The 57,671-nt window shown below is 35.2% G+C and carries 47 protein-coding genes (1 of these 47 running past the window's edge); 30 read left to right on the forward strand and 17 right to left on the reverse strand.

Annotation, left to right across the window (positions count from 1 at the left end; genetic code table 11):
* Positions 1 to 169: 169 nt before the first annotated feature.
* The gene (locus tag WFZ86_RS03490; RefSeq protein ID WP_342690644.1) at positions 170 to 583 is read left to right on the forward strand and encodes a hypothetical protein; all 414 of its coding nucleotides are present in this window, start codon (positions 170 to 172) and stop codon (positions 581 to 583) included.
* 384 nt (positions 584 to 967) lie between these two features.
* Positions 968 to 1,258, forward strand: coding sequence for a hypothetical protein (locus WFZ86_RS20480; RefSeq protein ID WP_483788273.1), 291 nt, complete (start codon positions 968 to 970; stop codon positions 1,256 to 1,258).
* Positions 1,259 to 1,404: 146 nt separating this feature from the next.
* On the opposite strand, the gene WFZ86_RS03495 is transcribed toward WFZ86_RS20480, so the two are convergent.
* Positions 1,405 to 1,827 (reverse strand): group II intron maturase-specific domain-containing protein, encoded by a 423-nt coding sequence (locus tag WFZ86_RS03495; protein ID WP_425402855.1) that lies wholly within the window; start codon positions 1,825 to 1,827, stop codon positions 1,405 to 1,407.
* Positions 1,828 to 1,858: 31 nt separating this feature from the next.
* The gene (locus tag WFZ86_RS20395; RefSeq protein ID WP_483788274.1) at positions 1,859 to 2,209 is read right to left on the reverse strand and encodes a transposase; all 351 of its coding nucleotides are present in this window, start codon (positions 2,207 to 2,209) and stop codon (positions 1,859 to 1,861) included.
* Between the two features lie 121 nt (positions 2,210 to 2,330).
* Here WFZ86_RS20395 and WFZ86_RS03500 point away from each other — a divergent pair, with 121 nt between their 5' ends.
* From WFZ86_RS03500 to WFZ86_RS03585, 18 genes are all read left to right on the forward strand, one after another.
* Positions 2,331 to 3,110, forward strand: coding sequence for a hypothetical protein (locus WFZ86_RS03500; protein ID WP_342690645.1), 780 nt, complete (start codon positions 2,331 to 2,333; stop codon positions 3,108 to 3,110).
* Between the two features lie 15 nt (positions 3,111 to 3,125).
* Positions 3,126 to 3,545: a hypothetical protein gene (locus WFZ86_RS03505; RefSeq protein WP_342690646.1), complete on the forward strand. Its 420-nt coding sequence runs from the start codon at positions 3,126 to 3,128 to the stop codon at positions 3,543 to 3,545.
* 966 nt (positions 3,546 to 4,511) lie between these two features.
* Positions 4,512 to 5,402, forward strand: coding sequence for a hypothetical protein (locus WFZ86_RS03510; protein WP_342690647.1), 891 nt, complete (start codon positions 4,512 to 4,514; stop codon positions 5,400 to 5,402).
* A 164-nt stretch (positions 5,403 to 5,566) separates the two neighbouring features.
* Positions 5,567 to 6,094: a hypothetical protein gene (locus WFZ86_RS03515; RefSeq protein ID WP_342690648.1), complete on the forward strand. Its 528-nt coding sequence runs from the start codon at positions 5,567 to 5,569 to the stop codon at positions 6,092 to 6,094.
* A 150-nt stretch (positions 6,095 to 6,244) separates the two neighbouring features.
* A complete protein-coding gene (locus tag WFZ86_RS03520; RefSeq protein ID WP_342690649.1) occupies positions 6,245 to 6,985 on the forward strand; it encodes an HNH endonuclease in 741 nt (246 codons plus the stop codon).
* Positions 6,986 to 7,129: 144 nt separating this feature from the next.
* On the forward strand, positions 7,130 to 7,633 hold the full coding sequence (locus WFZ86_RS03525) for a hypothetical protein (RefSeq protein ID WP_342690650.1): 504 nt from the start codon (positions 7,130 to 7,132) through the stop codon (positions 7,631 to 7,633).
* Positions 7,634 to 7,849: 216 nt separating this feature from the next.
* Positions 7,850 to 8,335 carry a hypothetical protein gene (locus tag WFZ86_RS03530; protein WP_342690651.1) on the forward strand — a complete coding sequence of 162 codons (486 nt, stop codon included), beginning with the start codon at positions 7,850 to 7,852 and terminating at the stop codon, positions 8,333 to 8,335.
* A gap of 539 nt (positions 8,336 to 8,874) precedes the next feature.
* Complete coding sequence (locus tag WFZ86_RS03535) at positions 8,875 to 9,360, forward strand: hypothetical protein (protein WP_342690652.1); 486 nt, start codon at positions 8,875 to 8,877, stop codon at positions 9,358 to 9,360.
* Positions 9,361 to 9,632: 272 nt separating this feature from the next.
* Positions 9,633 to 9,929 carry a hypothetical protein gene (locus WFZ86_RS03540; RefSeq protein WP_342690653.1) on the forward strand — a complete coding sequence of 99 codons (297 nt, stop codon included), beginning with the start codon at positions 9,633 to 9,635 and terminating at the stop codon, positions 9,927 to 9,929.
* A gap of 221 nt (positions 9,930 to 10,150) precedes the next feature.
* Entirely contained in the window at positions 10,151 to 10,567 is a 417-nt protein-coding gene (locus WFZ86_RS03545; protein ID WP_342690654.1) for a hypothetical protein, read from the forward strand.
* Between the two features lie 434 nt (positions 10,568 to 11,001).
* Positions 11,002 to 11,562: a hypothetical protein gene (locus tag WFZ86_RS03550; protein ID WP_342690655.1), complete on the forward strand. Its 561-nt coding sequence runs from the start codon at positions 11,002 to 11,004 to the stop codon at positions 11,560 to 11,562.
* Positions 11,563 to 11,621: 59 nt separating this feature from the next.
* A complete protein-coding gene (locus tag WFZ86_RS03555; RefSeq protein ID WP_342690656.1) occupies positions 11,622 to 12,158 on the forward strand; it encodes an STM3941 family protein in 537 nt (178 codons plus the stop codon).
* 143 nt (positions 12,159 to 12,301) lie between these two features.
* On the forward strand, positions 12,302 to 12,889 hold the full coding sequence (locus WFZ86_RS03560; protein WP_342690657.1) for a hypothetical protein: 588 nt from the start codon (positions 12,302 to 12,304) through the stop codon (positions 12,887 to 12,889).
* Positions 12,890 to 13,391: 502 nt separating this feature from the next.
* Positions 13,392 to 14,117: a DNA/RNA non-specific endonuclease gene (locus WFZ86_RS03565; RefSeq protein ID WP_342690658.1), complete on the forward strand. Its 726-nt coding sequence runs from the start codon at positions 13,392 to 13,394 to the stop codon at positions 14,115 to 14,117.
* 589 nt (positions 14,118 to 14,706) lie between these two features.
* Positions 14,707 to 18,636, forward strand: coding sequence for a starch-binding protein (locus WFZ86_RS03570; protein WP_342690659.1), 3,930 nt, complete (start codon positions 14,707 to 14,709; stop codon positions 18,634 to 18,636).
* Positions 18,637 to 18,773: 137 nt separating this feature from the next.
* A complete protein-coding gene (locus WFZ86_RS03575) occupies positions 18,774 to 19,082 on the forward strand; it encodes a DUF3784 domain-containing protein (RefSeq protein ID WP_315172069.1) in 309 nt (102 codons plus the stop codon).
* 142 nt (positions 19,083 to 19,224) lie between these two features.
* Positions 19,225 to 20,013, forward strand: coding sequence for a hypothetical protein (locus WFZ86_RS03580; RefSeq protein ID WP_342690660.1), 789 nt, complete (start codon positions 19,225 to 19,227; stop codon positions 20,011 to 20,013).
* A gap of 52 nt (positions 20,014 to 20,065) precedes the next feature.
* Positions 20,066 to 20,524, forward strand: a complete 459-nt coding sequence (locus WFZ86_RS03585; protein WP_315172072.1) for a nuclear transport factor 2 family protein — start codon at positions 20,066 to 20,068, stop codon at positions 20,522 to 20,524.
* A 4-nt stretch (positions 20,525 to 20,528) separates the two neighbouring features.
* On the opposite strand, the gene WFZ86_RS03590 is transcribed toward WFZ86_RS03585, so the two are convergent.
* Complete coding sequence (locus tag WFZ86_RS03590; RefSeq protein ID WP_315172073.1) at positions 20,529 to 20,906, reverse strand: winged helix-turn-helix transcriptional regulator; 378 nt, start codon at positions 20,904 to 20,906, stop codon at positions 20,529 to 20,531.
* A gap of 130 nt (positions 20,907 to 21,036) precedes the next feature.
* Here WFZ86_RS03590 and WFZ86_RS03595 point away from each other — a divergent pair, with 130 nt between their 5' ends.
* The 3 genes from WFZ86_RS03595 (at position 21,037) to mgtE (ending at position 24,253) form a co-directional block, all read left to right on the forward strand.
* Entirely contained in the window at positions 21,037 to 21,906 is an 870-nt protein-coding gene (locus WFZ86_RS03595; RefSeq protein WP_342690661.1) for an SDR family oxidoreductase, read from the forward strand.
* Between the two features lie 166 nt (positions 21,907 to 22,072).
* Positions 22,073 to 22,861 carry a PhzF family phenazine biosynthesis protein gene (locus WFZ86_RS03600; protein WP_342690662.1) on the forward strand — a complete coding sequence of 263 codons (789 nt, stop codon included), beginning with the start codon at positions 22,073 to 22,075 and terminating at the stop codon, positions 22,859 to 22,861.
* Positions 22,862 to 22,936: 75 nt separating this feature from the next.
* Entirely contained in the window at positions 22,937 to 24,253 is a 1,317-nt protein-coding gene (gene mgtE / locus WFZ86_RS03605) for a magnesium transporter (RefSeq protein WP_342690663.1), read from the forward strand.
* A gap of 63 nt (positions 24,254 to 24,316) precedes the next feature.
* Here mgtE and WFZ86_RS03610 read toward each other — a convergent pair whose 3' ends face one another.
* The 5 genes from WFZ86_RS03610 to WFZ86_RS03630 all read right to left on the reverse strand — a co-directional run bounded on the left by WFZ86_RS03610 (position 24,317) and on the right by WFZ86_RS03630 (position 31,421).
* Positions 24,317 to 25,753, reverse strand: coding sequence for a gluconokinase (locus tag WFZ86_RS03610; protein ID WP_342690664.1), 1,437 nt, complete (start codon positions 25,751 to 25,753; stop codon positions 24,317 to 24,319).
* Complete coding sequence (locus WFZ86_RS03615) at positions 25,741 to 27,060, reverse strand: gluconate:H+ symporter (RefSeq protein WP_342690665.1); 1,320 nt, start codon at positions 27,058 to 27,060, stop codon at positions 25,741 to 25,743. Before WFZ86_RS03615 ends, WFZ86_RS03610 begins: the two co-directional genes overlap by 13 nt.
* 55 nt (positions 27,061 to 27,115) lie before the next feature.
* A complete protein-coding gene (gene gnd / locus WFZ86_RS03620; protein WP_342690666.1) occupies positions 27,116 to 28,015 on the reverse strand; it encodes a phosphogluconate dehydrogenase (NAD(+)-dependent, decarboxylating) in 900 nt (299 codons plus the stop codon).
* A 617-nt stretch (positions 28,016 to 28,632) separates the two neighbouring features.
* Positions 28,633 to 30,777, reverse strand: a complete 2,145-nt coding sequence (locus tag WFZ86_RS03625) for an ATP-dependent helicase (RefSeq protein ID WP_342690667.1) — start codon at positions 30,775 to 30,777, stop codon at positions 28,633 to 28,635.
* A gap of 5 nt (positions 30,778 to 30,782) precedes the next feature.
* Positions 30,783 to 31,421 (reverse strand): ribonuclease H1 domain-containing protein, encoded by a 639-nt coding sequence (locus WFZ86_RS03630; RefSeq protein WP_342690668.1) that lies wholly within the window; start codon positions 31,419 to 31,421, stop codon positions 30,783 to 30,785.
* Positions 31,422 to 31,681: 260 nt separating this feature from the next.
* Between WFZ86_RS03630 and WFZ86_RS03635 the strand changes: the two genes are divergently transcribed.
* Entirely contained in the window at positions 31,682 to 32,071 is a 390-nt protein-coding gene (locus WFZ86_RS03635; protein WP_342690669.1) for a (deoxy)nucleoside triphosphate pyrophosphohydrolase, read from the forward strand.
* Positions 32,068 to 35,214, forward strand: a complete 3,147-nt coding sequence (locus WFZ86_RS03640; protein ID WP_342690670.1) for a DEAD/DEAH box helicase — start codon at positions 32,068 to 32,070, stop codon at positions 35,212 to 35,214. Before WFZ86_RS03635 ends, WFZ86_RS03640 begins: the two co-directional genes overlap by 4 nt.
* 3 nt (positions 35,215 to 35,217) lie before the next feature.
* Here WFZ86_RS03640 and WFZ86_RS03645 read toward each other — a convergent pair whose 3' ends face one another.
* Positions 35,218 to 35,436 carry a helix-turn-helix domain-containing protein gene (locus WFZ86_RS03645; RefSeq protein WP_342690671.1) on the reverse strand — a complete coding sequence of 73 codons (219 nt, stop codon included), beginning with the start codon at positions 35,434 to 35,436 and terminating at the stop codon, positions 35,218 to 35,220.
* Between the two features lie 168 nt (positions 35,437 to 35,604).
* On the opposite strand from WFZ86_RS03645, the gene WFZ86_RS03650 reads away from it, so the two are divergent.
* Positions 35,605 to 40,551: a translocation/assembly module TamB domain-containing protein gene (locus WFZ86_RS03650; protein ID WP_342690672.1), complete on the forward strand. Its 4,947-nt coding sequence runs from the start codon at positions 35,605 to 35,607 to the stop codon at positions 40,549 to 40,551.
* Between the two features lie 26 nt (positions 40,552 to 40,577).
* Positions 40,578 to 42,866, forward strand: a complete 2,289-nt coding sequence (gene tamL, locus WFZ86_RS03655) for a translocation and assembly module lipoprotein TamL (protein WP_342690673.1) — start codon at positions 40,578 to 40,580, stop codon at positions 42,864 to 42,866.
* Positions 42,867 to 43,219: 353 nt separating this feature from the next.
* Here the strand turns inward: tamL and WFZ86_RS03660 are convergent, their stop codons facing one another.
* The gene (locus WFZ86_RS03660; protein WP_342690674.1) at positions 43,220 to 45,721 is read right to left on the reverse strand and encodes a M14 family zinc carboxypeptidase; all 2,502 of its coding nucleotides are present in this window, start codon (positions 45,719 to 45,721) and stop codon (positions 43,220 to 43,222) included.
* Between the two features lie 260 nt (positions 45,722 to 45,981).
* On the opposite strand from WFZ86_RS03660, the gene WFZ86_RS03665 reads away from it, so the two are divergent.
* Positions 45,982 to 46,923: a polyphosphate kinase 2 family protein gene (locus tag WFZ86_RS03665; RefSeq protein ID WP_342690675.1), complete on the forward strand. Its 942-nt coding sequence runs from the start codon at positions 45,982 to 45,984 to the stop codon at positions 46,921 to 46,923.
* A 57-nt stretch (positions 46,924 to 46,980) separates the two neighbouring features.
* On the opposite strand, the gene WFZ86_RS03670 is transcribed toward WFZ86_RS03665, so the two are convergent.
* Positions 46,981 to 48,051 (reverse strand): AI-2E family transporter, encoded by a 1,071-nt coding sequence (locus tag WFZ86_RS03670; RefSeq protein WP_342690676.1) that lies wholly within the window; start codon positions 48,049 to 48,051, stop codon positions 46,981 to 46,983.
* A 397-nt stretch (positions 48,052 to 48,448) separates the two neighbouring features.
* Here WFZ86_RS03670 and WFZ86_RS03675 point away from each other — a divergent pair, with 397 nt between their 5' ends.
* Positions 48,449 to 49,876 carry an L-serine ammonia-lyase gene (locus WFZ86_RS03675; protein WP_342690677.1) on the forward strand — a complete coding sequence of 476 codons (1,428 nt, stop codon included), beginning with the start codon at positions 48,449 to 48,451 and terminating at the stop codon, positions 49,874 to 49,876.
* A 5-nt stretch (positions 49,877 to 49,881) separates the two neighbouring features.
* Complete coding sequence (locus tag WFZ86_RS03680; protein ID WP_342690678.1) at positions 49,882 to 50,253, forward strand: ribosomal maturation YjgA family protein; 372 nt, start codon at positions 49,882 to 49,884, stop codon at positions 50,251 to 50,253.
* A gap of 105 nt (positions 50,254 to 50,358) precedes the next feature.
* On the opposite strand, the gene WFZ86_RS03685 is transcribed toward WFZ86_RS03680, so the two are convergent.
* The 6 genes from WFZ86_RS03685 to kdpA form a co-directional block, all read right to left on the reverse strand.
* Positions 50,359 to 52,077, reverse strand: a complete 1,719-nt coding sequence (locus tag WFZ86_RS03685; protein WP_342690679.1) for an ATP-binding protein — start codon at positions 52,075 to 52,077, stop codon at positions 50,359 to 50,361.
* Between the two features lie 19 nt (positions 52,078 to 52,096).
* The gene (locus WFZ86_RS03690; RefSeq protein WP_342690680.1) at positions 52,097 to 53,224 is read right to left on the reverse strand and encodes a sensor protein KdpD; all 1,128 of its coding nucleotides are present in this window, start codon (positions 53,222 to 53,224) and stop codon (positions 52,097 to 52,099) included.
* A 93-nt stretch (positions 53,225 to 53,317) separates the two neighbouring features.
* A complete protein-coding gene (locus tag WFZ86_RS03695; RefSeq protein ID WP_342690681.1) occupies positions 53,318 to 54,388 on the reverse strand; it encodes a porin in 1,071 nt (356 codons plus the stop codon).
* 121 nt (positions 54,389 to 54,509) lie between these two features.
* Entirely contained in the window at positions 54,510 to 55,064 is a 555-nt protein-coding gene (locus WFZ86_RS03700; RefSeq protein ID WP_342690682.1) for a K(+)-transporting ATPase subunit C, read from the reverse strand.
* Between the two features lie 55 nt (positions 55,065 to 55,119).
* On the reverse strand, positions 55,120 to 57,153 hold the full coding sequence (gene kdpB / locus WFZ86_RS03705; protein WP_342690683.1) for a potassium-transporting ATPase subunit KdpB: 2,034 nt from the start codon (positions 57,151 to 57,153) through the stop codon (positions 55,120 to 55,122).
* A 96-nt stretch (positions 57,154 to 57,249) separates the two neighbouring features.
* A protein-coding gene (gene kdpA / locus WFZ86_RS03710) for a potassium-transporting ATPase subunit KdpA (RefSeq protein ID WP_342690684.1) crosses the window boundary here: on the reverse strand, positions 57,250 to 57,671 show its 3' end. 1,300 nt of this gene lie beyond the right edge of the window; 422 of the gene's 1,722 nt are visible here — the last part of the coding sequence; its start codon lies beyond the right edge, outside the window; the stop codon is at positions 57,250 to 57,252.

Here is a 57,671-nt window from a genome sequence, read left to right on the forward strand (position 1 = left end):
TACATTGGTTATTGGTACATCCATAAATGTAAGTACATTTGTGTGATTTAATACTATGAAGAGCCGTGTGAAGGGAGACTTTCAAGCACGGTTCCGTGAGAACGTAAGGGTGAAATTCCATTGCGTGACTCGATTGGCAGACAGTCACAAATAACCGGTAAAAAATACTATGAAAAAAATATTATTATTTTCACTACTACTTTTTGCATTCTCTTGTAAAGTAGAAAAAGAGAAGGCTGACAATGGTCAAGATTTAGATGATACTTACATCCAAGAAATTGGAAATTCATATTATCCTGAGAAAATAGACGCAAGACCTAAGAAAGTGGGACCGCGTAATGAAGAAAAAGATTATATAATAGACATTACTAATAGTGATTCCTTAAAAGAAAACTCAATAAATCTTATATTGAATTCTAAAAATATTGCTTATTTATATAAAAAGCATTTAATAAAAAATCAGAGAATTCCAAAGAACATAATTGTAAATATCAAAAGGACAAATGGCAATAACGAAAGTTTTGAATTCGACGAAAAAGAATTAATAAAATTGGAAACTACAAAAGGGAAATCTGACCAATAACCGATCTGCCAACAGCTACAACGGATTTGGGCAATTGGCTTAATGGAAAGTTGGTCTTGTATTTGGGATGATTTGGCAAATCCGAAAATAGCGCTTAATTTAGCTCCAAACTGCTTGTAGCGTGGGAAAGTTGGTGGCAAGTTGCGCCGAAATTACGCAGATAACTCCGATTTGAAAGTAAATATTTGTTTCCGCCGAAAGTTTACAAAGCGGAAGCGTGAAAATTGGAATCTGCCAACAGACACGAGCGACAGCGAACAGGCGAAACAAATCTGAAAAAATGAAACTTAGAAAACGGAAGTGTGAAAATTGGACTTTGCCAACAGAAGTCGGAAAGTCGGAATATGAAAATTATTGATTATAAATTAAGTAACTAAAATAAATATGATTGCACCAAATATTTTACCACTTTTGATTTTGACACTTTTTGTTTTATTTGCCTGCCCTGTTCTAACAACGATTTTCATCTATTATCGTTTTAAATTAAGAACTAAATCCAAAAATCAAAAAATACTTGTTTCTTTTCTTTGTCCTATTTTGACGCTTACATTTATGTTTATTCTTCAAAAACAATTCCCTTTTACGATTGGAATTTATTTTATCTCATATTCGATAATAATTAGCATACTAACAATAATTGAAAATAGAAAACAAAAGAAAAAACTGAATTGTTAGAAATTAAAATTTAAAAAGTAAAAGTGTTAAAACTGGAATTGGCCAACAGAAGCGTGAAAAAATTGCGGTTTAATAGTAATTTCGACTAAACAACCGCCCTATAATCGAGTAGGCGGCTCCGCCCCGAACGGAACGGAGTGCGCCTCTCAAATGTTTACATTCACGAAAACCAAAAAAACAATAAAAACCTGAGTACACCACCGAGCGTACGGGTCATCCCGCAAGCTTTCGGGACAGGCTGTACTCGGCGGTTCGCAAAGAGATGGGTTAAGTTCGATGTAAACATCGGTTAAAGATTGATAGCCACGCTGTTTTAAGCGTTTCAAAGTAATGGTAGTACTCAAAATCGGACTCTGCGCAATTGCCCACCCGCCTTTGCGAGTGCGACTAAAAGCATAGGCGTGGTCTTGGTCAATGCCCAAGCGTATAAGATTCTTTCTCTTTCGCTCGGGTTTCTTCCAATCGTGCCAAATGCAATATCGAAGTCGGTTTCTAAGCCAGCCGTCTATATCACGTAGTTTGCCCATAATACTCGTTCCCCGAAAATAGTTTAACCATCCTCGTTGGATTTGCTTCGCCTATTCGCCTTTCAGGCTCGGGTCATTGATTTTTCGGATGCGTTCCTCGAGACTTTTCGGTGCGGTTTTGCGTGTCACTTCTTTTAAACTCTGCTTGAGTTTTGCCTAAGTGCAATTCTATATTACGAATGCTCTCTTTTTCTAGCTTTCTCGAACTTCTAAGGCCATTGAGATATCCATAAAGATAAAGTTTAAGAAATACTTTTGATTCAAAACTAGGAAGGCCTTCGCTTTTAAGAATACGAGTCGTAAAACCAAGCAATTCAAGCGAGATATGCTCTACGAAAGCTTCAAATAAAAGAACAGGATTATCAAGAGTAATTTTATCTTCTAAACTACTTAATTGTAACTGTTGGCGAGAGATTCCCGATATGTGTTACATACTTAAATATACAACTTTTCCTCCTCATGTAACTCAATTTTGACTACTTTTGAAAAACAATAAGCGGAGGTTTTTTCACAGACTGACGTTGGGCGATATTTTGACCAAAAAAATGAAAATAATTTATTACATATTACTTTTTGCATTTATTAGTTGCGGAAAATCAACATCTCAAAATCAAACATCAAGAGAACAAAGAGTTGAACTTGATTCTGAAAATAAATATTGGGATTCGATTTGTAAAGTAGAAATTAAAAATGCTGAAAAAGATATTAAACAAAATAAGTTAACATATTTTCATTCTTTCGGAATGGTAGTTCAATATCGAAGTAATGAGGAAATGAATAAGTTGCTTTCAAAATACAATATTAGAATCGATTCTGCTTTGTATTATTGCACAGTTCCAGGTGAATTACAGAATTGTTACGCAAATAAAATGGAACAAGAAATAGACAAACGATTTGGAAAAAATTTCATCGACTCATTGCGAACTGTTGCGGAAAAACAGTATGTAAAAAATAATCCGAATAAAATCTATGACTTTGAGGAATGCGATACATTATCTAGATATCCAAATGATAAAAATTATTCAGACTTTTTTAAAAATTATAAAAATGACTTTTTTAAAATTGCTGAATATCCGAAAGATTTTGAGTTTAGAAAGGAAAAAGATTCTTATTCTTGGATTTCAGCTGATTTCATTTTGCATAAAGACGGAACTGTTACAGACATAGATATTGAATTAACTTTTCAAAACAAAAAAAATTATAAATATTCTTCATACTTTACGAGTAAGTTAAAAGAATTTATATTAAAAACTAAATGGATTCCTGCTAAAAGTATGGGAGAAATTGTCAATAGCAAAGTACCGTTAACAATTCATTTTAAATAAACCAAAAATAAACTTATGAAAAAATTATTATTAATTGCCTTTTTTGGAATAATAGCTATCTCAAACGCACAAGAAAAAAATTCTAAAGCAAACAAACTTGACAATAAAATGTTTGGAAGTTGGAAAGGTTCTGAAAATGATAATCAAAGAAAAGGACTTGTCAAGTATTGGATTCAACATAGATTTGAAGATGGTACTTTTTTGCTTCTATTTACAGCAGTTGAAAATGGAGAAGTTGAAAGCTTTGTTGAGAAAGGACAATGGTGGATTGAAAATGGAGAATTTCACGAATTACATTTCAATTCGGGTAAAACAGATGTTTACACTTACACTTTTATCGATGATAATCACGTTAAATTTAAAGCTAAAAAAGTCGGAGTAAGTTTTGAAAATTCAGAATATGAATTTATCGACACAAAAATAGAAGACGAGTAAAAAAACATCGTCCAACAGCAGTTACACAAGATGCAAGGATTTAGTGGAATTGCAGTTTCGCATTGAACTTTTTGCTTAAATAGAAAATATGCAGTCACGAAGCCTTGCACCTCGTGTAGCTGCGAAACGGTGATGGCAAGTTGCGCCGAAATTACGCAGATAACTCCGATTTGAAAGTAAATATTTGTTTCCGCCGAAAGTTTACAAAGCGGAAGCGTGAAAATTGGAATGTGCCAACAAAAACGTAAAAAGTTAAAATTTAGAAAGAAGAAACGTGAAAATTGAAAGTGTGAAAATTGGAATTTCGACAAAACAATACAATGAAAATAATCTGTCAGTGTTTAAAATATGAAACGAATATTAGCATTTGGATTTATAAATAGTATAATACAAACTGTATTTTATTCCTTCCTTCTAGCACTAGTTTATTTAACGATAACTCTAAATCAAAAACTAATTATAGGAACTGTTTTCCCTTTTATTATTCTTGCTTTTTTCATTATCGCCTTAATTCAAAACGTGCTAACTTCAATATTGAACAGAAAAGCATTTAGTCGAATATTTTTTATCTTATCGGTCGGAATATTTTCATTACCTATTTTTAATCCATTTAGAATTTGGCTTTCTCTGCTGTTTTGTTTACTAATCGTTTTGATTTTATTAATTCCAAATTTTATAAAAAAGAATTTCGTTACAATTGAAACGGAAACTTGAAGACTGCGAACCGAAAAACAGAAGCGTGAAACTTTGCGGAAATTCGTAATTTCGACAGAACAACCAGCCACCAACACACATGGCTTTTACACAACTAAAAAAAGACTAAATCTAACTTTTAATCATTTTTTTAAAACAAATTACCCATTGAAAATAAGCATATTACATTTTAAATAATTTAATGAATCAGAATATTAAGAAGGAATTTTAGTTGTGCAACAAGCACACACGCTACAAGCAATTAAACAAACTATGAAGATAACATTCACAATTTTATTTACAATCTTGACTTCCCTTGTTTACAGTCAAGAAAACCAAAAATTAATAGATTTAGGTAAAGCATATAAAAACTTTATGTTCAGAAGTGAACCTCCAAAAGAAACTCTCAAAAATTTGAAAGAGAATATGCCAATTGGTTTACTTAAAACTAGTGGTTTTATTTTACAAACTCTAACAACAAAAAATGACCTTCTAAAAACGGAGTTTTTAAAATTGCCAGATCCCAAAACTTTGAAGAAAATTTATATAGTTAGAGCAATCAATTATAATATCCGAAAAGAAGAACAAATCGATAATAATAAATTGATAGACAGTTTAGAATTAAAAGACATTTCAAGAAATGAATTGGTCGATGCATATTATGATATATTATTTGCAGGTGTCGGTAATAAGAATCAACCATTCAACATGAAAAAAATAAATTTTGAGTTGAATAACTACAACTTAGAAAATGATACGGAGAAAGGTATTTTCTTCATGGAATGCATGAGTTTATGCGGTACTTCTATTTGGGGTTATATTAATGTCCCAAAACCACCAAATTATAAAGAAGCTTATAACTTAATAGAATTATACCCAAAATTTAACGGTTTAAACTACTTTGAATATACTGATTTGAACTTCCCAGATTTTGAAATGATAATTGATTCCGATAAAGGAAAGGAAAGCTATAAAGGATATTATATAAATAAGTTTTATGAAACTCTCCTTTATCATTTGATTTGCATAAAAAATGGATTTGGGTCTGAAAAAGACTTTGAAAAACTTCTAATAACATCAATTTTAAAAGACCAAAGCTTATACAAATACAGCAAGAATAAAGAGGTTTTGGAAAGCTTGTTTAAAACTGTAAAAAGAAATTAACTGCTGGTAACAGTGATTTCGCAAGATTTAGGCATTGGGCTTAATGGAAAGTTGGTTTTATATTTGGAAGATTTGGCTAATCCGAAAATAGGGCTTAATTTAGTCCCAAACCCGCTGTAGTGCCAAGACGTTAGCAGTCATTTAACCAACTGCAATCAAAAAAAATGAACTTAAAAAAGAATCAAGTGATAAAGTTTATTGAAGTTTTAAAAAAGTTTTTCACTAATTCATCATTTGAAAGTACCAAAAAAAATAATGAATTTGGCAGTAAAATTTATGGAGAAGAAGTGACTATAAAAAATTCAATTAAAATGAATTTTCAAGTTTTGCTTTTTTTCATAATCATTGACATTCTATTATTGAAAAATATTGAATCATATTCAAATAAGTCATTAACAATTATTTTTTGCGTAGTCATTTTGATTATACCAATTTTAAAAATGATTAATCAAAATCCAAAATTGATTATATCTAAAGCATCCATAATTTGTAATGGAAAATTAATAAAGTGGACTGATATTGATTCAACTTTGATAGAAGAAATAGACCCAAATGATGTTTCAAGTTATTATAAATTACTCATCGTTCTTAAAAACAATAAAAAAGTGAAAGTATCTTTGAGTGACCAAAATTATTCAGTTTTTGAAATAAGTCATATAATTGAACATTATAAAGAAATAAACGCCTGCTAACAGCCACTCCTATGATTTGGGCAATTGGCTTAATGGGAAGTTGGTTTTGTATTTAGCAGTTTAGTGATAACTGAAAAATAAATCTTAATTTAGAACCCAAACCCGCTGTAGTACCAGAACGTTAGACACAAGCATAGAAAACCGACAACAATGGCAATAACCGACAGAACGAGAAAAAGTCTTTGGGCAAAATCAGGCAACAGATGTTCAATCTGTAAAACAGAATTATTCTCAAATAAAGTTGACTCGGAAGAATTCAATATCGGTGAAGAGTGTCATATAATTAGCAGTAAAGACAACGGTCCAAGACATAAACCAAATATTTCCGACTATGACCTATTTGACAATCTAATTCTTTTGTGCAGAAATCATCATCGTGAAATTGACGAACTAACTGACACATACACAGAAGAACTTTTAAGATATATCAAGTTGAATCACGAAAAGTGGGTTCAGACAATAATCAATAATGCAATTAACTCTCAGAAAAAAGCTCAACCAAAATTCTTGACAAGAATAACTTCAGGAAAAGACTTATTAAACATCGTTTCAGATTCGCATGGCTATAGAACAGATTATGATGAAATAGAAAACGAAGAAGACGCTGAATATATAGGTGGTGTTCTACAAGATTTGGTTGACTATGGAGATATAAGCGGAATGGTTGAGACATATGACAAGGTAAAAATGGGGTTTGAACTCAACAAGCTATTAAAGGACTTGGAAGAAAAGGGCTATTACTTGTTTGGAGAAAAAGGGATTGAGCGAATGAAATTTTCAAATGGTGAGACTGACAAATGGTCAATAGCAACATTAGTAATTAAGAAAAAGGATAGTTCTGAAATTATAAAAGTAGATTTGAATGAAAGCGACAAGAATGCCAATGCCTAACAGCACCTACCCAAAAGTGGCGGTTCAGTGGTTAAATGAAGCTTTGTGCTTCGTATCAAGTTCAGTGGTGGCAGACAGTTTTCGTCTCCGAAATCGCCAACTTCTTGTAGCTGCAAACCGTTATAAGCCATTTACAAACCTACTATGAAAAAGACATTTAGCTTTACAATTCTACTTCTTTCTATTTTGACAAGTTGTGAAAAGAAAGTAGAAATTCCAATTAAATCAAAAATGGTTGCGAGATATATTGTGTTTGAAGATAGTATTAGTTCAAAACTTATCGAAGACTTAAAAAACGTGAAAGAGTTTGACAATAAGTACGAAGGTGATAAACCACCATTTAAATTGGATGGCAAATATTATAAATTTGAAAGAGAGTACAGATTAGATTCTGAAGGTTTTTTAAAAGTAGTAAAAGAGCATAATTATTATTCGTTTGATTATGCTGATTATGGAATAAAAAAAGATCCAATAAAAGATAGAGAAACTCTTGGACAAAGGTTTTCTCTAAAATTGTCTAACTCTCGGGAGAAAATAATTGATTGTGGCGATACACTTGAAATTGAAAAAGTTTATCCGAAAGAGAAACTTATTTTTGTAAAACAAGATAGGAAAGATGGTCGAATAAATATTTACGAATATCAATAAACGGCTTATAACAGGCGTTTGGCAAGATTGCGAATTTTGTAGTAAATACACGTTTGCTTTTCGCAAGAAATTTTATCTCTAACAGAAAATAATCGGTTCCGAAGTTCGCAACATCGCCAAGCGCTGGAACGTATTTGACTTGAACAACAACAGAAATAAATTAGTGATTTTAAATTTTATAAAATATTAATTAGAACTAAAACACAGAATAAAAAAGTGAACCAAAAGAAAAAAGAATATATAATTGAAAACCTAAAATGGCCAATTAATCATTATGATTATTCAGGCCATTATTTAGTTGCTCTAATGCCGATATGTTTAATTTTTGTTGGTATAACAGAATTTGAAAAAGAAGATTCGCTTTCTGTACTTTTAACAGGAATATTTTTTTTACTCTTTATAATTTACAGAATTGAAACTGAAAGAAAATTTACAGCATTAATTTTTAAAAAAGATTTATCTACTATCGAAATTGGAAAATTATTAGCAAAAAATAATGGATGGATTGTCCAAAATCAATTTGATGGAACTTTAGAATTATCTGCAAATCGTTCTATTGGTTACGGAGGAGAAATTGTTACGATTATTAGAACTGAAAAAGAAAAAATACTTATAAATACTCAACCTACGGGAAGAGCTCCATTTACTTTTTTTAAAGTAAATATAAACTATAATAAAATTAGAAAAATACTAGAAACCTAAATGTACTACTGCTAACACACGTGGCTTTTACACAACTAAAAAAAAGACTAAATCTAACTTTTAATCATTTTTTTAAAACAAATTACCCATTGAAAATAAGCATATTACATTTTAAATAATTTAATGAATCAGAATATTAAGAAGGAATTTTAGTTGTGCAACAAGCACACACGCTACAAGCAATTTGGGCATTTGGCATAATGGAAAAATTGGTTTGTATTTGGAAGATTTGGCAAATCCGAAAATAGGGCTTAATTTAGTCCCAAACGCGCTGTAGTGGCAGAATGTCAGTCTGTGAAAAAACTTTTTAAAATTTGGAAAGTATTCGGAAGGCTACTGGAGAAGAACATCAAATACAAGATTATCAATACGTTGACTTTATTTATTTTTTTCACAGACTGACGTTAGCAATAATACTCTCAAAAATTGCAGAAAATTTGAACTTAATTAAAACTAATCAGAATTTAAAAAAACTCCATTTCTTAATTCTAGGATTTGTGTTTTTGAATTTTACTATTCAAATAATTACAAATTATGGATTGAATACAAAACTAATATTCATTCTCAAATGCGTAATTTATCTTTCAGGAATTTCATTGTTTTTACTTAATAGAAAACCATTCAAAAAAATAACTTTCTATTACTCCTATTATTTATTTTCTTTTATCGTTCTAATTGTATTCAGAATTTTTGGTGGAATATTTTTAGGTTTATTATCATCAATAATTTTATTTCCCATATATCCAAAAGATGTTAAATATGAAAAAGACAACTTAAAAGTATATGAAAAATTCACAGGATTTTTAGGTGCGTGTTGTCAATATGAAATTGCAGAAAACAAACTTCTAATATTTGAAAAAATATGTGGAAAAATAAAAATTGAAGAAGGGATAGAAACTGAAAAAAGTGAAATAAAGATGATTAATAATATAATCGAATATAAGCACAAAATAAAAAAATATAATTACGAATCACAAATGGAAATTGAAACTGACACGTTAGAGAAAATTGAACTAAAGAAATAAGTACTACTGCTAACACACGTGGCTGTTGCACAACTAAAAAAAAGACTAAATCTAACTTTTAATCATTTTTTAAAAATCAAACAACACATTAAATGTCAGCGTGTTAAATTTTAAATAATTTGATAAATTAGAATATTAGGAGGGAATTTTAGTTATGCAACAAGCACACACGCTATTAGCAATTTGGGTATTTAACAAATCTATGAAGAGAGCTTAATTTATTACCAAAACCAGCTGTAATATCTAAACATTGAAGATAATTAAAATAAAATATGCATCAACGAATAACACAACACACCAACTCTAACATAGCTTTTTCATTAGGAATCATATCAATAATCTTATTAATCTTTTTAATTTGGGCAGTACTTGGACTCCATATTCCTAGTATGTTTACTGGAATTATTGGATTAACAATTGGACTTGTTTCAATAATTGGAATGACATATTCGTTCAAAAGCCTTCACGAACCTACTGGAATTAGAAGTGTATTTGGATTTATTATGAATGGTGGAATGACAATTCTATTTTTTATTACTTTAATTGGTTTTCTTTTAAGCAGTAATTAATTTACTTGCTACAACATTTAAAAAGAAATTAAAGAATTGTCTTTTCGTAATATCATTATTAGTCAAACCACACCTTAATTGAAAGTAGCACCATTTTCCCTATGCGCAATACAACCAAAATCTTTGACTTCAAAAACCAAATAGGCTTTCTGTTTGTTTGCTTGGTTTTATTTTCAAGTTGTAAAAAAGAGTTACCGCAAACCATCGAAAATCCAAAATTTGTGAGAACGTGGTATGACACTGTTCAAGGAATGCCTTTTAGAGCAAAATTAAGCATCAAGGAAAACAACAGCTTCGAATATTCAAGTCGAAGTTGCGAAAGCGGTTCCAAAAGCAGCGGAATATGGAAAATTGAAAAGGACACTATCATTTTAAATAGCATAAAACCAAAAAGATGTTTGTTTCAACATCCTTTTGGAGTGATTTGTATTCCTTTCAACGAGCCGTATAGTGGAGATTACAAAACAATAAAAGATTGTGAACCAAATGGTCGTGAAGCTACTTATGAAATTTTTGAGAATGAAAAATTTATCTTCAGAAATGACACGCTGATTCATACCAACAAAGTAAAAGACAATTGTCCCAACATTAGAATTGCCTTTTCAACAAAAGAGAAAGTTGGGCGAAGTAGTAAATAAAAACGTTTGACAACATCATTCCCAAAACAGCACTATTCAAAATGAATTTTGCTGTTTTTTTTATGTTATGAAAACCAAAACCTCCTCGCCTAGCCCCGATGGTAGTGGCATCCTTGCTTGGCGGGGTTCGACAAGCAAGATATAACGAACAGCGGGACGACTAGTGTGGTGCGTACTAAGGTGGTGCTCCTTGAAAGAACATTTACATTAACAATTCAAGTGTTTTTTTTACGACAATTTACTTTTAAAGAATTCTGAAAAGGAATAACAATAGGTTCTTTTTTTGTAAGCTGTCCGCATAAAAAAGAAATAGTTTTATTAGATTTACTACTCTTAAGAAAGATAAAACGAATTAATTCAAGGGCTTAGAATGACGAAGAGACTCGTATAAAAGGCTCCTAGATTTTTAACAACTATTTTGAAAAGCAATAAAAATGGGATTATTTAACCAATTCTTTGGAAAGAAATCAAACGATTCAAATCAAAAGATGCTGAAAGTGTCTATAAACGATTTAAACATCAGCATAAGTGAAACGCATGAAAAATTCATTCCTCTGAAAGACGAAATCGTAGCCTTTTTAGTAGACAAATTGCAAGATATTAACTTTTTAGAAAGAGAAATATTCGAGCGAAGTCAGAAGTTGAAAAACCCGAAAGACCCCAACCAAGTGCAACCTGGGGAAACCGAACTGTGGGACGAATATGCCGCTCGATACAAAGAACTACTTACCCCAATCGCTTTGAACCCTTCCGCAGGGGGCAGTTACTCTTTTGGCAATCCAGCAAAATACGATTATTTAAGCAATCCCGATACTGAAATTTTCTTCATAATGAAATCTTCAAACCGCGCAGTAGTAGAAACTCGCTATAAGTATGGTATAGGAGTGGTACAAAAACATCAATTTGTACTAAAAAAAGAGACGGAAAACTGGAAGATAGCATCCAAAAAATACGGCTTTAGTGATGAAACGACTTGGTATAAAGGTGACATCTAAAAACAGTAATAACAGCTTAGCTGTTTAATTATTTGTATTTCATTCAAATGACAAATCAAATGGAAAAAATTGAAATTTACTCTAGTAAAAAGAAATCATTGGTTTTATTATTAGGCGCTATTGTATTTGTTGCTCTAGGTTTTTGGCTAGTCATAGAAGCAGAGAACTTTACGGGTTGGAGAGCCAGAAATCCAATGTTAACTCGTGGTATTGGAGTGGCTTCGATTCTGTTTTTTGGATTAGGTGCATTTATAGCATTAAAAAGAGTCATTAAATCTGAAATCGCTCTGATTATTGCTCCCGAAGGATTGAACGTGAATCCAAAGAAATCATTGACAGACTATATCAAATGGAGTGAAATCAGTGGTTTTGATGAAATCAGCATTCAAAGTACAAGAATCATAATTATTGGTGTCAAAGATTCGGATTATTGGCTCGAAAAAGAGACCAATGGATTCAAACGTAAATTAATGCAGTTTAACATTAAGAACTACAATTCGCCTTTCAACATTTCAGCTAGTGGACTTACTATTGCTTCGGATGAACTCATAGCAACCTTGATTGAGTATTATGAACACTATAAAAATGAATCATAATTTCAATACTGTTGAAGAACCAAAAGTTTAGCGAGAATTCTTTTTTTATTGCAATTTAAATACATTATTTTTACTAAAACACTATTATACAGGTTATTGAATAAAACCCTATACTTGCTTGTGAAATTAAAATTCAAAACACTATGAGACATCTAATTTCTTCAATCCTCTATTTGACTTTTTTTGGTTATTCCTACTCCCAAACTACAGTTCCTGGATACTACATTACTAAAACGAATGATAGCATTAGTACCCAAATAAAAATGCCAAAATCAATTTTTGGAGCAGTTGATTTTTCAAAGTTTTTGTTTAAAGTTGAAGTTAATGATGGCCCTAACGAAACCAAAAAACTTAAGCCTGAGGATATAAAAAGTTTTGGTTTTATATATGACGAAAAAGCATATCAATTCTTTTCAAAGCCAACCATTACCGAAAAAAACCTGAGATTCCTTGAACCCTTAATTCTAGGCAAAAAAACTTGTTTATATCAGTTTCAAACTGTAAATCAAAACGGAGCTCCACTTGGTACTTTTTTTACCTTTGAAAAATCAGACGGTATCTACCTCTTTTTAAATACCGGAATAGGAAACTTAGAAAAATTTAAAAGTGCGCTAAAAGATTTTTACAAAGACAATCAGAAGTTACAAGAATTGATTGATACCAAGTTTCAACTTAAAAAAAATGTAAAAATTGATATAACGGAAATTGTACAAGCTGCCAATAAGTCGTAGCAAAATAAACTGTTTTGCGAAATAGTTAATATTACTTCACCGAATTTTACTAGAATAAACCACTAACAGAAATATAAAAAACACTATTGCTGTTTTTTTTATGTTATGAAAACCAAAACCCCTAGCCTGGCCCGATGGTAATCTACCGTATGGAGACAAATATTTTTATATTAAAATGGCACGCAGATTGGTCAGATTATCGCTAATTTTTTGGTTGTATATTAAAAATATTATTTATAAAAGTTATGTTTTTCAACACATTTTTTTAAAAGACTGTATTCTACAAGATATTCACTCTATTTTAAAAACGAAAGATGGTTCGTTTAACTTCAAGTTTTAAAAGCGCAGCAAATCAATACAACAGTAGTGAGAATTTATAATTCATATTCACTTCAATAAGTTAAAACACAATTTTGTTACTAACGAATAGAATTGTAAAGAAATTTTACATAACTTTCAACAAACAACTTAATATCAAATAGTTATGGATAATCCTTTTTTAATGCAGCCTGAACTTAGGTATGGTGCACCACCGTGCGACGAAATTTTAACCAATCGTTTTTTTACTATTGGATACTCGTGGTATTTCAGACAAGCTAAATGGGCCTTGGAGATAATAAATAGAAATAATTATCTTGTTGGAACAGTTCTCAATCCAGTTGAACGACTTGATAATTTCAGAGCAGATATAAGAATCCCACCACGATTTAGAGCAAGTTTAGATAATTATAAAGGTAGTGGATACGATCGAGGACATTTAGTATCAAGTGCTAATCAAATCAATCAATCAATTCAAAATAGTGAAACATTCCTACTCTCGAATATGACACCTCAAAAATCAGATCTAAATCGTGGTTTATGGAGTAAGCTGGAAGAAAAAGTCAGAGTTCTCAATTCTAAAGAAGAAATTTTAGAAACATACGTCCTTTCAGCACCAATATTTTACTTCAATAAAGCAATTGAAACAATTGGAAAGCATGATGATTTGGGAATTGATATTCCGATTCCGCACGCCTATGTAAAAAGTGTTTTAGCTGAAGATGACAAAGGACGTTTATCATTATGGACTTTTTTAATGGAAAATAAAGAACTAGATGGAAAAATAGATGACTATCTAGTGAAAACGTATGATGCTGAACAACTTGTCGGTGGAAGATTTTGGGACAGAATAAGCGGAACCGATTTACATGATCAAAAGAAAATAATTTCAAAAATATGGGATTATTAATTAAAAACTATCCCCAACAACTACAACCAATTTAAACAATATACATATGCTTCTGATTCAGCAAGTAGCATCCTGTTAACCTATAAAAAACAATTCGTTTTCTTTACAACACCAATCCTAAACAGCAATATTCTAAAAAAGAATGTTGCTGTTTTTTTATGTCATGAAAACCAAAACCCCTCGCCTAGCCCCGATGGTAGTGGCATCCTTGCTTGACGGGGTTCGACAAGCAAGATATAACGAACAGCGGGACGACTCGTGTGGTAGGCACAAAAGTGGTGCTCCTAGAGAATATTCGCTCTATTTTAAATCGAAAATTCTCTATTGGGTTTCCTTTTTTAAATTTCCAAAAACAGTCATCATTTTAGCCTTAAAAGCAGATCAATTCTTATAAAATTAACATATTTTCAATATGATGTTAATTTTACAAGAATCTCTAAATTTATTTGTTACAAAAAATGCTTTTGAAATAAAGTTGTAAACACTAAAACGTTGTAGTAAAAGCTTACACTATAACATTCATAATTTAAATGTTGTTTTTTGATAAATTTAACAAAATTTCAATGTTTTAACTACAAAAAATTAAATTATGAAAAAATTAGTACTATGGCTTATCCCCCTACTCGTACATGTTTGGGGAGCGAAAGCACAGATAAGCACTTCTTATTTGTGGCATTTGCACCAACCCACTTATTGGGGTGATGTCAGCAAGAAAAACCCCAATCGCTACCAGATGGTTAAAGAATCGCAAGATTTGAAAACATCTGGGGCTAATAACGACAAGAACGGACTAGCCCACCCTACTAATAACTTGGTGGAAATTTTTAGCACCGGCGACCGTGTAGCAGCCTACCAATTTGCCCCAAAAAATGCCATTTCCTCTATAGCTGATTTGCCCAAAGCAGGGGCTCAAATCACTTACGGAGGTTCCTTGATGGAAAACGTACAGGAATTAGCCCAAGCTAACCAATGGGGCTATTCGACCTCGTGGACGCAAAACATCAAGGATGCTAAAGCCTGGAAAACTTCGGGTGGATTTTCTAGAATGGAAGTGGTTTCTTTTACGATGCACCACGCCTTATCGCCTTTGTTAAGCGACGAAGCCTTGACCAAAGAAATCAAAGCACATCAATACTACAGCGCTCAATTGTTTGGCACCCACAACTCCAAAGGTTATTGGCCTGCAGAATGCGCTTTCTCGGAAAGAATCATCAAAACCTTAAAAGAATGTGGTATAGAATGGTCAGTTATTGCTAATAGCCACCTTTCAAGAACCTTATCTGATTATCCTTTAAAATACGGTTCTGGCGGAACGATGTGTGATGTTCCCAACAAAGCTGACCAAGTAGATACCAAAGGAAATACGTGGTTTTCTGCTCAAAAAGATGCACGCGGAGGACAATTCGCTATTCCTTACTCTTATTTGCCTTATAAAGCCAAATACATCGATCCTGAAACCGCTCAGGAATACAAAATCACCGTGGTTCCTATGGCGGATTACGAAAGTTATGAAGACGGCTATTCAGCCATTGGTACTTCACTAATTGACCCTATTGCTGCCAAAGCTTCAACATCTCCACGACAACCTTTGGTTTTATTTGCTCATGATGGCGATAATGCTTGGGGTGGCGGTTCTTCGTATTATAACGAATCGGTTACTGGTTTTTCGCATGCTTCGGCAGCCAAAGGAAATAATGCCACTACGATTCCACAATATTTACAAGACCATCCTGTCCCAGAATCTGAAGTAGTGCACGTAGAAGACGGTGCATGGGTGAATGCCGATGGCGATTTTGGTCATCCGCAATTTACCAACTGGCTCTGGCCTTTCTTTGATCCTGTAACCAAAAAATTCAATCCTAATGGCTGGACTGAAGATATGATGAACCAAGCCATCACAACCGCAGGTGAAAATCACGCCATCATGGCCGAACAACTCGAAGGAAGCAATCTACGCATCAGCGAAATCGTAAATCCAACTGCAGCCATAAGTCCAGCTGAAAAAGCATGGCATTTTTTGATGGCTGGATACGACAGTGGAAACGCGTATTATGGTTTAGCCGAGGATTTAGAAATCAAAACGACCTTGGCTGTCAATCGCTGTGTGGAGTTTGCACAACTTACACTTAATGCTCACCCAGGCGTTGACAACACCAAACCTTCTGTTTTTATTCCACAGCGATGGCCTTATAATCCTGGAGAAAAAGGATATGGAGCACCTTATGCTTACAAAGAATTCTTGAATTCAGCCGACTTCACGGTGTACACTTTTGCTTATGATGTAAGCGGTATTGAAAGAGCCGAACTAAAATACCGTATTGATAATGATGGGAAAAACAATTTAAGCTCCAATCATAACGATACGTATGCTGGTGGAACTGAAGTGGGTTCTTGGGTAAGTTTACCAATGACAGAAAGAGTTTTCCCTAAAGGCAATGTAACCAACAGTACCCAAGCCGATTTGTACATGCTGCCTACCGTAATTGCCAATCAATACCATGCAGAAATCGCAGGACTTTCGGAAAAGTTAGTCGATTACTATGTAGAAGTAACTGATAAAAAAGGTAATGTCACCAAATCGAAAATTCAACACGTTTGGGTTGGAAAAAATCTAGATGTAGCCCCAAAACTTACTTTTACGCCAGACATTACAAACTCACCAACAACGGTAGACGTGACCATAAAAGCCACAGATAGTACAGATCCCTCTCCAAAAATCTACTACACCACTGATGGTAGTGTTCCAACAACTGCATCAGCTAGCGCAATTAGCAGCAAAACTATCAGCATCACTCAGACAACAACTATAAAAGTATTTGCTGTGGATAATGAAGGTAACATTTCAGAAACGATCACCAAAACCATTTCAATTGGGGCTTTACCTGAATTTACTGTTTATTTCAAAAAACCAACCAATTGGAATGCAGCAGTAAAAATTTACTATTGGTCACCTACAGGAACAGCACCAGCAGTTACTTATCCAGGAGTAGCAATGACCAAAGACTGTGGAGATTGGTATAAATACACCTTCCCAAGTACTGTATCCGCTTCGAACTTACTTTTTAACGACGGTACATTAAAAACCGGCGACTTATCGGCAACCGCAGGAATTAAATTCTATGATGGAGCTTGGCTAGCTAGCGAACCTACTAATCGTTGCAACGTCACTCCTATTGCACCTGATTTGACCATTGCACCAGTAGGCGGCAATTTCACTACTGGCGCCACAGTGAATGCAACGCTTACTGCAAATGAAGCAACATCTACCATTTACTACACCCTAGATGGCACAACACCAACAACAGCTTCGCCTTCAGCTGTAGGTAGTAAAAGTATAGCCATTACCGCTACTACTGTACTTAAAGCCTTCGTAAAAAACACCGCTGGAACTAGCTCTATTATCAAAACAGAAACCTACACTTTTAGCGCTCCTGCAACCTTTACAGTGTATTTTAAAAAACCAACCAATTGGAATGCAGCAGTAAAAATTTACTATTGGTCACCAACAGGAACTGCCCCAGTAGTAACTTGGCCCGGAATTGCGATGACCAAAGACTGTGGGGATTGGTACAGTTACACTTTCCCATCAACAGTTAGTGCTTCAAATTTATTGTTCAACGATGGGACTTTAAAAACTGCTGACTTGTCTACTACAGCGGGAATCAAATTTTATAATGCTGGTTGGTTAAATGGTGAACCTGCCAACAGATGCCCTACCATCGCTCCAGATTTGACGATCTCAAAATCTGGAGAAAGTTTCAGTACGGGCACCACCGTAAATGTAACCTTAACGGCCAACGAAACCACTTCAACCATTTACTATACCCTCGACGGAACGACACCGACTACAGCTTCTCCCTCATCCGTTGGAAGTAAATCATTTGCCATTACCTCAACCACTGTATTAAAAGCTTTTGTTAAAAACATAGCTGGAACCAGCTCGGCCATCAAAACAGAAAGCTATACTTTTAGTGCTGTACCAACAATTACGGTATATTTTAAACCTCCTACGAATTGGACCGTAACTCCAAAAGTATATTACTGGGGTGCTACACCGACTGGTAGTATTGCTAATGCCGTTTGGCCAGGTGTGAACATGACAGCAGATGCTAATGGTTTTTATAAATATACTATCACTGGACCAACTGCTATAAACCTTATCTTTAATAATGGCTCAGGAGGAAGTGCCAATCAAACCCCAGATTTAATCAATAAAACCAATGGTTTTAGCTATACATGGGGGAATCCTACGAGTAAAGCTTTGGGAGAAACTGCCAATAAAGACGAAACGATTAACATAATTCGTGTATATCCAAATCCAGTAACTCAAACTTTACAAATAGAATCTACCTCAGCAGTATCGGGTTTCAGTATCTTTTCTCCACAAGGCACTACTGTCTTAGAAAGCAATACAAATGCCAAGACTATCGATGTAAGCCGATTAAGTAGTGGTCTTTATTTTGTGCTGATTCGCTTTGAAAACGGACAAGAAACCATGCAAAAAATTATCAAGAAGTAATTTAATAATGTATTGTAAAGAGAAGTGGGCTGAGAGGCCCACTTTTTGTTTTTTTAATTTTAATTAAAAAAAGTAACATTTACAGCGTAAAAAGAACTAATTTAGAGTTAGTTTTTTAATCAAAATACAACTACATTATGCTAGGAATAGCCCTCTTTTTCATAGTTTTAGGAATTCTAATCAAACATGGGAAAATGTATTTCCTTATTGCTGGTTACAATACGCTGTCCAAAGAAGAACAAAATAAATTTAAAATCGAAGCAATGACTACCTTATTTAGAAATGTAATGATAGGAATGGGAATCGTAATTATTATAGGAGGTCTTATCGCCGATTATTTTCAAAATCCTGCGATTGAAAAATATACGTTTTTTGGAGCTTTAGCTATCGGAATTCCCTATCTCTTAATGCAATCCAATTCGAAGAAATACAAGAAAGACGAGTAGTTCACTGCTGATAATGCTTCTTTTTTAAGACCTACTACTTTAAGACCAACTACATTTTAGTGTAACAAGGTCTCCAAATGCTAATTGGAAACTAAAAGCAATTCATTTTTTTTTTACAACCAAAAAGATTTTTTCCTCAATAATGAACATACGTTTCCTCTTTATACTGCTAGTATTCGCACTTAGTGTTACGGCACAAAAACGACCAATAGAAGTCAAATATTACTACCCAAAAGACAGCTTGAAATTTCATAAAGAAGTAGGGTTAGACTTTGATTACAATTATGAGAAAGATGTCTATGGAAAAACCACGATGCTCATTCATTGCGAAAGCGAAGTTGGATATTTTGAATTTGTTTTCAAAAAAAAGATACAACAACTATCAAGAGTCATAGACTACAAAGAAGGCAGCGTGGGCGAAATATACAATCCAAAAAACAAAAAATGGGAACATGAAAAAGGAACCTGGCAACACAGTGAGATGAAAGGAAAACCCATTGATACCCTCTTGTATAGTGTACACCAATTGCATGCATTAGTACTATTGCACGATCATGGAGGTCTTGTAGAAAAAATAAAATTTCAGGATGCTGGTAATCCGGTGTATTGGCCAGAATTTGATTATGCCAATTGCTCCATCAGTGACGAAAACAAAGACGGTAAACCTGAATTCTACCTCGCTTACTTAGGAGAAAGTGATGGCTTGGACGCCAAACCCTACAAACAAATCATTTATAGCTTTCCAGACAAACCAAAATCATACGAACTCCAAAAAGCTAAAGCCACAGCTTATTATCCCGCAGGAAATGAAGATGACGTCTATAACGTTGTGTATGACCCCAATTGGAAAAAATTACCCAAAGCCATACAACTTAAGAGCAATACAATACTAAAAAAACACAAAAAAAAGTATGAGTTAAAGTTAGAATAATTTATTTTTACTTTTACAAATAACTGAAAAACAAACCACTAGATATCCACTTATGAAAAAACTAATATCACTTGGTTTCGCAATTTTGGTATTCTCTTCTTGTGTTAATTCCAATACATCGGCTATCGATAATGAGAAAATAGTACAACAATACTATGTGTATTTCAATCAACACCAATGGCAAAAAATGGCACAAATGTATAGTGAAAAAGCGCTATTCAAGGATCCGAGTTTGGGTCCAGGGACTGTAGTGCAAACAAGACAACAAATTGCTCAAAAATATACAGAATTGGCGTCCCTTTTTCCAGATGTACACGACTCCATCGTAGCCATTTATCCTTCGAATGGCAAACATATAGTAGTGGAGTTCATTTCAACTGGTACTGCGCCAGATCAATCTAAATTTAGCTTACCCATTTGCACCATTTTCACGATTGAAAACGGACAAATCACCAAAGATTTTACGTACTACGACAATTTTGAAGCACCTACTGTGAACGAAAAACAATAGTATTTTAACTATTTTTAAATCGCTCTCGGGAAGTTTTAATGTTTTGCATGTTCACTGCTGCCCATTGTGCTAGATTATCTATGTGTGGTACTAAAGACGCACCCAAAGGTGTAATTTCGTACTCTACTCTTGGCGGTACTTCAGGATAAACCGTGCGGAGTACCAAACCATCAGCTTCTAGCGTTCGCAAGGTGACTGTGAGCATTTTTTGCGAAATATCCGTTCCAATTTCTTTATTAATGGCATTAAAACGGAGCTTCTTCTTTTCTCCTAAAATCAACAAGACTAAAACCGACCATTTATCTCCAAAACGATCTAAAATCGTTCGAATGGGACAATTCAATAAATTAAAATCTTCTTTTTTTATTTTTTTTTCTTCCATAAACCATTGATTTTCAATAAAAGTAACTTTAAAGTAAGTTATGCACTAAAAAGTACCGTCTTGCATAATAACACTAACTAAAAGATATTTGCTCTACAAAAGTAAGTATTAATATTAAAAGAAATAACAAATGAGTCAATTATTAATTACAGGAGCCACTGGCCAACTAGGAAGTCAAATCGTTTCAGAACTAACAGCAACTTATCCAGTTTCTCAGCTTTCCGTGCTCGCAAGAAGTGCCGAAAAAGGCCTTACCTTTTCTGAAAAAGGAATAACCGTAAAAATCGGTAGCTATCAAGATCCCTCAAGCTTACTAGAAGCTATGCAAGGAATTGACACCTTGCTTTTAATTTCTTCTAGTGATTTTAATGATCGAATTGGTCAGCACAAAAATGTGATTGATGCGGCAAAAGCTGCTGGAGTACAACACATACTGTATACTGGAGTAACATTGAAAAATATTGAAAACTCCCCCTTAAAACCTTTGATTGGGGATCATTTTGAAACCGAAGAATACATCAAACAAAGCGGACTAACCTATACTTTTTTACGCAATAGCTTATATGCCGATGTGGTACCAATGTTTATTGGAGCCAACGTACTCGAAACAGGAGTCTTTTTCCCTGCTGGGGAAGGGAAAGTAGCTTTTGCAACCCGAAACGATTTGGCTAAAGCTATTGCTAAAATTGTTGCAAGTAGTGGACATGAGAATAAAACGTACCATCTTACTGGAAGCCAAGCGCATTCTTTTACTGAAATTGCGAGCTATTTATCAGAACTATCAGGAAAAGAAGTACCATACATCAGCCCTTCTTCAGCCGATTTTGAAAACGCTCTAAAAGGATTTGGACTACCCGAACCCATCATTACCATGTCGGTACTTTTTGCCGCAGGAATGAAAAACAATGACTTTGAAGAAGTAGATGGCAGTCTAAAAACGTTCATTGGTCAAGAACCAACTTCTTTAAAAGCATTCTTGAAAGAAGCCTATCAATTGTAATTACCTTATCCTAAGAAAATGAAACCTGATCCTCAAAACATCAGGTTTTTTTTATGGAAATAAATATCCTCAAAAAGTCATCCATCGGTAAGAATAGTAACCATAAGAACCACAGAAATCCTTATTTTTGATAAAAATAAAAAAACTAGCTAACAATTACATACCCATGAAATTAGACTTTTATCAAATTGATGCTTTTACCGATACTTTATTTGGAGGAAATCCAGCCGTGGTCGTTCCCTTAAAAGAGTGGTTACCCGATGCGCTTTTATTAAAAATCACCCAAGAAAATGCTGTTGCCGAAACCGCTTTTTTTATAGACAAAGGCGAAAAAATTCATCTGCGTTGGTTCACCCCCGAGATTGAAATGGATTTATGTGGTCATGCTACTTTGGCTACGGTTCATGCCTTAAAAACTATTCTAAATGATCCAAGAACCACGTTTGTTTTCGAAACCCTGAGCGGAGACCTTACGGTTTTAGTAGAAGGCGATTACTATTTCTTGAATTTCCCATCTAGAATGCCAGTTCCCTCCGCTCTTCCTGAGAACTTAAAAGCCTCTTTGAGTATCGCTCCAAAAAAAGTCCTAAAATCTAGAGACTATGTTTTGATCTATGAGGATGAAGAAGCTGTAAAAAACATTCAAATAGATCGCAATCTCTTTGACCAAATCAATATGGAAACTGGAGGTGTCATTGTAACTGCTCCAGGAAAAAATAGTGATTTTGTCTCTCGCTTTTTTACGCCACAAGCTTCAATACTCGAGGATCCTGTTACGGGTTCAGCCCACTGCTCTTTGATTCCGCTTTGGGCAGAAAGATTGGGTAAAAACGAGCTTTATGCGCTTCAAATTTCTGAAAGAATAGGAAAACTCAATTGTGAATTACGGGGCGATCGCGTTATCATTAGCGGACAAGCCAAAACCTATGCTATAGGTACTTTTTGGACAGAATAACAAAATTCTTTTCAACATATTTTATTGCTTGTTGCTCTAGCATGAGCTATCAAAAAACGAACAACTTCTATTATCATGGATTACATCACTTCCAAACATCCAGCGGATATTGCCGACCAACTGACTCAAAAAAGCTCTAAAGATCGCGTACTTTCCTTTCTACTTTTAGCAGGTGAAGCCAAAGCCGAAGTGTTTCCGTATTTTGATAGTGCGATTCAACAAGAGCTTATTTTGAATTTGGGAAATGAAGCTACAAAGGAACTGTTTAATGAATTGGCTCCAGATGATAGAACGCTTCTCTTGACGGATTTCCCAGATAGTATCATCAAGGAAATCATCAATTTGTTGGACCCAAAAGAAAGAGAACAAGCGCTGAATTTACTAGGCTACGAAAATGATAGTATTGCCCGATTGATGACACCTCATTATATTCAGGCGAAAAAAGACTGGACAGTGAAACGTGTACTGGAATCGATTAAGATTTATGGTAAAAAAGCCGAAACACTCAATTTTGTGTATGTCGTGAATGACAAAAACAAGTTGATTGACGATTTGCGTATAGGTCAGTTACTAATGGCAGAAGACACCACTTTGATTGCCGAATTGATGGACAAAAATTTTATCGCCATTCGCACCACCGAAAAAATAGAAGAAAGCTTGGCCATTTTTGATAAATACGACCGTGAAGCCTTGCCTATTGTGACCGAAAAAGGAATCTTGGTAGGCATTGTTACTTTTGATGATTTATTAGAACAAATCGAACAACGTGATACCGAGGACATGCAGAAATTTGGAGGTATGGAAGAATTGGATCTTTCGTATACCAAAACATCACTCTCCGATTTGGTCAAAAAACGAGCGGGTTGGTTGGTCGTTTTGTTTTTGGGAGAACTACTCACCGCCTCCGCTATGGGCCATTATGATGACGAAATCGCCAAAGCCGTAGTTTTGGCTTTGTTTGTTCCGTTGATTATTTCGAGTGGAGGAAATTCGGGTTCGCAAGCGGCATCTTTAATTATTCGTGCCATGGCGCTAAAAGAATTGCAATTGCGGGATTGGTGGTATGTGATGAAAAAAGAGTTTGTTTCTGGATTGTTATTGGGAGGTATTCTTGGACTCCTAGGCTTTATTCGAATTGTGATTTGGCAAGAAGCTGGAATTTATGATTACGGTCCGTATTGGTTGTGGGTTGCGCTAAGTGTCTCTACTTCTCTCCTATTTATCGTTTTATGGGGAACGCTTTCGGGCTCGTTGATTCCGTTTTTGTTGCGCAAAATGAAACTCGATCCCGCTGCGGCTTCGGCTCCGTTTGTGGCTACTTTGGTGGATGTTACGGGACTGATTATTTACTTTTCTATTTCGGCATTTTTCTTAGCGGGAAAATTACTTTAGACATAACCACAATGAAACATAATTTCATTTAAAGACAACTAATCCGCTAAAAAACAGCAAACACTATATTTCTTTTAGCAGAGTATATACTTTTTTAAATCTAGTAAAGGCTTCTCTGTACACTTCTGCATTTGAATGATTTGGAAAAAAAGTTTTTCCTCTGTTTTGCTTCGTATTAATTATTCCGGAAGTGGCTTCCAAACCAATTAAAACAGCACCCCAAGCAGCACCTTCAACGGTATTAGGTATAGCTACTTTCATTTGAAAAATATCAGCAACTATTTGTAACCAAAATTCGCTTTTACCAAATCCTCCACTAACCATGACAATAGTGTTTTTTCGCTTTTCTTCATCAGGAATCAGAATTTCAGTAATTTGAAATAATCCAAACAAAATCCCTTCTAAAGTAGCTCTGACCAAATGCGATTGAGTATGTGTAATTTGCATTCCTAAAAGAGTTCCTTGAGCGGATGCATCCCAAATTGGCGCTCTCTCCCCGAGTAAATAAGGTACAAAAAGCAATCCATCAGCACCTGGAGGGATTTTCTCAGCTTCTAGAAAAAGAGTTTCATAAGGAACGGTTGTTTTTAAAATCGTTTCCTTAAGCCATTGCAACACAATTGCTCCATTATTTACAGCTCCTAAAGTAAGGTATTGATTGTCTTTGAGATGGTAACACTGTGTTCTCATTTGGGCATCAAGAAAGGGGTGATCAATTGGGAGTCGAACCGCTCCACTGGTACCAATGGTTAAAGCCATACATCCATCATTCATTGCACCAGTTCCTAGATTTGCCAAAGCACCATCTCCTCCTCCAATCACATATAAAAAATCATCCGAAATCCCATTTAAACAATGAGTCACTGCATGAATTGGAGAAAGTTGTTCCACTTGTATATTCAAATAAGCAAGAATTTCATCATCCCAATGTAAAGTATGAATATTCATTAGTCCTGTTCCTGATGCCATTGAAGTATCAATAGCATATTCACCTGTAAGATGATGCCAAACATATTCTTTTATACTAATGAATTTATAGGTTTTGGAAAACGTTTCAGCATCAAACGCTTTGAACCATGCTATTTTGGCCAAAGGCGAAAAAGGATGCGTTGGAATGCCTGTTTTCTGATACAACCATTGTGATTTATTGGAACTTTTGAGCTCCTCAACTAAAGTTATGGCTCTATTATCGGCCCATAAAATAGCGGGTGATAAGGGCGTTCCTTCAGAATCAATGGCAATAACACTTTGCATGGCTGCACTAAAACTAATAAATTCTGGTTGAATATTTTTGGTTATAGTCCGTATACATGTTACAACAGCGTTTAGTATTTCTTGCGGATCTTGAACACTCCAATGTGGTTTAGGATGAAACATAGGATACGAAATTGACAATTCCTCGACAACATTTCCTTGGATATCAAAACAAACTGCTTTTGTAGCTGTAGTACCAATATCAATTCCAACATAATACATAGGCGCTCTATTTATTTGATCCATACATTTAATAACAGTACGCCTATTAATCCCATAACACCAATAATGGTTTCCATCACTGTCCAAGTTTTAAACGTATCCGAAACGCTAATCCCAAAATATTCTTTGAACATCCAAAATCCTGTATCATTAACGTGAGAGCACATTAAACTTCCAGCACCAATAGAAAGTACCATTAATTCTGGACTGACGCCCGATTGAATAACTAAGGGTTGTACAATTCCTGCTGCTGTTAATCCAGCAACAGTAGCAGATCCTAAAGCTATACGAATAATCGTTGCAATCAGCCAACCTAAAACCAAAGGCGAAAGAGAAGATTCTTTAAAAAAAAGACTGACATCTGTTCCTATTCCACTATCTATTAATACTTGTTTAAAGGCTCCACCAGCAGCAATTATTAGTATAATCATTGTTGCAGCACTTAATGCCACTCCAGAGGTATCCATAATATCCTGCATTTTTCTACCGCGAAAAAGCCCCAAGGCAACTATCGCAAACAAAATAGCTATTAGTAAAGAAGTGGTGGGATTACCAATAAAAATTAAAATGTGACGCAAACTATTTTCTTCAGTCAAAACCAATTCGCTAAAAGTTGCTGACGCCATTAAAATAACAGGAACTAAGGCTGTAATAATACTTATTTGAAAAGAAGGCAGTTCTGATTCTGCGAATGTTTTGCTTTCGAATAGTCCTTTGGGAGGGAAGGCATGAATTTTTTTTATCAATTCAGGAAAAACTATGCCTGCAACAATTAGAGCAGGAACCGCAATCACTAAACCATAAAGTAAAGTCCTCCCAATATTCGCTTTAAAAATAACGGCGATGGCCGTTGGCCCTGGATGAGGTGGCAAAAAACCGTGAGTGATAGACAGAGCGGAAGCCATAGCAATGCCTAGATAAATAACAGGCTGTTTTGTACTTTTGGCAACCGCAAAAACCATCGGAATTAGTATGATAAAACCAGCATTATAAAACATTGAAATCCCTACAGAAAAACCTGTAAGCACCATCGCCCATTTGATGTGTTGCACACCAAAAGTTCGAATCATTACCGAACTAATTCTTTGAGCAGCTCCACTGTCTGAAAGTAAGTTCCCCAAAATCACTCCAAAAGCTATAATGAGAACTAGAGAACCCAACGTATTTCCAATCCCTAGCTGAATAGATTCAAGTAAAGTAACGAATGGCATCGCTTTCAAAATTCCAACGAAAAAAGCTGTTATTATCAAAGCTATAAAAGCATTGAGCTTAGCGCCGGAAATCAAAACCAATAACAAAACAATACTTGCGATAAGGATCAGTAAAGACATGAATTATAATTTTATAAACGTGAGTACTTCATTGAATTGAATGGAGACAAAAATATTATTCATTTTTCTCTACTGCATGCCCCCCAAACTCATTTCGGAGTGCTGCCACTACTTTGCCAGAGAAAGTATCGGACATTTGTGATCGATAGCGCATCATAATAGAAAGCGCAATAACTGGAGTGGGCACGCCTAAATCCAAGGCGGTTTCTAATGTCCATTTACCCTCGCCAGAAGAATGCATAATTCCTTTGATACCGTCTAATTTTGGATCTTTTGCAAAAGCATTCTCGGTCAATTCCATCAACCAACTGCGTACCACAGAACCATGATTGAACAATTTAGCAGTTTTTTGAAAATCAATATCAAATTCTGAATGCTCAAAAACTTCAAATCCCTCAGCAATAGATTGCATCATACCATATTCAATGCCATTATGCACCATTTTGGTAAAATGGCCACTTCCTGCTGCACCGGTATAAAGAGAACCATTTTCAACAGAAATATCTTTAAACACTTTAGCTACATAATCAAACACCTCTGGGTCTCCACCTATCATGGTACAAGCTCCATGCAAGGCTCCAGAAGTTCCACCTGAAGTTCCGCAATCTAAAAAATCAATACCAAGTGTTTTTAGTTTTGAATAACGACGCTTAGAATCATTAAAATTAGAATTCCCCCCATCAATAAGTATATCATTTGGAGACAAATAAGGAAGCAAAGCATGAATCACCGCATCAACAATTTCTCCTGCAGGAACCATTAGCCAGATCACCTTACGACCGCTTAATTTTTGGCATAACTCTTCAACAGTATAAGCCATTTCAATTCCTTCATGACCAATTTTAGCAACAAAATCAGTATTGACATCTTGTGCGACCACTTGATATTCGTTTCTTTTTAAATTTAGAGCGAGATTAAATCCCATTTTTCCAAGTCCTATTATTCCTATTTGCATTTTGTGAATTTTCTATTTGATTTGTAAAAATATACTTTATACTAACATTTTGTGCTAATTACCAAAATTAAATGATAATCAACAAATTACAATAACCTCATCACAAAAAAACGATATAACCTTATAGTTGGGCAGGAATGGCATCCTTGCCACTTTCTTGAAATCTGGGGCAACAAACAAAAATCAAAACGCTTAGAAAACAGTACACACAAGAAACACTAAAAAAACCGCTACTGCTTCTCCAACTCACAAAAGGTAGTTTGTACCGTGGCTATACCGATTATGCTTTTGGGGAGCAGCCCGCCTAAGGACCGAAAGTACGTCCCCTCCCGTGATTCGTTCTATCTTTGTAGCCGAACCCCGGCTACAAAGGATGCCACTACTCCCGGGGCTAGCCACCACGAATAAGGTTTCGAACAACATCAAATAAACAACGCTTCTCTGGGGATTGATAATAACCAATTAGAAATTGATTTAATTGGTTATTATCAAATGATTATCCTTGTCCATTCTATAGTCATTTGAATTCGGATTCTGAAGAATATTAATCTTCGTCTTGCTACATAAGCAAAGAAGTGATATTAAGTTGATTTTATATGATTTTTATTGAAAAAACATTATTTTTTTTGTCCACATTTTGGGCAAACAATCCAATCTTCTTTCATAGGAGCATAACATTTTATACATTCGTTTTGTCTATGATTTATTCTTGCCAATTGGTTACTTTTTGAAGTATATTCATCTGGAATCTCGTTTAAAAAACTTGATTCATTGCCTTTTTCCGTAACCAAATATAATTTGTCTTTTGCTCTTGTAATTGCAACATAAAACAATCTTCTCTCTTCTTCTAAAAGCAAATTATAATCAGCAGTTTTAATAACTTGAAACAATCTATCTTCTAACCAAACATCTGGAAAACCACCTTTACCTTCTGTAAGTCCAATGATGAAAACAACTTTTGCTTCTAGTCCCTTTGACGCGTGTATTGTTTTCCCATTTACAAAGAATTTATGTTGTTTAAACTGATCTCTGTAACTTAAAAACATATTATTTCTTCTGTATAAAAATAAAATATCATCTTTTGCATAACCTTCTTCAAGTAAATCTTGAACTTTTTCAATACAATATCTTACGTTGTCGGTTAAATTATTCCCTTTTTGAATAATAATTTTTTGCTGTGAATCTTTTACAGCGGAAATATCTTTATCAATTTTGTGTTTGTTATATTTAATAACTTCATTACTTGCTTCTACAATATTTCGCTCACTTCTATAATTTTGATTGAGTTTAATTACCTGTGCATTTGAAAAGTATTTTTCAAAATTGATAATGTACTCTACATTTGAACCTCTAAAACCGTAAATACTTTGCCAATCATCACCAACACAAAATAATTGTGTTTCCGGTTTTATAAGTAACCTTATAAGTTCTACTTGTAAATTATTAACATCTTGAAACTCATCTACTAAAACATATTGAAATTTATCTAGATAACGCTGTCTAATATCTTCATGATTTGTAAATAATGAAGTTGTTTTAGAAATCAAATCATTAAAGTCTAAATACGATTTATTGGTGGTGTAAGCTATATATTGTGAAATAATTGGAATAGCTAATTCATAAAATACTCTGATTCGTTCATGTTTATCAGCCGAAGCTCTTTTAACCACTTCATCAATAGAGATATTCTCTACTTTAATCATATCACAAATTCGAATAATTTGACGAACAAAGTCTTTCACTTCTTCAAAATAGCCCTTAAATTCCTCCAAAAAACTTAATTGTTTCTTTTCATGAAAATCGTAAGGCAATCTACTTTTTATAATTTTATCCAATGTATGATTGAATACAGCTGAATCTTGTGTGTCTTTTTCAAAGGTTTTGGCATATAATATGTTTCCTTTAGCAAACTGTTTTTCTTTATCTTCCATTGGATAGCTCCTCTCACTCACATGTTCTAAATACAAATTAGCATCAGGAATATAAAAGTCGGGATGAAAATCAAAGTCTTTTACATTTAATAAAGGTTCATATTCAAATGAAATACAATGTCTGTAAAGCCAATCTGCTATATATTGCTCTGATTTAGACTTTACTTTTGTAGCATTTAATGTGGTATAAAACTTTCCATCTGTAACTTTATGATTTTCGTATTCTCTTGAAATATGAATTTTATCTACTAAATAATCCAAAACATAACGTTTTGTTTTTAGTAAGAAAGCATTATCATCACATTTTTCAATAAAGATTTTGTGGAATACCTCAAAAACTGTTTCATCAGCAATCCTGTTAGAAATATCTTCAATGTCAGATGATTTTTCATCACCAATAATCTTAAACTTATTATCAAATTCTTTTACACCATCAGAACGTAATGCACTATAACAAAAACTATGAAATGTGCGAACCGTTAATCCTTCAATCCATTTGTATTTACGCTGCCAATTTCTACGTTCAGCGTCTTTTTCTTTTTTAGTTAATACTTTACTAAAGATAATACGCTCATATAAACCTGTTGTATCAGCTGCAACAATTAAACGATCCATCATTTCATTAGTAGCATTTTTTGTAAATGTAATAGCTAAAATACTTGATGGATGTACTTTCTTTTCCTCAATTAAATAAATAATTTTCTGCAACAATGTTTTTGTTTTGCCCGAACCAGCGCCAGCCAAAACTAAAAGACGCTTGTTGTTACTTACCACAGCTTCCTGTTGCTTATCATTTAAACCATCTAATATGTTGTTGTTTTTGTCTAACATAAAATTTATTTTCTACCAAAATCGGCTGGATTTTCACCCCAAGCTTTGGTTTCCCATTTTAATAATTCATTTTCATAAGTGTTACTTTTAAGCCATTTTTCAGCTCTAGCTAACATTTCAAATAACTTTTTGTTTTTTTCACTGAATGAGTGATTAGTTCTTGCTTTTTTTTCTTTTATCCATCCTAAAGCTATTTTACTATCCGAATAGATAGGTATAGTCCAATGCCATTGTTTACACAAAGCCAAAGCATGTACTATCGCTAAAAATTCAACCATATTAATGGTACCATCTTCTAACGGTCCCACATGAAATAACACTTCACCAGTTTTAATATAAACCCCTTGATATTCCACTAATCCTGTTGTATTGTCCCAAGCCCCATCAACAGCTATTGCATCTTCTATTGGCTCACCAATTAACGCTAATTCTTCTTTTGATAAGTAGCTAACTACCTTTTTATTTCTACCAACATAATCTGAACTTGAACTATGAAATGCTTCCTCTGCTAATTCTTTTGATTCAAACGATTTAAAAACCGCGCCATCAAATCCGTTAGTTTGAGCTTTACAATCCTCCCAAGAAGAAAAAATACCAGTTTTTCTTCCTTTCCAAACTACATAATATTTAGGCCTTTTTGCCATTACACTGAAAATTAACTTTTTAAAATTTTAAATACTTAAGCAGCGGACATCACAATCAATAAAACAAAATCACATGATTAATAATTCGTTAGTAATCTCCTTTGAAATACCAATTATTATTTGAAAGATAGTTTATAGCGATACTTATTTAACTCATAATACACTAAGTAAAGACTTATAAAAATACATAAAATTAAATCAATAATTTATTACTTTTCGAAATTTGAATCAAAAAGTTTGTCTAATTTTAAAAAAAATACATGATGATAAATGTAACTTGTGCAATCATTAAGATAAACAACAAAATACTAGTCACTCAAAGAAGTGAACAAATGAAATTGCCTTTAAAATGGGAATTCCCAGGTGGAAAATTGGAAGAAGGTGAAAATGTAATTGAATGCATTAAAAGAGAAATCAAAGAAGAAATCAATATTGAAATTGAAGTTGTAAGACAATTATCAAATAGTATTTATAATTATGGAACTTTTACCATTAATTTGATTCCATTTCTATCAAAATATGTTTCAGGAGAAATTATTTTAGCCGAACATAATGATTATAAACTACTTGACAAATCAGAACTTTTACATTTAGATTGGGCTGAAGCTGATTTACCGATTGTTGAAGAATTTCTAAAACTGGAACTATGAACCAAGGATTGTATGAAGAATTAGTTACTAAACTAATAAACTATAAGTTAAACGAATTAAACAAAGACACTTTTCAGGTAAAGAAAACTTCAATTGACAAAGCAGAAGCTGCTCAATTATTATCTCAACATATCGGCAAAACGATAAAGCAAGCTTTTAATTTAATTAAAGGTGACGACATACTGGAAACTCAAATTGAAATCGCCAATAAAATCATTTTATTTTTAAAAGAAGAATTAAAGAAAGAAGAGTTTGAGGATGATTTGATAGAAACTGAAGGGAAAATATTGAAAGCTGTATTTACCAAAGTTGACAGTCACTTTACTGATTTAGATTTACACTTAAAAGAAATTACACCTTACACAAGATTAATTCATAGTGAACTTTTTACAGGAGGAAATTCAGGAACAACTTTAGAAAGTGAATTAAGAAAAGAAATTTTATCATCGGATGAAATCGATTTACTAGTTTCATTCATTAAATGGAAAGGAATTAGAATTCTTGAAAGAGAACTAAAAGAATTTACTGAAAGAGGTGGTAAACTGAAAGTAATCACAACTACTTATATTGGAGCAACGGACGCAAAAGCAGTGGAGTTTTTGTCATCATTAAAAAATACAGAAGTCAAAGTATCTTATAATACTGGTAATGAAAGATTACATGCGAAAGCGTATTTATTTCAAAGAAAAACAGGTTTTCATACTGGCTACATCGGGTCATCCAACTTTTCACGTTCTGCTTTGACCGATGGATTAGAATGGAATTTAAAAGTAACTACCAAAGAAGTTGGTCATATCATTGACAAGTTCAAGAAAACATTCGAAGCCTATTGGCAAAATTCTGAGTTTGAATTATATGATAAAAATATTCATTCCGTAAAATTAGTAGAAGCTTTAAAACAAGGGAAAATTTCAAAGGAATATACTTTTACAACTTCTTATTTTGACATAAAACCTTTTCATTATCAAAGTGAAATACTTGAAAAACTAGAAGTGGAAAGGTCAGTACACAACAGATATAGAAATCTTTTAGTTGCTGCAACAGGAACAGGAAAAACAGTCATTTCAGCTTTTGATTATAAAAATTTCAGAAATAATAATGAATCATCAAAAATACTTTTTGTCGCTCATAGAAAAGAAATTTTGCAGCAAGCAAAAGCTACGTTTCAAGGAGTTTTAAAAGACAATAATTTCGGTGATTTATGGGTTGACGGATTGGAACCCAATTCAAATGAATATGTTTTTGCTTCGGTTCAAACTTTGAATAATAGACTTAAAGACATCAAAGTTTCACCTGATTATTATGATTTTATCATAGTTGATGAAGTACATCATATTTCAGCCGCAACCTATCGACCTATAATTAATTACTTCAAGCCAAAAGTGCTTTTAGGATTAACAGCTACTCCTGAAAGAATGGATGGTGAAGATATTTTGGAGGATTTTTGCAATCGTATTGCTGCTGAAATTAGACTTCCAGAAGCACTAAACAAAAAATTATTATGTCCGTTTCAATATTTTGGAATAACAGATAGTATTGACTTAACGAACGTTAAATGGGAAAAAGGCAAGTATGTTGCCAGTGAGTTGACAAGCTTATACACAAAAAACGATGTGAGAGTTGGACAAATAATCTCAAATCTTGAAAAATACACAAACGACCTAAATGATGTCAGAGCTATTGGATTTTGTGTTACTCAAGAGCATGCTCTTTTTATGACAGAAAAATTCAATTTAGCGGGTATAAAAGCTGAATGTTTAACAAGTAAAAATTCAAATGAAAGAGAAAAAATTCGGGCACAATTCAAGAAAAAGGAATTCAATTACTTATTTGTAGTTGATATTTTCAATGAAGGTGTTGATATTCCAGAAATTGATACTGTATTATTTTTAAGACCAACTGAAAGTTTAACGGTTTTTCTTCAACAATTAGGACGTGGTTTGCGTTTAGCAGAAGAAAAAGATTGTTTGACCGTTTTGGATTTTGTTGGCAATTCAAGACCAGAATATGATTTCGAAAGTAAGTTTAGAGCGCTGATTGGAAAAACTACTACATCTGTTCAAAAGGAAATAGAAGATGATTTTCCTCATTTACCTTTAGGATGTTCAGTTATTTTAGAAAAGAAAGCAAAAGAAACTATTTTAGAAAATATAAAAAGAGCAACATCTTTAAATGTAAATCAGTTGATAACAAAGATTAGAAATTTCCAACATCAAACCACCTTGCCTTTAACATTAGAAAATTTCATTAGTTTAAATCATTTATCAATAGAAACAATTTACAAAAAAGACAGTTGGTCAAGATTATGTCAAAAAGCAGGAGTGATTGATGATTTTGAACAAATTAATGAAAAACAAATTTATTCAGCCATTGGTAAAAAATGGTTGTCTACAAATTCCATAAGTTATTTCAATTTCATCTTACAAATAGCAAAGCAAAATTTCAATATTAGAATCAGTGATTTTAGTGAAAATGAAAAAACAATGCTGTTAATGGTTCATTACGATGTTTGGCAAAATGCGGGAAATTTTGATTCTTTAGAAAAAAGTATAAATCAAATTGGAAAAAACAAAACTCTTGTTAAGGAAATTATAGAGGTCCTAGAAATATTAATTGATAAAATTGGTTTTAAAGAAATTGACATTGAACTTCCTTATGAACAGCCATTAAAATTGCATGCTCGATACACAAGAGATCAAATTTTGGTAGCATTCAGAATGTCAACTTTTGAAAAAAGATCTTCAAACGCAATTGGTGTTGGTGTTGCTGAAAACAAAGAGATAAATACAGAAATTCTTTTTATAGATCTAATTAAATCTGAAGAAGATTACTCCCCAACAACACTTTACGACGATTATGCTATTAGTGAAACTTTATTTCATTGGCAATCTCAAAATCAAACAAGAAATGATAGCGGAAAAGGATTAACTTATATTAATCACGAAAAATTAGGAAAAATAATACTCTTATTTGTTCGAGAAAAATCTACAAATGAATTTAAAAATACAAATGGATATGTTTTTGTTGGCAAAGGAATTTTTAAGGAATACGAAGGTTCAAAACCAATGAGTATTAAATGGGAATTAAATGAACCCATGCCAAATTATTTATGGAAAGAATCTGCTAAAATGTCTGTAGGTTAATAATCATTTAAACTTTTCATCATTAAAGAATATCGATAAATTAGAGTTAAGCGCAACAACTATTTTTTCTAAAATTTCTATTGAAACATTTCGTTTCCCTTTTTCTATATCTGAAATGTAGTTTCTATCCACATCAGAAATGTTGGCTAAATACTCAATGGTAATATCCTTTTCTAGCCTGATAATCTTGACTTTGTCTCCTATTTTTTCTTTTATATTCATGTTTCTAAAAATACTTTTACGCCTACAATTGTACCGCATACAATAGTAAGCAAAGCGACGTTAGTTGTTAACAAATTATACTTCATAAAGTAACCACAATCTCTCCTCCCCAACCCACCACTTGCTACTTTATTTTAAAAAAGCTACTTTTATGCTAAAATCGATCCCTTGAGACCCAACATAAAGAAAAGTATATCGGTCGTGCGTAAGCTAGTGCTGGGAGGCATCCTATTGTTGCTACTTTTGGGTATCGCGCTGCATTTACCTTTTGTACAACGTCTCGCCAAAGACCAAGCAGTCGATTACCTACACCAAAAAATCAAAACCAAAGTACACATTGACTCGCTTTCGTTTGGGCTTTTTCAACCCATACAAGTGCACGGCTTGTATTTATTTGATCAAAAAAAAGACACTTTACTAGCAGGACAACACCTCGCTATCGATTTTAGCCTAGTCGATTTGGTTAGCAATAAACTAACGTTAAATAGCCTTGCATTAGAAGGCATCACTGCCAAAATAGACCGCAACCGTCAAGGCACTTTCAACTTTGATTACATCACCCAAGCGTTTGCTGCTCCAGAAAAACCAGAAGAAGAGCCTTCGGAACCTATGGCCATCGTCCTGCGTAAAATCAATCTGAATCAAATACGCTTCGTCTATAATGATGCCAAAGAGCCTATCAAGGCCACACTACAACTCAAACACTTCGACACCGAATTCCAAACCTTCGATTTAGAAAAACAAGAAATCGACCTGCCTAAAATCAAAGTCACAGGACTCACCGCAGACGTATGGCAAGCCCTAAAAGCAACTCCCAAAACGGTAGTGTCTAACAAAATAGTTACCACCCCAACACCCGTTTGGAAAATCAACCTTGGTGAAATTGATATTCGTAAAGTACAACTCGATTACTTAGAATCCGTTCAACAAACCAAAGCCCACGTTTCCTTCAAACGCTGGTACACCAAAATAGATTTGATTGATTTGGCCAACGAACTCGTAGTCATCAACACCCTGAATTTCGAAAACCTAAGAGGTGCCGTAGCTTTGGGTAAAGTGAATAAGATTGCGGCTCCCAAGCTCGCCAACCCCGCCGAAAAACCGAACCAATGGGAAGTAAAAATCAATCAAACCGATGTCGCTCAACTGTTTTTTCAGTTTGACAACAACAACTTTAACCGCCTGAGCAAAGGCCTGGATTACAACCATATCCAACTCAAGAAAGCCCACCTCAAAGCGGCTAATTTTCATTACAAACCCGAATCAATTGCGGTCAACATAGCCTCTTTTGCTGGAAAAGAACAAAGTGGTTTGGTCATAGATTCTCTCTCCACCGACTTTTTCTTTGGTCCTAAAAACAGCTATTTGAAAAAGTTGTACCTCAAAACACCTCAAACCCTTTTGCGCAACCAAGTGCTTTTAGGCTATCCTTCTATAGCGGCTCTAAGTAAAAATCCGGGTGAGATATCCGTAAAGACAAATCTAAAAAAGAGTCAGTTGGGTTTCAAAGATGTCCTTTTGTTGGCGCCTCAACTCACCAACACCAATCCGTTTGCGAGTAATCCTAAAGGAATTTTGCTAATTAACAGTACCGTTTCGGGCAAACTGAATCGCATCGAAATTCCCAATCTCGAAGTGAGCGGCATTGGCAAAACCAAATTACAAGCTAGCGGTTCTATCGTAGGCTTACCCAATGTAGACCAAGCCCGATTCGACATCGTCATTCAAAATTTTGAATCATCGGCACAAGATATTAAGCAATTCGCACCCAAAGGAAGTTTGCCTTCGAACCTTAGCTTACCCAATCAATTGAGCGGAAAAGGAAGTTTCAAAGGAACGATTCACTCCTTTTTTACCGATGTGGTGCTGAATAGTAGTTTTGGCAAAGCCAAAGTAAAAGCCACCTTCGACCAACGCCAAAAAAACAAAGAACGTTACGACGCCCAAGCCGAGTTGACCAATTTTGATATCGGTCGTTTGATTCAGAATAAAGATTTGGGAAAAATAAGTAGCCGCATCCGAGTAAAAGGAATGGGATTGAACCCCAAAACAGCAACAATTGTAAGTACAGGGACAGTATCGAAACTGATGTACAATAAGTATCCCTATCAAAATTTGAGTTGGAATGGCGCAATGAAACAAGGGCTTTTTGAAGCCACAATGGATGCGAACGACCCCAATTTGACCTTTACTTTGTCAGGAACTGGAAACTGGAAAGACAAATATCCCAAAGGAAAAATCAAACTCAATCTCGACATCGCCGATTTAGAAAAACTAAACCTTCACGCGGGGCCTTTAAAACTGAAAGGCGAAGTCGATGCGGATATCCTTTCCGCCGATTTGGATAGACTTAACGGAACGATAGTCGCACACCAACTCGTAATCACCAATGAAAAAGGAGCGTTCCCGATAGATTCTGTTCAATTTAAAGCGGTATCCACTAAAGAAAAAACCGAATTGCTCTTGCATTCTAGCCTTATGGATGCGACTATGGAAGGACAATTTAAAATTAGCCAATTGGCAACGGCTTTACAAAACTCGATAGCGCATTATTACAATACGACACCAAAAGCCAAAAGAAAAACAACGGCTCCGCAACACTTCAGCTTTACGCTCAACACCAAAGAAAGTCCGTTGTTTGCCCAGTTATTGCCTGAGGTAAAGGAATTGGCTCCCATCCAGTTTTCGGGACGTTACAATTCGGTAAACGATTCGATTGCAGTCACTGGAAAAATGCCAAAACTAGTGTATGGCAATCAAACCATCACCAATGCCGATTTGAACATTTCGACCAATGACAATGCGCTGAACTATAGCGTAACCATTGACGACATACAAAATCCACAAATGCAATTGCCTTTTACTTTACTGTCTGGAAAAGTAGCCAACAATCAAATCGATTATGCCTTACAACTTAAAGATAATAAAGACAAAGAGCGTTATTCTCTTTCTGGAAATGTAAAAACCAATCAAGGCAATACTTTGCTCCACTTGGATAAAAATGTCTTGCTGAATTATGAAAATTGGCAACTACCAGAAAAAAATCAAATCGTTTCGACGCCAAAGGGATTAATTATTTCAGATTTCAAACTAGAACACGAAGGAAGCAGTATTAGTGTGCAATCGCAAACGCCAAACGCCAATGCACCTATCGCTTTAGCATTTGAAAACTTCGACATACAAACGATAAGTAGTATGGTCGAAAAAGACGACTGGCAAATGAGCGGAAAAATCAACGGAACGGCTGTGGTCAAAAACATAGCGACGCAACCACTTTTCACCTCGGATATAAAAATCGACGCCTTTACTTTCAAAAAAGAACCCGTGGGTGATTTTGTGATTCAAATTAAAAACGAAAGAGAAAACGAATACGATACTCACGTAGCCCTCACAGGTCAAGAAAATGACGTAAAACTAGACGGAACGTATAGCAGCCAAAGCGATAGCTTCGATATGAAATTGGCCATAGCGAAACTCAATATGAAGAGTATTCAAGGTTTTTCAATGGGGCAATTGATTAAAAGTAGTGGTTATTTATCTGGGAACTTCGACATCAAAGGAACAACTGCCGAACCAAATTTAAATGGACTCTTGCAATTTAACAACGTTGGCTTCAATGTAAAGCAACTCAATGCCAGCTTCAATTCCATTAATGACGCTATTATTGTTGAAAATCAGAAAATAATCTTCAAAAAATTTACCATCAAAGACGAAAAAAACAATGACTTGATTATTGATGGTCTAATTAACACGACTTCTTTGGACAACCTCGCTTTTGATTTGGCCATTGATGCTAAAAACTTTAAAGCCATCAACTCCAAAGCAAAAGACAACGAATTGTTCTATGGCGAATTATTCCTAGACAACCACATCACTATTGCTGGAACTAGTAAAAATCCAATAATCAAGGGCGCAATTAAAGTAAATAAAGATACTCGCTTTACTATTGTTGTCCCACAATCCGACCCCTCAATAGCCGACAGAGAAGGCATTGTTGAGTTTATCGACCAAGACCATCCTGTGCTGGCGACTACTGTAAAAGGGGATGAAAAAGCCAGTCAAAGCGACATTATGGGCATCAATGCATCAGTGGATATTACGGTAGACAAAGACGCCGAATTGACGATGATTATTGATAAAACAACGGGCGATTTTGTAAAAGTAAAAGGCACAGCCAACTTAAACGGTGGTATTGACGCCTCTGGAAAAACTAATCTAACAGGAAAATACGAGATAGAAGAAGGACAATATGAAATGACGTTCAGTTCCATCAAAAAGAAATTCGACATCAAAAAAGGAAGCTACATTTTATGGAAAGGTGAACCTATGGAAGCCGATATCAATATTACCGCAGTGTACAAAGTGACCACGGCGCCTATCGACTTGGTGTTAAGTCAAATTGGTAGTATTTCAGACTCAGAAAAAAACACCTATAAAGAGAAAATTCCGTTTGAAACCGAGCTAAAAATGACAGGGGAAATTATGAAGCCAGAAATTGCATTTGATATCGTAATGCCAGAGAACAATTCGGTTTCCTCAAAGGTAATGAGTACTACCAAAGCCAAACTTGAACAATTACGCCAAGACCCGAACGAAATGAATAAACAGGTTTTTGCTCTATTGGTTTTGGGTAATTTTATGGGCGAAAATCCGTTGTCTAGCGAATCAGGTTTCTCTGCCGAATCAATGGCAAGAGGAAGTGCAAGTAAAATTTTATCCAATCAATTGAACAACTTTGCTGGTAATTTAATAAAAGGTGTCGAATTGAATTTTGATTTACAATCTACCGAAGATTACTCTAGTGGGCAAAAAGAAAACAAAACAGATTTGAATCTAGCTGTATCCAAAAAGCTGTTCAATGATCGAGTAAAAGTTACCGTAGGCAGTAGTTTTGAATTGGAAGGTAGCCAACAAGCCAATGAAAAAGCTACCAATATTGCTGGCGATGTCTCCATCGATTACCAAATCACAAAAGACGGACGCTATAAAGTGAGAGGGTATCGCATCAACAAATACCAAGTAGCCCTTCAAGGGGAAGTAGTCGAAACAGGCGTTTCTTTCATTATTACGATGGATTACAATAAATTTAAAGAGTTGTTTCAGAGAAGTAAATAAGGAATCAAAACCAAAGTACAGTGAAAATGTATCACAAAATAGTATTCATTTTGCTTGTCGCCATAGGGCTTCAAAGCTGTTCTTCTACTAAAAATCTAGCAGAGGGCGAATTGCTGTATATGGGTGCCAAAGTAACTGTTGAAGGGCCAACCAGCTCAAAAGAAAAAAAAGCATTGGCTACAGAATTGAATGCTTTAGTACGTCCGATTCCCAATCAATCTTTCTTAGGCATTTATCCAAAACTATCCATTTACAATCTGGCAGGAACACCCAAAACCGAAAAAGGATGGCGGAATTGGTTGCGTACCAAAGTAGGTGAAGCACCCGTTTTGAATACCAAACTAGATCCCGAATACAATCGCTTAGTGCTGCAAAATTATTTGGAAAACAAGGGGTTTTTCAATGCAAAAACCAAAGCGGATACTATTATAAAAGGCAAAACCATTCAGGCGATATACACCGTCACACCTTCGAAACAGTACCGCATCAAAAAAGTGGTTTTTCCTAAGGATTCCTCGGATTTGTCCAAAGCCATTAGCAGTACCGAAAGAAGAAATTTGCTCAAAATCGGCAATACCTACAACCTAGAAACCATAAAAGAAGAGCGCGTCCGTATCGACGAACGCTTAAAAGAATTAGGGTTTTATTACTTCAGTCCTGAATATTTAAAAATTCAAGTGGACTCAACCGTCGCCCAACAAGAAGTCGATTTGATTGTAAAAGTAAAAGAGGAAACACCCGCCCGTGCCCGATTTATTTATAAAATCAACCAAATTGTAATTTATCCCAATTACACCTTGGGAGCCGACACCATCAGCGCCTCCAAAAAAGCCGTCACTCAATACAACGATTTTACAATCGTAGACCGTGATTCGTTGTTCAAACCCAAAATTTTTAATCGCGCACTGTACTTCAAAAAAGGTGATGTGTACAACCGTACCAATCATAATCTATCCTTAAATCGTTTGGTGAATTTGGGTGTGTTTAAATTGGTCAAAAATGAATTTCACCCTTCGTTGATAGAAAGCAATTACTTAGATGCCTTTTACTATTTATCGCCTTTAGAAAAAAAATCCTTCCAATTTGAAGTTTTAGCCAAAACCAACTCAGCCAATTACCAAGGAACAGAATTAAACGTAAATTGGAGTAATCGAAATACCTTTAGAGCAGCAGAATTACTTTCAATTTCTATATTTGGTGGATATGAAATTCAAATTTCTGGGCAAAATAATGGCTATAACGTCTACCGTTTAGGTACGGAAGCTAACTTAATTTGGCCACGAATGATATCCCCTATCCGCTTCAAAATGAGCAATCGCTTTACTCCAAAAACCAAGGCGACTTTAGGCTATGAATTTCAAGATCGCCAGCAATTGTACAGATTACAAACCTTTAAGGCGCTGTTTGGGTACAACTGGAAAGAAAATGCACGACGAGAACATACACTAAACATAGGTGAAGTCATTTTTGCCCGACCTCAAAACGTAACGCAATTGTACCTCGATGAAGTAGCACTCAATCCCTCATTGGGTAAAGTGATTGAACGCCAACTTATTTTTGGCCCCACCTACTCTTACACCTACTCCAACACGGCACAAAGAAGAAAGAAAAACACCATTTATTACAAAGGCACAGTAGACATATCGGCTGCGGTGACAGGTTTAATTGCTGGTGCCAACATCGACAAAAAAGACACACTAAAAGTCTTTGGAGTGCCTTTCAGCCAATATGTAAAATTCGAAAATGAATTCCGCCATTTTATAAAATTAGGAAAGGAAACCCAATTGGCGAGTCGAATTATTGTAGGTACCGCTTTGCCTTTTGGAAATTCTAAAGAAATGCCTTTTATCAAACAGTTTTTTATTGGAGGAACCAACAGTATTCGTGCCTTTAGAGCGCGTTCTATTGGACCGGGAAGTTACTTTGATCAAGCGATAAACACCAACGGCTTTTTGGCGGATCAATCAGGAGACATCAAAATCGAGCTCAACACGGAATACCGTACTACCTTGTTTAATTTTGTGAAAGGAGCTGCTTTTATTGATGCGGGAAATATTTGGTTACTCAATGAAAACAAAGACAAACCAGGAGCCAAATTTTCTAAAAACTTTATGAAAGAAATGGCGGTTGGCGCTGGACTTGGATTGCGTTTTGACTTGTCTTTCCTCATCCTCCGAACGGATTTTGCTTTCCCACTTCGTAAACCCTATCTTCCTGAAGGGAATCGTTGGGTAATGGACCAAATCAACTTGGGGAATGGAGCGTGGAGAAAAGAAAATTTGATTTTTAATTTGGCGATTGGGTATCCGTTTTAGTATTTCTTAAACATATAAGGCATATAAGGTCATATAAGTTGTGGTGTGTTGTTGTCAAGTAAAATAGAAGAACAAATAAGTTATTGGTGAATAAATCTGTTGAGAAAATTTAACCGCAAAGTTCGCAAAGCGTTACGCAAGGGACGAAAAGTTTTCTACTTTTTAATCTGTGAAAATCTGTGCAATCTGTGTCTAAAATCTTAACCGCAAAGTTCGCAAAGGGTTACTCAAGGAACGCAAAGTTATTTCACTTTCTAATCTGTGAAAATCTGTGTAATCTGTGTCAAAAAAAATAGCCATAAAAAAAGCGCGATCCTAAGAATCGCGCTTTGTAGTTTTAAAACAAAAAATGGCTAGTTCACCAAGAACAAAGCATTGCTAAAGAGTAAATTTCCGTTTTCCCAGAACGCTCTAAACAATGGATTATCTACCATATAAATTACTTTTCCAGAACCTTTATAGTCTATGGCGAAATTTACCGTTTCGGGTAATTCTTTACCAATTTCGTGACCTACGAAACCATAGCTTTTGTAGCCTTTAGGAACATACGCAATATTTGAAGCATTTTTCAATAAAGCATAATGACGGCTATCGGTTTTTAAACTGAAATATTTTTTACCTAAACCAAAGGCCATCGGATGGGTAACATCCAAAACATTTTCTATAATCGCACCTGGAATAGCATCCGACATAGCACGACGCTCTTCGTTAGCCGAATCTAAGAAACGTTTTTTCAATTCTTTTTCTTTGGCGGTTTTTTCTGCTTTTTGCTTGTCATCATCCGTCGCGTGAGCATTTAAGGCAAAACCATCTTTTCCGTCAAAAATATCCAAAGCTCCATTCATAGCAATGATTTTCCCACCACTACTCACCCATTCGTTGATGCGTTTTTGTTCTCCATCAGAGAAATCATAATTACCATCCGCCAAAATCAAAGTATTGAATTCTTGCAATTTCACTCTTCGGAAACGGTCCAAATCTACAATACTTACTGGATAACCAACGGTTTCTTCTAAATAAAACCAAACCGAACCAAAATCAGTAGAATTTACTCCTCTACCTGATAAGAACAAGATTTTCGGAGCCGTCAACAACGGAAAATTTTCTCCTCCTAAATCTCTAGCGTTTTTCGAGAATCCAGAAGATATAACAGAGAAATCCGATTTCTTTTTCACGATTTCACCCACAACTTTTTCAAAATCTACCAACTTTGGGTTATCTCCTTTGCTCACGATTAATCCACCAGGTTCTACAGTAGTGCTTCCAAAAATCGCTGGTTTCATCGCTGAACGTACTTTGATTCCTTTTTGGTGCAATAGCGCTACCACTTGAGCCGAAGTACGGTTGTTCCAAGGAATATGAAACGCATACACTGAACTCGGTATAGAAGATGAAGTTGTTTCAATCGTAGGTTTTGTTTTGATATTGATAGCATTTTTTAAAGCATAACCTTCTACACCATAAGCCAATGGTAACGCCCAAGCCGTAATGTCATAAGACAAACTATCATTCAATTTATGATTAGGTTCGAACAAAATTTGAGCAAAAACGGCTTTTTGTTGATCCACTTTTACAATCATATCATTCGGTTCGATAGTAAAGCTATTCTCTTTCTTCGTTTGGTAATTAAAACCACTAGCGGTTTGTTTGGCATCGGCATACGAAAATTCAATTTTGTTTTTTTGTAACAAATCGGCCAATTGCTCTAATTTAGGATTGCTTTTCATTACATAAGTTGCATACTTCCCTTTCATGGTTTTTCTAGAAGTATTCATAAACCCTCTAAAACCTTTCAACAAAGGTTCAACTTGAGAAGCTGCCGATTCCACTATCGTTAAAACAGTGGTAGCGTGATGTGTCAAACGATCTTTGATGGTTACACTTGCTCCGTTTTCCATCGTTACTTCTCTACCTGCACCAATACCACCTTGCTCTACTGTCATACCTACAGCTCCATTATAGGTTGGATAGGTATCTCCATAACTTGGATAAAACAAATCGAAACGCTCGCTAGTGTTGTATAACCAATTTTGCGCATCGAATTTAGCCGATATGTTTTTTCCTAACAGCGCATGAAAATCCCTTTGATATGGCTCAATAAACTCATGCAAAGGTTCTGCTGAAGGTGGGAAAAAGTAAGGCGAATTATAACCTTGTTCGTGAACGTCTGTATGTACTTGAGGCATCCATTGGTTGTACAAAGCAATTCGTTGCTGACTTTCTTTTTGGGTTTGCCAAGCCCAATCTCTATTCAAATCAAAAATGTAGTGATTGTAGCGTCCACCAGGCCATTCTTCCATATGTTCTCTATCCGTAAGGCCTGGATGCGTGTTTTTTCCAGCAATTTCATGCAACCAATTTCCGTATCTTGAATACCCATCAGGATTCACACAAGGGTCAAGAATTACCACGGTATTTTTCAACCATTCTTTAGTCGATTTATTTTCTGGATTGGTCAATTCGTAGGCAACAGTCAAAGCGCTTTCTGTTCCTGCCCATTCGTTTCCGTGAACATTAAAACTCAACCAAACAATTAGTTTATCACCTACAGTTTTGGATTGATTGGGTGCCATACCAATGGCTGCTAAATTGTTCAAACGAATTTCCTCCAAATTGGCTAAATTTTCAGGAGTAGAAATATAATACACATTCAAATTGCGGTGCTCTGCCGTTTGTCCGTATCGATTGGATTTGATATAAGGCGTTTGGGCTACCAAATGCTCAAAATAATCTTCAACTTGATGATAAAACGTAATGTGTTTGCCATAATCAGGAATGAACTGAGAAGGGCTTTTTACTTGAGCCGAAACCCAAGCTGTGGTGACTAAAAATAAAGATAGCAATAGTTTCTTCATACTGTTTTTGGTTTATTAGAATTCAAAAATAAGGAAACCATAGGTATTGACCTAAATAAATTACAAACTAACCTAGACCTAAATTTTGTAGCTATTTTTATTAAAAAGTCTCAAAAAAAAAACTGATACACAAACATTTAAATCCTTCGAATTACGAATATACGCGAGGATTTTATTTTCACACAACAAATAAAAAAAGTAAATTTGAGTGAAACTCTTGAAAAACAACCGCTTAAAAAACTTTCTAAAATCAGACCTCCATGAGCAAAGAAGAAAAACCAAAGAAAAAAAAGCTTCTTTTTGAAAAATTAAATCCAAAAGAACGAATTGAAAGAGCCAAACAATTTTCGGCTCAATTCAAAGTGCCTGAAGAAGCTCCTTTTCAATTATCGGATTATAAAACCGATATGGAAGTTGAAATTAGCAACAAAAAATTGGCTAAAATTTTGGCCTTAGGTGTCGACGCTTTGGCTGATATGCAAGAAATTCTATATACTCAGGACAAATGGTCGTTATTACTCATTTTTCAAGCGATGGATGCTGCTGGAAAAGATGGCGCCATCAAACACGTGCTTTCGGGTGTCAATCCACAAGGGTGTCAAGTCTCTTCTTTCAAAGCACCAAGTTCCGAAGAATTGGACCACGATTTTCTTTGGCGTTGCCAAAAACACTTACCTGAACGTGGTCGAATCGGCATTTTCAATCGTTCGTATTATGAAGAAGTATTGGTCGTTCGAGTGCACGAACAAATTCTGAAAGCTCAAAAACTTCCTCAAGAATTGGTTACCGAATCTATTTGGGAGCAACGCTTTGAAGACATTCGCAATTTTGAAAAATACCTGAATCGCAATGGAACTATCGTGATTAAATTTTTCTTGAATGTATCCAAAGAAGAACAAAAAAAACGTTTCATAGAGCGCATTGACGACCAAGATAAAAACTGGAAATTCAGTACATCCGATGCCAAAGAAAGAGGTTTTTGGGACGACTATATGAATGCTTACCAAGATTTGATTCAAAAAACAACCACCACGCACTCTCCTTGGTACGTCGTTCCCGCAGATAATAAATCGTATGCGCGTATTGTCATTGCTTCGGCCATTATCAATGCTTTGGATGAAATGGGATTAGAATACCCTAGAGTAAGTCCAGAAAAAGTAGCCGAATTGCAAGAAATTAGAAAGGCTTTGCTAGAAGAATAAATTGAAATTTCTTTGCCAAGTCTGATAACTGTCTTGGCAAAGGATTTTTTTTGGGTGTTATTGATTTTCGGTTTCTAGCCAAGTTTGAAAAAGTTTATACCCTATGGTTAAAACTACTGCTCCCAAAAACAAGCCCAAAAATCCGCTAAATATAAAGCCTCCAATGGAACCAATAAAAACAACTGGCATTGGAACTGGTGCATTTTTACCTAACAAAATTGGTTTTAAAATATTATCAGATATCATAATGATGACAAACCAAATCGACAGTAAAACTGCTGTGGTTGAATCTGAAACGGCAAACATATAAATGGCAATGGGAATAACAATAGGTCCCACACCAATTTGCACAATAGCCAAAATCAAACAAGCTACCGCCCATAAACCCGCAAAAGGAACACCAGCAATGAAAAAGCCTAAACCTGCCATAACTGATTGAATTATAGCAACACCCAAAAATCCTTTTACTACATTCTGTATCGTCTGCACCGTTACAGTTGCAAAATGCTCTCCGTGCGCTCCAACTAACTTTTGAAAAATTTTATTGGAAACTATCTTCAAATTCTCTGAATACGCTAATATAAATCCTGCAATAATGATGGAAATGTTGAATTGCAAAATTCCTTTGCCTACACCTGCTAGTGCCGACAATAACCAAGTTCCAACAGTGGTTACTTGTTCCGAATATTGTAAAACAGTTTCCTGAAGATTATCCGAAGCGTGTTGCCAAATATCTAAGATGGGCCTGGCAAATGAAGGCCAATTGGCTGTAGTTTCACCTGGAGGTGGAATTAACGGTTTCCCTTCTTGATAGGTTTGGGTCAAATAGGAAACCCCTTCATATAGTGATTCAGTTACCAAAGTACTTGGAATGATAATCACACTCAAAAGAACTAATGTCAATAAAAAAACAGGAGATTTTTTCCTTCCTCGCATCAGTTTTACAAACGATTTATAAACGGGATACATCGCAATGGCTATTACAATGGCCCATATTAAAATCAAAATAAATGGTTGCAAAATCGCAAAACACCAAAACAAAATAATGGCCAATGCGCCTAATCGAATAATGATATCTGTAATTTTTTCGAATTGATTTTCTTCAGAATTGGATTGTTGCTCTTCCATATATTTTTTGATTTATAAAAGTAAATATATCAATTTTAAAAACATCTTTTCCTTCAAAGCCTCTGCAAAAAGAGAACACAATGTTCTTTTGAATTTATATAAGTTGCTGGCGATTTACCAAACAATATTCTCGCTAAGACGCTAAGGCGCAGTATTCACAGAACTTTCTTTGCGACTTTTAGGCTTTGCGATAAATCAATATAAAGTATGACACTATTTTGTTTTGATTGCTTAATAGAGAGTAATGACAGTGCTACATTGTACAGAATATTAAAAAATAATTAATTTGATTCTCATTTAAAAAGAATTCAATAACAGAAAACTTATTTTGACATAAAATTATGCAGATTTAGCATCGATTCGTTTATCTTTGTTTTACAAATTTTACTCTAGAATTATGGAAGAATGCATTTCTGTTTTCGATATGTTAAAGATTGGCGTAGGCCCATCTAGTTCTCACACCTTAGGTCCTTGGCGTGCTGCCGAACGTTTCCTTGAAGAATTACGTCAGGATTTTGATTTGGAAAGCATCACTAGAGTGAAAGTAGATTTGTACGGTTCGTTGTCTTTGACAGGTAAAGGGCACGCTACTGATTTGGCCGTGATGCTAGGTTTAAGTGGACAAGACCCAGAGTACATTCCGGTGCAAGATATTGACGGAATCATCAAAGCTATTGAAAGCAATCATTTGATTCAATTAGGCAACGAAAAAGCCCTTCCTTTTTATATTTTACAAGACATTGTTTTTCATAAAGACTTTCTTCCCTTTCACGCTAATGGTCTAACCTTTACTGCTTTTTTTGACAATGAAACCGAATATGCTTCCACTTTTTATTCGATTGGAGGCGGATTTGTAGTAAAAGAAGAGCGTAGCGATGCCAAACAGAAAGTCGCTATAAAATGTGCTTTCCCCTTCCCTATCAACAATGCCGCAGAATTACTAGATTATACCCAAAAAGAAAACAAAAGCATCTCTGAAATTGTCTATGCCAATGAGATTTCGATGCGTCCTGAAGCTGAAGTGCACAGTGAATTATTGCGCATTTGGCACACGATGTTAGAATGTATGTACATTGGCTGTCATTCAGAAGGCATATTGCCTGGTGGACTTAATGTTCGCAGAAGAGCTTTTGATATGCATCAAAACTTGATTGGATTATCGAATTATGATTCGCCGCAATCTTGGCTAGAAGAAATTCGAAAAACTGAAGTGAAATTTCGTCAAATTCTGAAATGGGTGAGCTGTTTTGCCTTAGCCGTAAACGAAGTAAATGCCGCTTTGGGACGCGTCGTTACAGCGCCAACCAACGGAAGTGCTGGGGTTATACCAGCCGTATTGATGTATTATATGGTGATTGAAAACCATCAAGCTGATGAAAAACAAATCAAACAATTCTTGATGGTGGCAGGCGAAATCGGAAGTATTTTCAAAAAAGGAGCCACTATCTCTGCCGCTATGGGTGGTTGTCAAGCCGAAATTGGTGTATCATCGGCTATGGCTGCGGGCGCTTTATGTGAAGTAATGGGCGGAACCCCTGCACAAGTATTGATGGCTGCCGAAATTGCAATGGAGCACCACTTGGGCTTAACTTGTGACCCAATTGGTGGTTTGGTTCAAATTCCGTGTATTGAGCGCAATACGATGGGCGCTATTAAAGCCATCAACGCAGCAGAATTGGCACTTGAAACCGATTCTAAAAACGCCAAAGTTCCTTTAGACAAAGTAATTGATACGATGTGGCAAACTGCCAAAGATATGAACTCTAAGTACAAAGAAACCTCAGAGGGTGGATTGGCGATAGCGGTTAATATGGCTGATTGTTAATACATATGAAACCTCGTTTCGTATACTTTATTCTTGCCCTTCTTACGATTGTATTGGGAATTGCTTCCCGAAAAATAGAGGGAATTCCCTTGTTTGTGGGCGATATCTTGTATGCCGTATTGGTTTATTTTGGTTTTCGGTGGCTGTTTTTGAAAAGTAAAATACTGTGGCAAATTGGACTTCCTTTACTGTTTTGCTTTTTAATAGAAATACAACAACTTAGTACATCCGCCAAACTAGTTGCGATTCGGGAAACCACTTTATGGCATTATGTTTTGGGACAAGGTTTTTTGTGGAGTGATTTGTTGTGCTACACGATGGGTATTGGGTTAGCGTATGCTGTAGACCAATTTTGGATCAAACAAAAGGTGTCTTAATCCCTAAAATCTCTCGAAATAACGACTGCCCTAGCCCTGATGGGAACGGCATCCTGTGGCGCTGGGGTTCAGCGACACAGATACAGTGGACAGCAGGATTAGCTCCTAAACACTCCCTAATTTGAAATAAAAAGTACAACCCAATCCGAGTTCACTTTTTACGCCAATGGTTCCGTTTTGCGCCTCGATGAACTCTTTTGAAATGGCCAATCCAAGTCCTGTACCCGTTTTATGGCTTCCGGGAATTTGGAAATATTTATCAAAAACTTTGTTTTTGTATCGAACATCTATTCCCTTTCCTTTGTCAATTACCGAAAAAACAACTTGATGTTTTTCGCTTTTTAACTGTATGGTAATCGTGCTTTTCTCGGAGGAATATCGTAGGGCATTGGTCAAAAAATTAATCAAAACCCAAACGGTTTTTTCGCTATCTGCTTTGATGCTTGGCAGGTTTTCATCGGCTTCAATCACTAGTTCAATTTGTTTTTGCTCTGCTTGTACTTTTACGGCTTCTGTGGCATACTGTGCCATTTCGTATGGATTGCTTTTTTCTATATTCAACTGAATGTTTCCAGTTTCTACTTGTGAAAGTTCCAACAATTCTCCAGTAATTTTCAACAAACGGTCACTGTCTTCCTTGATGCTATCGACCAAGTGTTTTTGTTCCTCGTTAATCGCGCCTGTTCTTTCATTTTCAAGCAATTGCAAGCTCATTTTTATCGAGGAAATAGGTGTTTTTAATTCGTGAGAAACGGTGGCTATAAAATTGGTTTTGGCAAAATCTAATTCCTTGAAAAAAGTAATATTTCTCAAAATAATTACATTTCCGATGGCTATCGCTTGGTCTTCGCCTGTTGGTTTTATGGTGATTTTTACAATTTCTTTTTCAAAATAACTTTCTTTATCATCGCCAAAAATCTTCATTATTTGCGCTTTTTCATTTTCTGATTTATCTACGATTAAAGATTGCATTAAATCATTCGTCAAAGCCAAATTTTCAGCCGATTTCCCGACAACCTCCTCTTGTTTCAACCCCATAATTTTGATGGCTTCATCATTGATAAACAAAATCACGCCATCATTATCTAAACCAATAATTGGGTCGTTCATATTATTGATTAAGGTCTCTAAACGCTTTTTCTCAAAAGACAATTTGTACAAATTGCTATTGTGGTATTCTTGCAATTTTTCGGCCATTGTATTAAAGGAATTGGCCAAATCTCCAAATTCGTTATGATTCATAAAATGCACCCTTTCAGTATAGTTTTTATTGGCAATTTGCTGAATACTTGCTGTAAGTTCCTTGATGGGATTGGCAATATTATTGGGCAAGTTGACCAACAAATTAAAGGCAATCAAAAAGCACAGCGTTCCCACAACTGCAATCCAAAAGTTGGCTTTTTCGGCGGATTGTTGGGCGATTCCACCTTTTTCCTTGATGGCATTCATATTCAATTGCATAATATCATAAATATCCGTTCGAATTTGTGCTTTTAGCTTTTCATCCTGAAGATTTTGTTTCAAAAAAGCAAAACCTTGCTTGAGTCGCATCGTTTTTTCGAACTCACCTTTTTCTGTAATATTAGCCACTTGAGCCTCTAAATTCTTTTGAAAAACAGCAACTTCACCCACAGAATCAGGCGTAATTTTATCCAAAGCCGTTAGCATATTTCGAGAGTATTCTAAGGTGATATAGTTGGCTTTTAAAATATTTTGAGTGTCTTTTTTTATCAAAAAAACGTAATAGGAACTGACCAATGACAGGATAATGATTAAGCAAAATAGCAATCCTACGCCTAGATTTAATTTAGTTTTGATTCTCATTTTAGGATAGTATTATAAATTATGATAAAATTACTAAATCAACATTCGATAACGAAAGCGTATTCAATAATCGTCTGAAAAGTGAAGTTGATAAAATGGCGTTTAGTAAACTATAGTGCGGTTTTCCAATACAAACGGTTGTAATTTGTTTTTGTTCGACTATGGCCAAAATAGCATCGGTGATTTTCTTGTTTTCTACTTTAATTACTTCTGCGCCTAGTTCTGTGGCCAACTTAAAATTATTAATCAAGCGTCTTTGTTTGTCTAAAGCAATTTTGTCGCTGCTCTCCTTTGGCGTTTCAACATACAAAACATACCAATCGCTATTGTAATAAGTAGCCAAACGAGCCGTTTTTCGAATCACTATTTTGGCAGTTACATCATTAGAGCTGATGCAAGCCAATAATTTTTCGTGACGCAATGCGGTTTTTTTAGGAATTTCATTTTCTACTTTTCGAACCACTTGGCTCGCCACTTCTTTCAATGCTAATTCACGCAATTGCAAAATTTGGTCCGACTTGAAAAAATTATTCAAAGCCGTTTGAATTTTATCCGCAGTGTAGATTTTCCCTTCTTTTAATCTGGCAATTAAATCCTCCGAAGTCAAATCGATATTCACTACCTCATCGGCTATTCGGAGCACATTATCTGGAACTCTTTCTTTGACATCTATATTCGTAATCTGCTTTACACTTTCATTCAAACTCTCAATATGTTGGATATTTACCGCCGAAATCACATTGATTCCAGCTTCGAGAATTTCCAAAACATCTTGCCAGCGTTTTTCGTTTTTACTTCCTTCGATATTGGTGTGCGCCAATTCATCTACAATCACCACTTCGGGACGCAAATTGATAATCGCTTGCACATCCATTTCTTCGAGCTGCTTACCTTTATAAAAAATACTTCGACGCGGTATAATTGGCAAACCGTCAAGTAATTCGTGGGTCTCTTTGCGATTATGCGTTTCGATATAGCCAATCTTAACGTCAATTCCTTTCTTCAACAACGTATGCGCTTCTTGCAACATTCGGTACGTTTTGCCAACACCCGCACTCATCCCAATGTAAACCTTGAACTTTCCTCTGCGCGATTTTTGGATTAAATCGAGAAAGTGCTTTACGTTATTTTCTTTTTCATTGTCCATAATAAACAATTTGGTTCTTAGCATTTAAACCATTAAGATGTTAAAACAACTAACATCTTAATGGCAAATAAATAATTGGTAGCAACTTTCCTCTTAGAGAGAAATGGCAAGAGAGGATGTCAAGAATACATTACTATTGGTTGGATTATTGCTTTTTAAAAAGATATCGTCTTTGCTATTTAATGAACGTGCTTCCAATCGGAACATAATGTTACTAGCTACCAAATAATCAAAATTTGCAGAGAAACCATAGGTCTTAAACCCATTTGACGTTCCTGTTGCTATGATTACCTCATTTTTATCCTGATAATATTCTCCTCTAGCCGCCAACTGAATTTTGTCTGTTGGTTTGCATTGAACGATTACTGATGGATTGTACCAAACATCGTAATCACTACTTCCTTTTGCGGATTGCTGCGCTCCAATATCAAAACCAGCAATTACACTTGTTTTTTCGGACACTTTAAATGTTGCGAAAAAATCGTTAAAATAGCGCCATTTTTTATCGACATCAGGCTGTTCATTTCCAACATAAGTACTCCAATTTAATGATATACTTGCTGATGGTTTAAAAGTCACTTGAGTTCCAAAAGCAGGCGTTTGATTGCCATCAATTTTTTGAATACGTTGCCAACCATTCAAATACATTGCTGCCAAATACCATTTCTCCGATTTCGAAGTGTAGCCTATTTTTACACCCGATTCATAATAAGGTGTATTATCGGCACTCAAACTTCGGGTCAAAGTCATACAATCTTTCCCAATCGCACTTTCAAATCCAATATGCGAAGGCATAATTCCAGCATCAATCCAAAGATTGTGTTCTTTTGAAATTTTCACCCCCACATTCGCTTCAAACACATTTTGCAACAAGTCTTGCTCTGCCGCCATATTGTACTGAGCATAAGTGCCCGCCATTAGGGCAAAATTCGCGCGAACATTCTCTTTCGAATAATTCACTTTGGCCATACCCAAATTCAAATTCACTTCATTTGACCTATTATAATTGTAAATAAATCCCGATTTGGTATGATTCTCGGGTTTCCCAAAATCATAACTATAATACCCTTCTACATAACCCGAAAAGGTAAACGGACTTTTTTCTTTATCTTGAGCTGTAACGAAACCAAAAGCTAACAAAGCTGTAACTACTATTTTATTCACTTGATTCTTATTTTTAATTAGGAGCTAATCCAGCTATTCACTGCAATCTTTAGTGCCAAACCCTGGCACTAAAGGATTTCCGTTACTATCTGGGCTAGGGCATTTCGTATTTTAAGACGTTTTATTTTAATTTATCCAAGGCTACATTCAACTCTAAAACATTTACCGTTGAAGTTCCCATTACCGATGGTTTATTGATGTTAGATTCTACCAAAGCTTTTACCTTTTCTTCAGACAATTTTCTTACTTGGGCAACTCTTTTCACCTGAATCAAAGCACCTTCTGGCGAAATATTGGGGTCCAAACCACTTCCCGAAGCCGTTACCAAATCCGATGGAATCTCCGCTTTTTTCAAATACGGATGTACGATTAAAAACGTGTCGATTCTTTTTTGTACCAAAGCCAGATACTCTGGATTGCTTGGACCTTTGTTGCTTCCCGCACTTCCTGCAGCGTTATAATCTACTGCTGATGGACGACCCCAAAAATAGTTAGCTTCATCAAATTTTTGACCTATTTTTTGATACCCTATTACTTTTCCATTAACCGAAATAGTTTCTCCCTTTCCGTTATTGGGAGCAAATTGTGCAATGCCATAAATAGCCAATGGATAAATTACAGCGAATAAAATTACCATTAATACGGTTAATTTTAGTATTGAAAATATGTTTTTCATTTTTGTTTTTGTTTTTTTAAACCTGACAGGTTTCAAAAACCTGTCAGGTTTGGTTTTACATAAATAACGTTACCACTAAATCGATGGCTTTAATTCCAATAAAAGGCACAATTATCCCGCCCAAACCGTAAATCAAAAGGTTTCTTCTTAAGATAGCTTCTGCACCAATTGGTTTGTAATCCACTCCTCTTAAGGCTAACGGAATCAAAATCGGAATAATAATCGCATTGAAAATCACAGCCGATAAGATAGCACTTTCAGGACTGTGTAGTTGCATAATATTCAACCCTTGCAAGGCAGGAATTGCAGTAATGAACAAAGCAGGAACAATTGCAAAATATTTGGCCACGTCATTCGCAATCGAGAAAGTAGTAAGCGTTCCTCTGGTCATCAATAGTTGTTTTCCAATTTCTATGATTTCGATTAACTTGGTTGGGTCATTGTCTAAATCCACCATATTACCCGCTTCTTTAGCGGCTTGAGTTCCACTGTTCATCGCTACACCAACATTGGCTTGAGCCAAAGCAGGTGCATCATTGGTACCATCACCCATCATCGCTACAAGTTTGCCTTGTTCTTGTTCGTTTTTGATGTAATTCATTTTATCCTCAGGCTTAGCCTCGGCAATAAAATCATCTACACCAGCTGCTTCTGCAATAAATTTGGCTGTCAAAGGATTATCTCCTGTTACCATTACCGTTTTCACACCCATTTTTCTTAAACGTTCAAAACGTTCTTTCATACCCGTTTTGATAATATCTTGCAACTCAATCACCCCTTGAACAGCGTTATTTTTAATAACTACCAATGGTGTTCCTCCTTTTGATGAAATAGTAATAACCGTTTGTGCGATATCCTCAGGAAAAACATTTCCTGCTTGCTGAACAATATTTTTTGCCGCATCTTGAGCCCCTTTTCTAATATTGGTTCCATCTCTTAAAACTACGCCACTGGTTCTGGTTTCGGCAGTAAATTTGATTAAAGTAGCTCCCTCGATAGATAATTTTTGTGCAACTTCATTTCCTGCCAATTCCACAATACTTTTTCCTTCTGGTGTGTCATCTGCCAAAGAACTTAAAACAGCCGATTGAATAAATTCCTCTTGCGAAACTCCTTTTGCAGGATAAAAATTCGTTGCTTTTCTGTTTCCAATGGTGATGGTTCCTGTTTTATCCAAAAGCAATACATCAATATCTCCCGCAGTTTCTACTGCTTTACCTGATTTGGTAATCACATTGGCCCGCAACGCTCTGTCCATACCCGCAATTCCAATAGCAGAAAGTAATCCACCAATAGTCGTTGGAATCAAACAAACGAAAAGCGAAATGAAAGCTGCGATTGTAATAGGTGCATTCGCATAATCGGCAAAAGGTTTTAAGGTCACACAAACAATCACGAAGATTAAAGTAAATGCTGCCAAAAGAATGGTCAAAGCAATTTCGTTTGGTGTTTTCTGACGGCTTGCTCCTTCTACCAAAGCAATCATTTTGTCCAAGAAACTTTCTCCTGGCTCTGAAGTTACAATTACTTTAATTTTATCAGACAATACTTTTGTCCCTCCAGTCACAGATGATTTGTCACCACCTGCTTCACGAATTACAGGAGCACTTTCTCCAGTAATGGCACTTTCATCAATGGTTGCCAATCCTTCGATAATCTCACCATCCGTAGCGATGACATCACCTGCTTCACAGACAAACACATCTCCTTTTTTCAGAGCAGATGAACTTACATTTCTGATTGCTCCACTTTCTAAAAGTTGACGCGCAGGAGTTTCTTCACGCGTTTTTCGCAAACTATCCGCCTGTGCTTTACCTCTTGCTTCCGCAATAGCTTCGGCAAAATTAGCAAACAAAAGTGTTGCTAATAAAATCAAGAATACAATGAGATTGTAAACAAAACTACCTTGATTGGATGCGCCAAATAAAATGGTAAGACACACAACAAACATAATAGCAGTACCAATTTCAACGGTAAACATTACCGGGTTTCTGAACATTGTTTTTGGGTTAAGCTTTACAAAAGACTGCACTAATGCTTCTTTTACTTGCTTACTTTCAAACAATGATTTGGAATTATTTTTAGTCATTTTAAAACGAGTTAAATGTTTAAATGTTATTCGATTATAATTAGTGGTCTTTGTTTTTTTACTTCTAACCTCTAACTTCTAACCTCTAACTTTTTTCTATTTTAATGTAAAATATTCTGCCAATGGTCCTAATGCCAATGCTGGGAAGAAAGATAAGGCTGCAATAATCGCGATTACGGCAAAAATCATCACACCAAAAATGGTAGTATCAGTTTTTAAAGTTCCCGCGCTTTCTGGAATGTGTTTTTTATTAGCCAATAATCCTGCTATAGCCAATGGACCGATAATTGGAAGGAAACGGCTTAACAACAACACTATTCCTGTAGTAATATTCCAAAACGGATTGTTATCTCCTAACCCTTCAAAACCAGACCCATTATTAGCAGCACTCGATGTGAATTCATAAAGCATTTCTGAAAATCCGTGATGACCAGGATTATTTAACCAACCATTAGCATTTCCGCTAAACCAATAGCCCATTGCGGTATCATTCGCCGCAAAATAAGTAGCCAAAGCCG

The sequence above is a fragment of the Flavobacterium polysaccharolyticum genome (assembly GCF_038739875.1).
Classification (GTDB): Bacteria; Bacteroidota; Bacteroidia; order Flavobacteriales; family Flavobacteriaceae; genus Flavobacterium; species Flavobacterium polysaccharolyticum.

Excerpts from the sequence above, each read along its gene's own strand:
- WFZ86_RS03490 (WP_342690644.1), top strand. The coding sequence starts at position 170 with ATGAAAAAAATATTATTATTTTCACTACTACTTTTTGCATTCTCTTGT.
- WFZ86_RS20480 (WP_483788273.1), top strand. The coding sequence starts at position 968 with ATGATTGCACCAAATATTTTACCACTTTTGATTTTGACACTTTTTGTT.
- WFZ86_RS03500 (WP_342690645.1), top strand. The coding sequence starts at position 2,331 with ATGAAAATAATTTATTACATATTACTTTTTGCATTTATTAGTTGCGGA.
- WFZ86_RS03505 (WP_342690646.1), top strand. The coding sequence starts at position 3,126 with ATGAAAAAATTATTATTAATTGCCTTTTTTGGAATAATAGCTATCTCA.
- WFZ86_RS03510 (WP_342690647.1), top strand. The coding sequence starts at position 4,512 with ATGAAGATAACATTCACAATTTTATTTACAATCTTGACTTCCCTTGTT.
- WFZ86_RS03515 (WP_342690648.1), top strand. The coding sequence starts at position 5,567 with ATGAACTTAAAAAAGAATCAAGTGATAAAGTTTATTGAAGTTTTAAAA.
- WFZ86_RS03520 (WP_342690649.1), top strand. The coding sequence starts at position 6,245 with ATGGCAATAACCGACAGAACGAGAAAAAGTCTTTGGGCAAAATCAGGC.
- WFZ86_RS03525 (WP_342690650.1), top strand. The coding sequence starts at position 7,130 with ATGAAAAAGACATTTAGCTTTACAATTCTACTTCTTTCTATTTTGACA.
- WFZ86_RS03540 (WP_342690653.1), top strand. The coding sequence starts at position 9,633 with ATGCATCAACGAATAACACAACACACCAACTCTAACATAGCTTTTTCA.
- WFZ86_RS03550 (WP_342690655.1), top strand. The coding sequence starts at position 11,002 with ATGGGATTATTTAACCAATTCTTTGGAAAGAAATCAAACGATTCAAAT.
- WFZ86_RS03555 (WP_342690656.1), top strand. The coding sequence starts at position 11,622 with ATGGAAAAAATTGAAATTTACTCTAGTAAAAAGAAATCATTGGTTTTA.
- WFZ86_RS03560 (WP_342690657.1), top strand. The coding sequence starts at position 12,302 with ATGAGACATCTAATTTCTTCAATCCTCTATTTGACTTTTTTTGGTTAT.
- WFZ86_RS03565 (WP_342690658.1), top strand. The coding sequence starts at position 13,392 with ATGCAGCCTGAACTTAGGTATGGTGCACCACCGTGCGACGAAATTTTA.
- WFZ86_RS03570 (WP_342690659.1), top strand. The coding sequence starts at position 14,707 with ATGAAAAAATTAGTACTATGGCTTATCCCCCTACTCGTACATGTTTGG.
- WFZ86_RS03575 (WP_315172069.1), top strand. The coding sequence starts at position 18,774 with ATGCTAGGAATAGCCCTCTTTTTCATAGTTTTAGGAATTCTAATCAAA.
- WFZ86_RS03580 (WP_342690660.1), top strand. The coding sequence starts at position 19,225 with ATGAACATACGTTTCCTCTTTATACTGCTAGTATTCGCACTTAGTGTT.
- WFZ86_RS03585 (WP_315172072.1), top strand. The coding sequence starts at position 20,066 with ATGAAAAAACTAATATCACTTGGTTTCGCAATTTTGGTATTCTCTTCT.
- WFZ86_RS03590 (WP_315172073.1), bottom strand. The coding sequence starts at position 20,906 with ATGGAAGAAAAAAAAATAAAAAAAGAAGATTTTAATTTATTGAATTGT.
- WFZ86_RS03595 (WP_342690661.1), top strand. The coding sequence starts at position 21,037 with ATGAGTCAATTATTAATTACAGGAGCCACTGGCCAACTAGGAAGTCAA.
- WFZ86_RS03600 (WP_342690662.1), top strand. The coding sequence starts at position 22,073 with ATGAAATTAGACTTTTATCAAATTGATGCTTTTACCGATACTTTATTT.
- mgtE (WP_342690663.1), top strand. The coding sequence starts at position 22,937 with ATGGATTACATCACTTCCAAACATCCAGCGGATATTGCCGACCAACTG.
- WFZ86_RS03610 (WP_342690664.1), bottom strand. The coding sequence starts at position 25,753 with ATGGATCAAATAAATAGAGCGCCTATGTATTATGTTGGAATTGATATT.
- WFZ86_RS03615 (WP_342690665.1), bottom strand. The coding sequence starts at position 27,060 with ATGTCTTTACTGATCCTTATCGCAAGTATTGTTTTGTTATTGGTTTTG.
- gnd (WP_342690666.1), bottom strand. The coding sequence starts at position 28,015 with ATGCAAATAGGAATAATAGGACTTGGAAAAATGGGATTTAATCTCGCT.
- WFZ86_RS03625 (WP_342690667.1), bottom strand. The coding sequence starts at position 30,777 with ATGTTAGACAAAAACAACAACATATTAGATGGTTTAAATGATAAGCAA.
- WFZ86_RS03630 (WP_342690668.1), bottom strand. The coding sequence starts at position 31,421 with ATGGCAAAAAGGCCTAAATATTATGTAGTTTGGAAAGGAAGAAAAACT.
- WFZ86_RS03635 (WP_342690669.1), top strand. The coding sequence starts at position 31,682 with ATGATGATAAATGTAACTTGTGCAATCATTAAGATAAACAACAAAATA.
- WFZ86_RS03640 (WP_342690670.1), top strand. The coding sequence starts at position 32,068 with ATGAACCAAGGATTGTATGAAGAATTAGTTACTAAACTAATAAACTAT.
- WFZ86_RS03645 (WP_342690671.1), bottom strand. The coding sequence starts at position 35,436 with ATGAATATAAAAGAAAAAATAGGAGACAAAGTCAAGATTATCAGGCTA.
- tamL (WP_342690673.1), top strand. The coding sequence starts at position 40,578 with ATGTATCACAAAATAGTATTCATTTTGCTTGTCGCCATAGGGCTTCAA.
- WFZ86_RS03660 (WP_342690674.1), bottom strand. The coding sequence starts at position 45,721 with ATGAAGAAACTATTGCTATCTTTATTTTTAGTCACCACAGCTTGGGTT.
- WFZ86_RS03665 (WP_342690675.1), top strand. The coding sequence starts at position 45,982 with ATGAGCAAAGAAGAAAAACCAAAGAAAAAAAAGCTTCTTTTTGAAAAA.
- WFZ86_RS03670 (WP_342690676.1), bottom strand. The coding sequence starts at position 48,051 with ATGGAAGAGCAACAATCCAATTCTGAAGAAAATCAATTCGAAAAAATT.
- WFZ86_RS03675 (WP_342690677.1), top strand. The coding sequence starts at position 48,449 with ATGGAAGAATGCATTTCTGTTTTCGATATGTTAAAGATTGGCGTAGGC.
- WFZ86_RS03680 (WP_342690678.1), top strand. The coding sequence starts at position 49,882 with ATGAAACCTCGTTTCGTATACTTTATTCTTGCCCTTCTTACGATTGTA.
- WFZ86_RS03685 (WP_342690679.1), bottom strand. The coding sequence starts at position 52,077 with ATGAGAATCAAAACTAAATTAAATCTAGGCGTAGGATTGCTATTTTGC.
- WFZ86_RS03690 (WP_342690680.1), bottom strand. The coding sequence starts at position 53,224 with ATGGACAATGAAAAAGAAAATAACGTAAAGCACTTTCTCGATTTAATC.
- WFZ86_RS03700 (WP_342690682.1), bottom strand. The coding sequence starts at position 55,064 with ATGAAAAACATATTTTCAATACTAAAATTAACCGTATTAATGGTAATT.
- kdpB (WP_342690683.1), bottom strand. The coding sequence starts at position 57,153 with ATGACTAAAAATAATTCCAAATCATTGTTTGAAAGTAAGCAAGTAAAA.